Annotated in this window: 64 protein-coding genes and 1 riboswitch (2 of these 65 cut by a window edge); of the genes, 46 read left to right on the plus strand and 18 right to left on the minus strand. The window is 37.7% G+C overall.

Translation table 11 applies throughout. The features are described from left to right. From A2U94_RS02870 to A2U94_RS22080, 3 genes are all read right to left on the minus strand, one after another. A protein-coding gene (locus A2U94_RS02870) for an MFS transporter (protein ID WP_025911151.1) crosses the window boundary here: on the minus strand, positions 1–949 show its 5' portion. It extends 221 nt beyond the left edge of the window; only the first 949 of its 1,170 coding nucleotides appear in the window; its start codon is at positions 947–949; the stop codon falls past the left edge of the window. Between the two features lie 156 nt (positions 950–1,105). Further along, entirely contained in the window at positions 1,106–1,864 is a 759-nt protein-coding gene (locus A2U94_RS02875) for a TrmB family transcriptional regulator (protein WP_025911150.1), read from the minus strand. Positions 1,865–2,015: 151 nt separating this feature from the next. Then, the gene (locus A2U94_RS22080) at positions 2,016–2,144 is read right to left on the minus strand and encodes a hypothetical protein (RefSeq protein ID WP_257788883.1); all 129 of its coding nucleotides are present in this window, start codon (positions 2,142–2,144) and stop codon (positions 2,016–2,018) included. A 283-nt stretch (positions 2,145–2,427) separates the two neighbouring features. On the opposite strand from A2U94_RS22080, the gene A2U94_RS02880 reads away from it, so the two are divergent. The 3 genes from A2U94_RS02880 to A2U94_RS02890 all read left to right on the plus strand — a co-directional run bounded on the left by A2U94_RS02880 (position 2,428) and on the right by A2U94_RS02890 (position 6,244). Then, positions 2,428–4,059 carry an McrB family protein gene (locus A2U94_RS02880; RefSeq protein WP_025911149.1) on the plus strand — a complete coding sequence of 544 codons (1,632 nt, stop codon included), beginning with the start codon at positions 2,428–2,430 and terminating at the stop codon, positions 4,057–4,059. Continuing rightward, entirely contained in the window at positions 4,022–5,737 is a 1,716-nt protein-coding gene (locus A2U94_RS02885) for a DUF2357 domain-containing protein (protein ID WP_051567192.1), read from the plus strand. Before A2U94_RS02880 ends, A2U94_RS02885 begins: the two co-directional genes overlap by 38 nt. Before the next feature lie 108 nt (positions 5,738–5,845). Next, complete coding sequence (locus A2U94_RS02890; protein WP_025911147.1) at positions 5,846–6,244, plus strand: DUF2750 domain-containing protein; 399 nt, start codon at positions 5,846–5,848, stop codon at positions 6,242–6,244. Positions 6,245–6,479: 235 nt separating this feature from the next. On the opposite strand, the gene A2U94_RS02895 is transcribed toward A2U94_RS02890, so the two are convergent. Next, positions 6,480–6,932: a YndM family protein gene (locus tag A2U94_RS02895; RefSeq protein ID WP_025911146.1), complete on the minus strand. Its 453-nt coding sequence runs from the start codon at positions 6,930–6,932 to the stop codon at positions 6,480–6,482. Between the two features lie 196 nt (positions 6,933–7,128). Between A2U94_RS02895 and A2U94_RS02900 the strand changes: the two genes are divergently transcribed. Continuing rightward, a complete protein-coding gene (locus A2U94_RS02900; protein ID WP_025911145.1) occupies positions 7,129–7,533 on the plus strand; it encodes a hypothetical protein in 405 nt (134 codons plus the stop codon). 14 nt (positions 7,534–7,547) lie between these two features. On the opposite strand, the gene ku is transcribed toward A2U94_RS02900, so the two are convergent. Both ku and A2U94_RS02910 read right to left on the minus strand, forming a co-directional pair. Beyond that, positions 7,548–8,363 (minus strand): non-homologous end joining protein Ku, encoded by an 816-nt coding sequence (gene ku / locus A2U94_RS02905; RefSeq protein ID WP_025911144.1) that lies wholly within the window; start codon positions 8,361–8,363, stop codon positions 7,548–7,550. 139 nt (positions 8,364–8,502) lie between these two features. Then, a complete protein-coding gene (locus A2U94_RS02910) occupies positions 8,503–8,946 on the minus strand; it encodes an Hsp20/alpha crystallin family protein (RefSeq protein ID WP_025911143.1) in 444 nt (147 codons plus the stop codon). Positions 8,947–9,040: 94 nt separating this feature from the next. Here A2U94_RS02910 and A2U94_RS21030 point away from each other — a divergent pair, with 94 nt between their 5' ends. After that, positions 9,041–9,187: a hypothetical protein gene (locus A2U94_RS21030; RefSeq protein ID WP_156413425.1), complete on the plus strand. Its 147-nt coding sequence runs from the start codon at positions 9,041–9,043 to the stop codon at positions 9,185–9,187. Between the two features lie 11 nt (positions 9,188–9,198). On the opposite strand, the gene A2U94_RS02915 is transcribed toward A2U94_RS21030, so the two are convergent. Further along, positions 9,199–9,342: a small acid-soluble spore protein P gene (locus tag A2U94_RS02915; RefSeq protein ID WP_061784644.1), complete on the minus strand. Its 144-nt coding sequence runs from the start codon at positions 9,340–9,342 to the stop codon at positions 9,199–9,201. Positions 9,343–9,492: 150 nt separating this feature from the next. On the opposite strand from A2U94_RS02915, the gene A2U94_RS02920 reads away from it, so the two are divergent. Next, positions 9,493–9,753, plus strand: a complete 261-nt coding sequence (locus A2U94_RS02920) for a hypothetical protein (RefSeq protein ID WP_025911141.1) — start codon at positions 9,493–9,495, stop codon at positions 9,751–9,753. Between the two features lie 118 nt (positions 9,754–9,871). Here the strand turns inward: A2U94_RS02920 and sspO are convergent, their stop codons facing one another. Next, on the minus strand, positions 9,872–10,021 hold the full coding sequence (sspO, locus tag A2U94_RS02925; RefSeq protein ID WP_025911139.1) for a small acid-soluble spore protein SspO: 150 nt from the start codon (positions 10,019–10,021) through the stop codon (positions 9,872–9,874). 218 nt (positions 10,022–10,239) lie between these two features. Between sspO and acnA the strand changes: the two genes are divergently transcribed. From acnA to A2U94_RS02955, 7 genes are all read left to right on the plus strand, one after another. Next, positions 10,240–12,960 (plus strand): aconitate hydratase AcnA, encoded by a 2,721-nt coding sequence (acnA, locus tag A2U94_RS02930; RefSeq protein ID WP_025911138.1) that lies wholly within the window; start codon positions 10,240–10,242, stop codon positions 12,958–12,960. 177 nt (positions 12,961–13,137) lie between these two features. Further along, positions 13,138–13,731: a peroxiredoxin family protein gene (locus tag A2U94_RS02935; RefSeq protein WP_025911136.1), complete on the plus strand. Its 594-nt coding sequence runs from the start codon at positions 13,138–13,140 to the stop codon at positions 13,729–13,731. Between the two features lie 240 nt (positions 13,732–13,971). After that, positions 13,972–14,115, plus strand: a complete 144-nt coding sequence (locus A2U94_RS20530) for an FbpB family small basic protein (protein WP_076512981.1) — start codon at positions 13,972–13,974, stop codon at positions 14,113–14,115. Between the two features lie 43 nt (positions 14,116–14,158). Next, positions 14,159–14,302: an acid-soluble spore protein N gene (locus tag A2U94_RS02940; protein WP_025911133.1), complete on the plus strand. Its 144-nt coding sequence runs from the start codon at positions 14,159–14,161 to the stop codon at positions 14,300–14,302. Positions 14,303–14,423: 121 nt separating this feature from the next. Next, positions 14,424–14,669, plus strand: coding sequence for a small acid-soluble spore protein Tlp (gene tlp / locus A2U94_RS02945; RefSeq protein ID WP_025911132.1), 246 nt, complete (start codon positions 14,424–14,426; stop codon positions 14,667–14,669). A 100-nt stretch (positions 14,670–14,769) separates the two neighbouring features. Beyond that, complete coding sequence (locus A2U94_RS02950; RefSeq protein ID WP_025911130.1) at positions 14,770–16,197, plus strand: phospholipase D family protein; 1,428 nt, start codon at positions 14,770–14,772, stop codon at positions 16,195–16,197. Between the two features lie 84 nt (positions 16,198–16,281). Further along, positions 16,282–16,704 carry an acyl-CoA thioesterase gene (locus A2U94_RS02955; protein ID WP_374699981.1) on the plus strand — a complete coding sequence of 141 codons (423 nt, stop codon included), beginning with the start codon at positions 16,282–16,284 and terminating at the stop codon, positions 16,702–16,704. Positions 16,705–16,738: 34 nt separating this feature from the next. On the opposite strand, the gene A2U94_RS02960 is transcribed toward A2U94_RS02955, so the two are convergent. Continuing rightward, positions 16,739–17,029 carry a HesB/YadR/YfhF family protein gene (locus A2U94_RS02960; RefSeq protein WP_025911127.1) on the minus strand — a complete coding sequence of 97 codons (291 nt, stop codon included), beginning with the start codon at positions 17,027–17,029 and terminating at the stop codon, positions 16,739–16,741. A gap of 369 nt (positions 17,030–17,398) precedes the next feature. Further along, positions 17,399–17,989 (minus strand): glycerol-3-phosphate 1-O-acyltransferase PlsY, encoded by a 591-nt coding sequence (gene plsY / locus A2U94_RS02965; RefSeq protein ID WP_025911125.1) that lies wholly within the window; start codon positions 17,987–17,989, stop codon positions 17,399–17,401. 187 nt (positions 17,990–18,176) lie between these two features. Here plsY and A2U94_RS02970 point away from each other — a divergent pair, with 187 nt between their 5' ends. From A2U94_RS02970 to A2U94_RS03030, 13 genes are all read left to right on the plus strand, one after another. After that, positions 18,177–18,599, plus strand: a complete 423-nt coding sequence (locus A2U94_RS02970; RefSeq protein WP_242531504.1) for a CoA-binding protein — start codon at positions 18,177–18,179, stop codon at positions 18,597–18,599. A gap of 297 nt (positions 18,600–18,896) precedes the next feature. Continuing rightward, positions 18,897–20,873 (plus strand): DNA topoisomerase IV subunit B, encoded by a 1,977-nt coding sequence (gene parE / locus A2U94_RS02975; protein WP_025911122.1) that lies wholly within the window; start codon positions 18,897–18,899, stop codon positions 20,871–20,873. Beyond that, complete coding sequence (gene parC, locus A2U94_RS02980; RefSeq protein WP_025911120.1) at positions 20,870–23,302, plus strand: DNA topoisomerase IV subunit A; 2,433 nt, start codon at positions 20,870–20,872, stop codon at positions 23,300–23,302. The genes parE and parC overlap by 4 nt, the downstream gene beginning before the upstream one ends. A gap of 211 nt (positions 23,303–23,513) precedes the next feature. Continuing rightward, the gene (locus A2U94_RS02985) at positions 23,514–24,338 is read left to right on the plus strand and encodes an alpha/beta fold hydrolase (RefSeq protein ID WP_025911119.1); all 825 of its coding nucleotides are present in this window, start codon (positions 23,514–23,516) and stop codon (positions 24,336–24,338) included. A gap of 203 nt (positions 24,339–24,541) precedes the next feature. Further along, complete coding sequence (locus A2U94_RS02990) at positions 24,542–25,309, plus strand: YqcI/YcgG family protein (protein WP_025911117.1); 768 nt, start codon at positions 24,542–24,544, stop codon at positions 25,307–25,309. After that, positions 25,284–25,595 (plus strand): cupin domain-containing protein, encoded by a 312-nt coding sequence (locus A2U94_RS02995; protein WP_025911115.1) that lies wholly within the window; start codon positions 25,284–25,286, stop codon positions 25,593–25,595. Before A2U94_RS02990 ends, A2U94_RS02995 begins: the two co-directional genes overlap by 26 nt. A 21-nt stretch (positions 25,596–25,616) precedes the next feature. Beyond that, the gene (locus A2U94_RS03000; protein WP_025911113.1) at positions 25,617–26,195 is read left to right on the plus strand and encodes a cysteine hydrolase family protein; all 579 of its coding nucleotides are present in this window, start codon (positions 25,617–25,619) and stop codon (positions 26,193–26,195) included. 95 nt (positions 26,196–26,290) lie between these two features. After that, on the plus strand, positions 26,291–26,785 hold the full coding sequence (locus A2U94_RS03005; protein ID WP_025911112.1) for a GNAT family N-acetyltransferase: 495 nt from the start codon (positions 26,291–26,293) through the stop codon (positions 26,783–26,785). Between the two features lie 67 nt (positions 26,786–26,852). Next, positions 26,853–26,955: riboswitch (TPP riboswitch) on the plus strand. 60 nt (positions 26,956–27,015) lie between these two features. Next, positions 27,016–27,588, plus strand: a complete 573-nt coding sequence (gene thiT, locus A2U94_RS03010) for an energy-coupled thiamine transporter ThiT (protein ID WP_025911111.1) — start codon at positions 27,016–27,018, stop codon at positions 27,586–27,588. 185 nt (positions 27,589–27,773) lie between these two features. After that, the gene (locus A2U94_RS03015; RefSeq protein ID WP_139109140.1) at positions 27,774–28,718 is read left to right on the plus strand and encodes a TcaA NTF2-like domain-containing protein; all 945 of its coding nucleotides are present in this window, start codon (positions 27,774–27,776) and stop codon (positions 28,716–28,718) included. Positions 28,719–28,747: 29 nt separating this feature from the next. After that, positions 28,748–29,941: a TcaA NTF2-like domain-containing protein gene (locus A2U94_RS03020; protein ID WP_025911109.1), complete on the plus strand. Its 1,194-nt coding sequence runs from the start codon at positions 28,748–28,750 to the stop codon at positions 29,939–29,941. Between the two features lie 288 nt (positions 29,942–30,229). Next, complete coding sequence (locus A2U94_RS03025) at positions 30,230–31,318, plus strand: tyrosine-type recombinase/integrase (protein ID WP_226372915.1); 1,089 nt, start codon at positions 30,230–30,232, stop codon at positions 31,316–31,318. A gap of 118 nt (positions 31,319–31,436) precedes the next feature. Continuing rightward, entirely contained in the window at positions 31,437–31,871 is a 435-nt protein-coding gene (locus tag A2U94_RS03030) for a hypothetical protein (protein WP_025911107.1), read from the plus strand. A gap of 28 nt (positions 31,872–31,899) precedes the next feature. On the opposite strand, the gene A2U94_RS03035 is transcribed toward A2U94_RS03030, so the two are convergent. After that, positions 31,900–32,349, minus strand: coding sequence for a MarR family winged helix-turn-helix transcriptional regulator (locus A2U94_RS03035; protein ID WP_025911105.1), 450 nt, complete (start codon positions 32,347–32,349; stop codon positions 31,900–31,902). A 198-nt stretch (positions 32,350–32,547) separates the two neighbouring features. Between A2U94_RS03035 and A2U94_RS03040 the strand changes: the two genes are divergently transcribed. Next, entirely contained in the window at positions 32,548–33,348 is an 801-nt protein-coding gene (locus tag A2U94_RS03040) for an HAD family hydrolase (RefSeq protein WP_225002091.1), read from the plus strand. Positions 33,349–33,352: 4 nt separating this feature from the next. Here A2U94_RS03040 and A2U94_RS03045 read toward each other — a convergent pair whose 3' ends face one another. Beyond that, on the minus strand, positions 33,353–34,279 hold the full coding sequence (locus A2U94_RS03045) for a PD-(D/E)XK nuclease family protein (protein ID WP_062954411.1): 927 nt from the start codon (positions 34,277–34,279) through the stop codon (positions 33,353–33,355). A 326-nt stretch (positions 34,280–34,605) separates the two neighbouring features. On the opposite strand from A2U94_RS03045, the gene A2U94_RS03050 reads away from it, so the two are divergent. Beyond that, a complete protein-coding gene (locus A2U94_RS03050; protein ID WP_025911101.1) occupies positions 34,606–35,112 on the plus strand; it encodes a GNAT family N-acetyltransferase in 507 nt (168 codons plus the stop codon). Between the two features lie 40 nt (positions 35,113–35,152). Here the strand turns inward: A2U94_RS03050 and uraH are convergent, their stop codons facing one another. From uraH to A2U94_RS03065, 3 genes are read right to left on the minus strand one after another with little or no spacing between them, the layout of a single operon-like run. Beyond that, positions 35,153–35,509 carry a hydroxyisourate hydrolase gene (uraH, locus tag A2U94_RS03055; RefSeq protein ID WP_025911100.1) on the minus strand — a complete coding sequence of 119 codons (357 nt, stop codon included), beginning with the start codon at positions 35,507–35,509 and terminating at the stop codon, positions 35,153–35,155. A gap of 1 nt (position 35,510) precedes the next feature. Beyond that, positions 35,511–37,001: a factor-independent urate hydroxylase gene (pucL, locus tag A2U94_RS03060; RefSeq protein WP_035321189.1), complete on the minus strand. Its 1,491-nt coding sequence runs from the start codon at positions 36,999–37,001 to the stop codon at positions 35,511–35,513. Positions 37,002–37,013: 12 nt separating this feature from the next. Beyond that, positions 37,014–38,336, minus strand: a complete 1,323-nt coding sequence (locus A2U94_RS03065; RefSeq protein ID WP_062954412.1) for a nucleobase:cation symporter-2 family protein — start codon at positions 38,334–38,336, stop codon at positions 37,014–37,016. Positions 38,337–38,597: 261 nt separating this feature from the next. Between A2U94_RS03065 and A2U94_RS03070 the strand changes: the two genes are divergently transcribed. The 6 genes from A2U94_RS03070 to ilvD all read left to right on the plus strand — a co-directional run bounded on the left by A2U94_RS03070 (position 38,598) and on the right by ilvD (position 44,238). Further along, a complete protein-coding gene (locus A2U94_RS03070; RefSeq protein ID WP_025911095.1) occupies positions 38,598–39,083 on the plus strand; it encodes a hypothetical protein in 486 nt (161 codons plus the stop codon). A 136-nt stretch (positions 39,084–39,219) separates the two neighbouring features. Beyond that, positions 39,220–40,293 (plus strand): branched-chain amino acid aminotransferase, encoded by a 1,074-nt coding sequence (locus tag A2U94_RS03075; protein WP_025911093.1) that lies wholly within the window; start codon positions 39,220–39,222, stop codon positions 40,291–40,293. A gap of 113 nt (positions 40,294–40,406) precedes the next feature. Next, on the plus strand, positions 40,407–40,649 hold the full coding sequence (locus tag A2U94_RS03080) for a hypothetical protein (protein WP_025911092.1): 243 nt from the start codon (positions 40,407–40,409) through the stop codon (positions 40,647–40,649). 265 nt (positions 40,650–40,914) lie between these two features. Next, positions 40,915–41,163, plus strand: coding sequence for a hypothetical protein (locus A2U94_RS21760; protein ID WP_226372916.1), 249 nt, complete (start codon positions 40,915–40,917; stop codon positions 41,161–41,163). A gap of 278 nt (positions 41,164–41,441) precedes the next feature. Beyond that, on the plus strand, positions 41,442–42,368 hold the full coding sequence (locus tag A2U94_RS03090) for a manganese-dependent inorganic pyrophosphatase (protein ID WP_025911090.1): 927 nt from the start codon (positions 41,442–41,444) through the stop codon (positions 42,366–42,368). Positions 42,369–42,561: 193 nt separating this feature from the next. After that, entirely contained in the window at positions 42,562–44,238 is a 1,677-nt protein-coding gene (ilvD, locus tag A2U94_RS03095; RefSeq protein ID WP_025911088.1) for a dihydroxy-acid dehydratase, read from the plus strand. A gap of 79 nt (positions 44,239–44,317) precedes the next feature. Here the strand turns inward: ilvD and A2U94_RS03100 are convergent, their stop codons facing one another. Continuing rightward, positions 44,318–44,596 (minus strand): hypothetical protein, encoded by a 279-nt coding sequence (locus A2U94_RS03100; protein ID WP_062686307.1) that lies wholly within the window; start codon positions 44,594–44,596, stop codon positions 44,318–44,320. A 171-nt stretch (positions 44,597–44,767) separates the two neighbouring features. Then, positions 44,768–45,106 (minus strand): hypothetical protein, encoded by a 339-nt coding sequence (locus tag A2U94_RS03105; protein WP_025911084.1) that lies wholly within the window; start codon positions 45,104–45,106, stop codon positions 44,768–44,770. A gap of 285 nt (positions 45,107–45,391) precedes the next feature. Between A2U94_RS03105 and A2U94_RS03110 the strand changes: the two genes are divergently transcribed. From A2U94_RS03110 to A2U94_RS03125, 5 genes are all read left to right on the plus strand, one after another. Then, positions 45,392–46,132: a histidine kinase gene (locus A2U94_RS03110; RefSeq protein ID WP_231882730.1), complete on the plus strand. Its 741-nt coding sequence runs from the start codon at positions 45,392–45,394 to the stop codon at positions 46,130–46,132. A gap of 36 nt (positions 46,133–46,168) precedes the next feature. Next, positions 46,169–46,510, plus strand: coding sequence for a sensor histidine kinase (locus A2U94_RS21765; protein ID WP_231882731.1), 342 nt, complete (start codon positions 46,169–46,171; stop codon positions 46,508–46,510). A gap of 12 nt (positions 46,511–46,522) precedes the next feature. After that, positions 46,523–47,158, plus strand: a complete 636-nt coding sequence (locus A2U94_RS03115; RefSeq protein ID WP_025911083.1) for a response regulator — start codon at positions 46,523–46,525, stop codon at positions 47,156–47,158. A gap of 128 nt (positions 47,159–47,286) precedes the next feature. Next, a complete protein-coding gene (locus A2U94_RS03120; RefSeq protein ID WP_025911081.1) occupies positions 47,287–50,487 on the plus strand; it encodes a DEAD/DEAH box helicase in 3,201 nt (1,066 codons plus the stop codon). A gap of 21 nt (positions 50,488–50,508) precedes the next feature. Next, entirely contained in the window at positions 50,509–51,159 is a 651-nt protein-coding gene (locus tag A2U94_RS03125; RefSeq protein ID WP_025911079.1) for an MtnX-like HAD-IB family phosphatase, read from the plus strand. Here the strand turns inward: A2U94_RS03125 and A2U94_RS03130 are convergent. Beyond that, positions 51,134–51,979, minus strand: a complete 846-nt coding sequence (locus A2U94_RS03130) for a C40 family peptidase (RefSeq protein WP_051567191.1) — start codon at positions 51,977–51,979, stop codon at positions 51,134–51,136. The genes A2U94_RS03125 and A2U94_RS03130 overlap by 26 nt on opposite strands. A 256-nt stretch (positions 51,980–52,235) precedes the next feature. On the opposite strand from A2U94_RS03130, the gene A2U94_RS03135 reads away from it, so the two are divergent. The 7 genes in view from A2U94_RS03135 to accC are tightly spaced (at most 56 nt apart) and all read left to right on the plus strand, a layout consistent with a single transcriptional unit that may run on beyond the window. Beyond that, entirely contained in the window at positions 52,236–53,000 is a 765-nt protein-coding gene (locus A2U94_RS03135; protein ID WP_025911075.1) for a LamB/YcsF family protein, read from the plus strand. Positions 53,001–53,018: 18 nt separating this feature from the next. Then, positions 53,019–54,248, plus strand: coding sequence for an NRAMP family divalent metal transporter (locus A2U94_RS03140; protein ID WP_035321188.1), 1,230 nt, complete (start codon positions 53,019–53,021; stop codon positions 54,246–54,248). A 56-nt stretch (positions 54,249–54,304) separates the two neighbouring features. Next, positions 54,305–55,090: a putative hydro-lyase gene (locus A2U94_RS03145; RefSeq protein WP_025911072.1), complete on the plus strand. Its 786-nt coding sequence runs from the start codon at positions 54,305–54,307 to the stop codon at positions 55,088–55,090. Between the two features lie 14 nt (positions 55,091–55,104). Next, positions 55,105–55,854, plus strand: a complete 750-nt coding sequence (gene pxpB, locus A2U94_RS03150) for a 5-oxoprolinase subunit PxpB (protein ID WP_025911071.1) — start codon at positions 55,105–55,107, stop codon at positions 55,852–55,854. A gap of 2 nt (positions 55,855–55,856) precedes the next feature. Beyond that, on the plus strand, positions 55,857–56,840 hold the full coding sequence (locus A2U94_RS03155) for a 5-oxoprolinase subunit C family protein (RefSeq protein ID WP_025911070.1): 984 nt from the start codon (positions 55,857–55,859) through the stop codon (positions 56,838–56,840). 21 nt (positions 56,841–56,861) lie between these two features. Next, positions 56,862–57,299 (plus strand): acetyl-CoA carboxylase biotin carboxyl carrier protein, encoded by a 438-nt coding sequence (gene accB, locus A2U94_RS03160; protein ID WP_025911069.1) that lies wholly within the window; start codon positions 56,862–56,864, stop codon positions 57,297–57,299. A 21-nt stretch (positions 57,300–57,320) separates the two neighbouring features. Beyond that, on the plus strand, positions 57,321–57,671 hold the 5' end (the start) of the coding sequence (gene accC / locus A2U94_RS03165; RefSeq protein WP_025911068.1) for an acetyl-CoA carboxylase biotin carboxylase subunit. Its footprint extends 1,017 nt past the window's final position; only the first 351 of its 1,368 coding nucleotides appear in the window; its start codon is at positions 57,321–57,323; the stop codon falls past the right edge of the window.

Below are 57,671 nucleotides of genomic sequence, written 5' to 3' on the forward strand. Positions count from 1 at the left end.
GAATAATTAAGTTGTTCTGAGCTGGTGAAACGGCCCAGCTTAGAGCGCTCCAAACCGTCATCACAATTAAGAATAAAATAAAAGGCAGCTTAACGGCAAAAGGAAGAGCGACCATGCTTAGAAAAAAGGCACCGATAATTCCAATGACGGCAGTAGGTGCTCCAAGTTTATCAGAAAGAACGCCACCAAAACCTCCACCTGCTACGGCTGCTAATCCGAAAATGCCGTATACAAGCGTCACCATTCCGCTTGATAATCCAAATGTTTCTTGTAAAAACGGTGTGAAATAAGCATACAGCGTTAAGTGACCAGCTAATACAAAAAAGGTTGCGATATGAATAGACAGCATTTTTGTATTTCGAAGTGCATTAAGCTGTTGTTTAATCGGTACTACTGGAGCAGGTTCTAAGCGTTCCATGCTAATTGCAACGATAACCATAATAATCGCTGTTAAAAGTGCAATTAAAATAAAGACTTCACGCCAACCAAACGCGTTTCCAATAAAAATGCCAATCGGAATCCCAAGTACTAACGAAGCGCTAATACCCATAAATACAATTCCTAGTGCTCTGCCTTGATATTCAGGTTTCACAAGGCGCGATGCCATTGTTGTAGATAACACAATAATGAACGATCCGCTCATAGCAGCTAATATGCGAGAAACCATCAGCATGGAGTAACCCGTACTAGCTAAAGCTACGATATTACTTAGTAAAAAGATAAATAAAGCCCATAAATAAACTTTTTTACGTTCGAATTTTGCCGTAATGTTTAACAATACAGGTGCTGAAATTGCATAGACAAGAGAGAAAATGGAGATTAGATATCCAGCCTTTGCAATTGATACTTGAAATGAACTTGCGATGAGGTCGAGAATGCCTCCTAAAATAAGCTCAACAGTTCCTACAACGAAGGAAGCAATCGCAAGTATGTACACTTTATGATTCATAAATAAAACTCCTTTTAATAAAAGTTACAACTGTAATAGTAACCTTTATTGTAGCTCCTTTCAAGTGCAAAATTAAAAAAAGATTGCGTAAAAGCAATCTTTTTTTAATTAACGTCTATATGGAGTAAGAAAGTAGCGTGAGAGCTGGGGAGATTACTAATAGCGAAGACGAGTAAGAAGTCGCATAATCGTTTCATCTTCCAGCAGCTGCTCTTGGTATTTTTTTGTGATATATGTAAGAGCGACATCATGATAAAAAAAGTCGGTAAATACTTTAACAAGGGGCTGAGAGTTTGTCTTAATGGCTTTCCACGTCTCGTTTTCAATTCCTGCAAACAGCAAGGACTGTTCATCCACGATGACGAGCTGAGATGGTTCTAGCTTCTCATGGTGTTCCATGGGGTGAAGCGTGCTCGTATTTTCCAACGTCGTGCGCAAATCTCCAATTGTTAAGATTTCAACTGAAATTCCTTCTCTTTCTTTCTCTTCTAACAAGGGGCGGTAGTGCTCAAGCGTTGTATTCCAAGCCGATAGCAAAATGGAATGCGACGCATCTTGAATAAGTTCATCGATTGTAGCTATGATAGTTGCTTCATCTTTTAGTGTCCACACGTGATCATCTTGACTAACTTTCTTAATCTTATAAGACTGCAAATCGCGAATATCTTCTTCAAATTCTAAGCTTAACTTTTTAATAATGACATCAAGTGATACCGCAGAGTAAAACTTTTTTTTACCGGAAAGAGTGTTTAACACGACACCTTTTTCAATGAGTTTATCTAATACTTCATAGATTTTTGCTTTTGGTACCTGAGATGCACGCACGATAGCCGTTGCGTCCAACGACTCTTCGCTCGATACAAGCGCTTCATATACTTGACTTTCATATTGAGAATAACCGAACTTTTGTAACATAAAACCTCCAAGAGTCTCTTGTAATAAGTTATATGTATTTTATTATAACAAATCTAGTTTACAAAACCATGTTGTCAACGAGAATAGTGCGATTATTATCTATTCATAGTAATAAATAGAGGCATGATAAACTCCTTGTTATAGCATGGTTTTATCCGTGATTTCTGGCTGTGGATTCTCTTACTTTTCCGTATAGAAATTGAATGCCGGCATAAGTGAAAATAACAATACCACCTACTAGTAAAATGACGCATGCGCCTGCTTGGAAAAAATACTTCAATTTAAATCTCTCCTTTAATCCTTTATTTTCTATTTAAAATTTAATTAATGAGTGTGTTTACTTTGGATGGAAGATTACTTTTGTTTCTCAATTATAAAATAAGGTAATAATCACACCCTACTACACGAGCTTACAGTTTTCTTACAAGACTGTAAGGAAACAGGCTTTCATAACATTTCTCTAATTAAAGCGCATACTATATAATAAAGATAAGAAAATACTGGAGAAAACAAGCATGGTCTTTTGGCGATGCTTTTACGTATAGAAAAGGAGGAATGAGTCGATGAGTTTACGAGAACGATTGCTATACGTTGCTGAAAATTTTTCTGCAAAAGAAAGCGATGCTTTGCTTTCTCACGAAGTCGACAATATGCTAACGAGACGAATTCCACTTTCACTTTATAAGCTTTCTGAAGTTAACCGCGAAGAATTCAAAATAACCGGAATGCAAACAGCGCTTTTCCCCTATATCAACATTGTGGACAAAAAGAGCGTAACGGGCCTTGCGATATCGTATGCGCTGAGTGAAGACGGACAGAGACTATACCTTGTGTTAAAAAGAGAAGAAGAAGATGCACCTACTATTGCTGACATTCGCTTTTTTACTCCCGAGCATGAGCGAATAAAAAAAGATCATTTATTAATGATTGGCACAAGTAGTGATGCAAAGAGTTTTGAAGATAACGTAGCGTTATACGTGCCTTATCACATTGAAGACTTTGCAAGTGATCGTCAGCTTTATGAAGATCTCACATTATTTATTGAAATCCATCGTCAGTTTTTAAAAGCGCATGGAATGAGTAAAGAGCTTTTATCGGACAAAGATGTAATAACTCATATGAAAGAATATATCAAATCACAAGGCTTTACGTATGAAGATGAAGACTTAACAAACATTTATTTGTCGTTAAAAACAAAGCCCTTTATCATTTTATCAGGCATGAGCGGAACTGGGAAAACGAAACTGGCACAGCTGTTAGCAGAAAGTCTAGGCGCAACGTTTGAAAATGGAAGGTTGGCCTTAATTCCCGTCAGACCAGACTGGCATGACGGATCGGATTTGCTTGGCTACATCGACCTCAGAGGCGATTTTCGAAAAGGAGCCTTCTTAGGAATTGTGCAACAAGCCATTCAACATCCCACTTATACATACGTGGCAATATTGGACGAGATGAACTTAGCCCGTGTTGAACATTATTTAAGCGACGTGTTAAGCGTAATAGAAAGCCGGAAGTGGCAAGAGCGTAAAATTAAAACCGCGCCTCTGTTGCCAGGTCACAGGATGTTTTGTGACGTGTACATCCCTCCTAACTTATTAATTGTAGGAACGGTTAATATGGACGAAACGACGCACTCATTCAGCCAAAAAGTGTTAGATCGGACGAATACCGTCGAGCTTAATACAATTCACCTCGATTCTTTTGAAAGTCTTACACAGGATTCTTTAGTTACAGCAGGAATCGAAACAACACAGATTCAAAGCTTGTATATTCATTTAAAAGATGCATACGTTGAGCATGGGGAGCTAATTAATGAGGTTACAAATGAGTTAATGTCTCTAAATGAATTATTAAGGCCTATCGATTGTCAAGTTGGTTATCGAATGAGAGACGAAATCTGTTTTTATATGATTTATGCTATTAAAAGCGGCGTGTTTACGTTTGATCAGGCATTTGACTTTCAGCTGTTGCAAAAAATAGCTCCACGCATTAGTGGAGGTGACGTATACACGTTTGACGTATTAAAGGAACTATACTATTACTGTACGAATACATTTGTTGATCAAAATATTGAAACAGCTGTTATTGAAGCGGAACGAATGCGTTTTCCTCGCAGTGCGAAAAAAGTAATGGAGATGATTAGAAGGTATGAGGCATTTGGATATACATCATTCTGGACAAATACCGTTCGTTAAAATTGCCATGAGAAACTGTACCGTCACCATTAGCGGAAAAGCTGAAACACTTAATGAGGAAGTAAGCGAGTCGATGTTTTTTTCTTGTACAGGGCAAGATATTGAAAAGGTCGAAGTGTACCATCCTAAGGAGAGAGAGCATGTACAAAATTCACCTCTCCAGCCCTTATTTTTTGAAAATGAACAGTATGAAGTAATGGTGGTGTCAAAGGAACAAAAAGAGCTGTTTTTAGTAAATGAAATGACAGGCATCAAGCAAAAAAGTCGGAGTGTGTATGGAGACGGACAGTCAATTTTGTTCAGTACAATTCTTCTACAAAATGAAATTGGCTATACAACTTTTCATGTTATGAGCGGAACAGAGAAAATAATAGCTTTTACGCTTGAAATCTTTCCTACCAAAATGGACTATAAAAGCGATTACCTTTCCATAGTTGAATCCATTAACCAATCAACGTATGGGATGGCCTACAAACTGGTAGGTAATACGTATTTAAAAGGATCTTTGAATTTAACAGTAAAAGACGGGAATTGGCTCGAGTTTTACCACCTTATATCTCATCATTTTCAACCATTTATGAAATATATTAAGCAGATAGAAAAGCAGCCAACACGCACTGTTTTAAAAGAGAGAGATTTTATGAGAGGAGACCAGCTCAAAAAGTCAGATAGCTTATCAATAGGATACTTGCGTAAACACCCTAATTATTTCGTACCTGCTAAAAGGGGTGTTCGCTTAAAACGAAATAAGTATGTAATACCGAACAAAGTCATTGGCACAAGTAGAAGCGATACCGTAGATACGTTTGAAAATCAAACGGTAAAATGGATGTTAACGACTGTTGAGAATAAGCTAGAGCAGCTTTTTTTACACGTCATGAATCGAAAGGAAGAGTATCATCGTTCCATGGTGAAACGAAACATGATAGAAGAGATTAATCGCATGCAGCAGGCTGTAAAAACAGTTCGCTCCAACTTTTTTTGGAACCAGATAAGCACTAAATCAATCTATTCGATAGATCGTCGTATTCGCCAAGTTCCGTTATATAAAGAAGTGTGTAAGTACTATATGATGCTGATGCGAGGAATTACATTGAATGGAGAGTTTTATACGCTATCTCTGAAAAATACCGCTTGGTTATATGAGTATTGGGTTTATTTACGAATACGCGATCTACTTCAGGCGTATGCCACATTAAGAACACATAACAGCATAAAAATAACACAAAATGAGCTGTTCATGAATACAGGAGCATCACATCATGAATTCGTTTCAAAGAGCGGAAAACGTATCTATCTTTTTTATCAAAAGGAATTCAGATCAAAGCACACGACCACCCAAAGACCAGATTTAGTATTGACATTGGAAAAAAATAGTGGAGAATACGTGAACTATGTTTTTGATGCCAAATATCGGGTACACCGAAAAGGTCACGATCTTATTCCTAAAGAAGAAGACCTGAATACGATGCATCGATATCGTGATGCCATTTTAAATAGTAAAAATGAGCGCATCATTGAAAAGGCGATTGTATTGTTCCCAAGCAATGATAAAACATCTGTAGACTACTTTCTTAAAAGTATTGAAAAAATAGGAATTGGAGCTCTTCCTTTTTTACCAACCAATGAAAAAATAGTCCAAGACTTTATCTTAGGTCTTTTGACCAAATTTAACTAGTATATTCTTTAAAAGAAACGTAAGGTGGCACCGTTTTCTTAACGAATCTATATACTGAAAATAAGTTCAATTGAACTCCTTTAAAAAAATAGAAAATGGAGGGGAACAATGATGGTAGAACAATCAATATTTCAGCAATTAGTAAATGCTTCTGCTCATGATCGCTACACGTATTTTATCGAGCAAGTAATTAAATGCAAACGAGTTTGGATTGTTCTTGATGAACATAATCAGGTAAAGATGACCGGAAATGATGACAATAAGCGATTAGTACCCGTATGGCCTTGCAAAGAATATGCACAGTGTTGTTTACAGCATGCACCATCTGGCTGCAGAGTCATTGACATTTCTCTTGAGACATTTATGAATGAACTCTTGTTAGGTATGAAGAAAAAGGGCATGTTATCCTCTGTGTTTTGGAATGGATTAGATACTATTATTATCGGTGTTGATCAGCTATTATTCGACTTAGAGTGGGAAATTGGTAAGACAGAGATTATTCATTAACCCTTTTAGGTTTTAGCGGTTTTTATAATTAGATACAGGACCCTTAGACTGTTTTGGGTTTAAATTTTTAAGCTTGTTTTTGAGATAATCCTGTAGGATCTTGCGCTTTTTCTTTCGCTGTTTGTCGCGGTTTTTCATAGGTGATCACCACCTTTCTTTACTTTTATTATACGTAATAATCAGTATTGGTCACTAGTCAAAATAAAAAAATAACCGAAAAGCGCCTGCTTTCCGGTTATTTTTTTTGAGGATCATGAATATCTGAATCGTGCTCTTCCGCAAATTCAGTGCCATATGCAAAACCTTTTCGAAACTCTGTTCTTTTTACAGTACGCGTTCGATTTTGAAAGAAGTGCGCTAATGAGTAGCGATGTACAAGCACTTCAACACCGGTAATAATCGTTGCGGATAAAATGCTTCCCCATGCGATTTGCATATAGTTATTTAATAGAATTGTCCCGAATATCCATACGCTCATATAGGCCAAAATAAAATCAAAAGCAGTAGCTGCTTTATTACCTAAAGCGGGAAGAATAATGCGATCACCTAATATGTAAGATGCAACGGTTACAAAAGCGCTAAACGATAAAATGTCAACAAACGTTGCATCGAAAAATAAATCCAGTCCAATAGCGAACGCAATCATACACGAAATGAATTTTACGATGATAATGGAAATGTGCTTCATGTGTTTTATAAACCTGCCTTTTCTTCTTAGTATGGACGAAGAATTACTTTTTATACAAAAGCAAACTTTATGTAATATTTCTGTGACAAATTTAGATATTAGTTGTAATTTCTTGTTGAATTTTCTAAAATGTAAAAAGATAGAGTCGCATCATATGTATATACGACAACGATGAATCTGACAGGAGGAGCAGGTTGTGAAGAAGATTTTACTATTCACAGTAGCTGCATTATTAGCTACATTTTTTATTGATCGTGCCTATAGTGAACGCAATCAGGCACAGCTAGAGTCTCAATTAGTAGATGAGATAAATAAAACAAAAGAAGAAACGAAAAGCGACTACGCAGTGATTGATTTTAATGAACTCTTTGATTTTAACTGGGATGAAGTATATGTTTTTGGCCCAGAAGCGTCAGTAAAGGATGTTAATAAAGAACTTGGATTTAAATGGTCGGATGCTACATTAAACAGCGTATTAAATAGTCAGGAAAATGTAGTTGTATTTGTAGAAAACAAACAAATTACTCAGTATATAAAAGTTCCCGTAGATTATGGAACCATTATTCCTAAAGAATCTGTAGTGAAAAAAGCGAACAATTAACATTGTTCGCTTTTTTATGCCTTTTTCTGAATCGCCTTTTTACGAGGCTTTCTCGGCTTTAAGTTGGATTGATCGATACTTAGTTTTAACATTTGCATAAGCTTTGTAACGTCTTGTTCAGACTGCTGTTGACTGAAAGAAGCCATAGCGTCTTTGCTTTGAATTAGTTCATGTAGCATATCACGATAGTCGTTATGATGCATTTTTGGTTCAAACGGAGCGGACAACTTATTAATGATTTCCATAGCTGCTTCACGATCTTTGGTTGATAGAGAAGGTAAGGCGTCGACATGAGGCACGTCTTGTACATGGCGAAGCTCTTCATGAAAGTGCAGCGTTTGTAATAAAAGGCAGTCTCCATAAGAACGAATGATTGCAAGCTGCTGCTTGGAATATAGAAAGACCTTTGCAATACCAACCTTTCCACTTAGTGCAAGCCCCTCCAATAAGACGCTATATTCGTACCCACCAAATTCATTGGCTGAAATATAATAACTTTTATCAAAGTAGATTGAATCAATTTCTTCTAGCTCGACAAAATGTAAAATGTCAATGGTCTTACTTTGAGAAAATCGCTTTTTTAGCTCATCTAGCTCATGTTCTGATAATGTCACAAAATGACCTTCACTTGTTTCATACCCCTTAATTAGTTCATCTGATGCAACATCACGTTCACAATGTTCACAGCGCTTTACATGATGGATGGGTTTATAACAAACCGAGTGCAGCGTTCGTAATTTAATGTCCTTGTCTTCAACTGCCCCGTGAAGCTTAATTGGAAATTCAATCAGTCCAAAAGACAGCTGGCCTTTCCATGCTGTATGAAGCAAAAGATCACCTCGTTTTTTTCTATAGTGTGCAACGAGGAAGAGAAGATATGTACATCATTAATTAAGACTATTAAAACGTAAATAGCCTTAATTAATCTATGTTCTAAATAAACAATTTAAGAGAGCATTTGAATAGAGTTTATTCGCTGAAGAAGGGTTGGATAGGAACATAAGCAGTGGGAGAAGTCACGTTGGAGTTTTTGTAAATGGTAATTTCTAGTATGGAATTCTGAAGGGTTCCGACAATTTTTTTATTGGTTAACAAAAAAGGAAAATCAATTGTTTTTTCAATTTTTTCCTCACGTAAAGCTTTTTGAGACGTATGCCGTTTATCATCATATTGCTCATAGCTCACTTGCTTTGTTGCTACAAGAAGAAGAGTTTGTAATTCAACTGATACATGGATATGGTGAGGATGATAGCCAACAAGCTCTACTTCCACAATATAAGTATCTTCCGTTTCGAATAAATCTGCGCGAACAGAATCATAATCTAAATAGCTCATAAAAGGATTTTCCAAAATTAACTCTAGCAGTTCTTGAAAACTTTTTGAGCAATCGTTTTTAGAATGTTTGTTGTTCATACTTGTTTCCTCCGTTATGATACACGTTCTTCCATAACCATCATATGCAAGCTTTCAAAGATTGTGAAATGATGTATAGAAAGGAAAAGATACTGTGACTCGAAATGAACGCAGAAATGATGAAGTTACAACAGAAATTTTATCAGGAGTTATGCCGTTATCTCTTTCAGAAGAAAGAGATAACGAGCTGCCAGAGGAAATTCAAGCGATGCAAGCTAATAAACAAAAAAAGAGCCGCTAAGGGCTCTTTTTTTACATATCGTGACCGCTATTATGCTTTTGACGAGTATGTTGACGATTCTTTACTTTATGAGATCCACTAAGCGGTTCAGGTTGCCCAGTTTGATGTCCTTTAGGTGCGTTTTTATGCATGTCTTTACTATCGTTTTTGTTCATATGAAAGCTCCTCCTTTTCGTTGCTTCTTTCTTAATGTCGCTCATTATAGAAGCATCTATGCTCGGCATTTTTAACCTGTAAAAGAGGGGTATGAATAGCAGAGGGATATGAAACAATACAACAGAACAATGTAAAAAAGGAGAGATATTATGCCATATCATAAAAATAGTCAGCAGGCTTTTCAAGCAGCTCAACAAGGCCATAAACAAACGTTAGATGCGTATGCACAATCAAATATTGTAAAACACGATGCGGCGTATGGGCATGAGCTAAAGCTTCTTAAAGAAGAAATTAATGAAACATATGAACAAATTAACAATGGGCTGGAAACAGCTACTGAAACGCAGCGTCAGCAGCTTACACAGTTTCAGCAGGACTTGCAAGGAATTATGAACGAAGTGAATGAATAAATAGCCAAAAAGCCATGTGAAAACATGGCTTTTTATGCTAGAAATCATGAGGTTTAAGGTATGTGCTTATCTAACACTGATAATCATTATGAACGATAAAGCACGATGTTAAACTAGCTCATTGATTTTTTTTGCGTTTTTTATTATTTTGCTTTTGTTGTTCAGTTAGCGGCTCATTTGAAAATTCTTCATTGTAACCTGCTCCTTTTCCCTGAGCGCTAGCAGCGTTAGCTCCAGGAATGACGTGCTTTGATTTATGATTAGCCATTTTATTCACCTCCATTTTTAATATGCACAAAAGTCGATGAAATATGAATTATTAGAAAATGTTTGTGATTAATGATTATTTTATAAGAAAAACTTATGTAAATTAATAACATTCTTTTTATTTACTTATGTATAACATTATATTAAGATAGATGGTGAAGGGAATAGAGGATGGGGTAAGTAAAATCCTTTATACATAGCATTTAAGGGGGTAATGAAATGACTAAAAAAGACGTTTTTAACGCTCGTTCGTCATTCACAGTTAACGGTAGCACATATAATTATTACCGCTTACAAGCATTAGAAGAAGCCGGTTTAGGAGCAGTTTCAAAACTACCGTATTCAATTAAAGTATTATTAGAATCCGTTCTTCGTCAAGTAGACGGACGTGTAATCACAAAAGAGCACGTAGAAAATTTAGCAAAATGGGGAACTGATGAAATTCAAGAAGTAGATGTGCCGTTTAAGCCATCACGAGTTATTCTTCAAGACTTCACAGGTGTACCAGCAGTTGTTGACTTAGCATCTTTACGTAAAGCAATGGCTGATTTAGGTGGAGACCCAGATAAAATTAATCCAGAAATTCCAGTAGATCTCGTAGTTGACCACTCAGTTCAAGTAGATAAAGCGGGAACATTAGATTCTTTACGAGTAAATATGGATCTTGAGTTTCAACGCAACACAGAGCGCTATAAGTTCTTAAACTGGGCTCAAAAATCATTTGATAACTATCGTGCTGTACCTCCTGCAACAGGAATCGTACACCAAGTAAATTTAGAATATTTAGCAAACGTAGTCCATGCAGTAGAAGAAAACGGAGAGTACTTAGCGTTTCCAGATACATTGGTCGGAACTGACTCTCATACAACAATGATTAACGGTATTGGCGTTCTAGGTTGGGGCGTTGGTGGTATTGAAGCAGAAGCAGGAATGCTTGGTCAACCTTCGTATTTCCCAGTACCAGAAGTTATTGGAGTGAAGCTAACTGGTGAATTACCAAATGGTACAACAGCAACAGACCTTGCTTTAAAAGTAACGCAAGTACTTCGTCAAAAAGGTGTTGTTGGAAAATTTGTTGAATTCTTCGGACCAGGTGTAGCTCAACTTCCATTAGCAGATCGCGCAACAATTGCTAACATGGCACCGGAATATGGAGCAACCTGTGGATTCTTCCCAGTTGATAGCGAAGCGTTAGACTATATGCGTCTTACGGGTCGTGATGAAGCTGATATTCAGGTTGTCGAACAATATACAAAAGAAAACGGCTTATTCTATACTCCAGATGCAGTAGAGCCAACGTTTACAGATGTAGTAGAAATTAACTTAGCCGAAATTGAATCAAACCTTTCAGGTCCAAAGCGTCCTCAAGATTTAATTCCACTTTCAGACATGCAAAGTGAATTTAAAAAAGCGCTAATAGCTCCTGTAAGTAATCAAAGCTTTGGCTTAAGTACTTCTGATGTAGAAAAAGAAGTAACATTTAAGCTTGCTGACGGTACAGAAACAACAATGAAAACAGGTGCAATTGCTATTGCTGCAATTACAAGCTGTACAAATACATCAAATCCATACGTATTAGTAGCGGCTGGTTTAGTAGCTAAAAAAGCAGTTGAAAAAGGATTAGATGTTCCAGCTTACGTAAAAACATCATTAGCACCAGGTTCAAAAGTTGTAACGGGCTATTTACAAAGATCAGGCTTACTTCCTTACCTTGAAAAAATTGGTTACAACGTAGTTGGATACGGCTGTACAACATGTATCGGAAACTCTGGTCCATTAGAAGACGAAATCGAGCAAGCAATTGCAGATAACGATTTATTAGTTACGTCAGTGTTGTCAGGTAACCGTAACTTTGAAGGTCGTATTCACCAGCTTGTAAAAGGAAACTATTTAGCATCTCCACCGCTTGTTGTAGCGTATTCTCTTGCTGGTACAGTTGATATTGACCTGCAGAAAGATCCGATTGGTGTAGGAGCAGACGGTAAAGAAGTATTCTTTAGCGATATCTGGCCTTCTCAAGACGAGATTAAAGAAGTAGTAAAAGCAACTGTAACGCCAGAATTGTTCCGTAAAGAGTATGATCGCGTGTTTGATGATAATGAGCGTTGGAACGAAATTGAAACAAGTGAAGAAGCGCTTTACACGTGGGATAATGACTCAACATATATTCAAAACCCGCCGTTCTTTGAAGGGTTATCTGAAGAGCCAGGTGAGGTAGAAGCATTAAATGACCTGCGTGTTATAGCGAAGTTTGGAGATTCTGTAACGACAGACCATATTTCACCAGCAGGTTCAATTGCAAAATCATCACCAGCTGGCCTGTATCTACAAGATAAAGGCGTTGAGCCAAGAGACTTTAACTCATACGGATCTCGTCGTGGTAACCACGAGGTAATGATGCGCGGTACGTTCGCAAACATCCGTATTAAAAACCAAATTGCACCAGGTACTGAAGGTGGCTGGACAACGTACTGGCCTGAAAATAAAGTGATGAGCATTTACGATGCTTGTATGAAGTATAAAGAAGAAAACACAGGTCTTGTTGTATTAGCAGGTAAAGATTACGGAATGGGAAGCTCTCGTGACTGGGCTGCTAAAGGAACAAACTTACTTGGTATTAAAACGGTTATCGCTGAAAGCTTTGAGCGTATTCATCGTTCAAACCTTGTGTTAATGGGTGTTCTTCCACTTCAGTTTAAAGAAGGCGAAAGCGCTGAAACATTAGGCTTAACTGGAACTGAAACAATTAGTGTTCAAATTGATGAAACAGTAAAACCACGTGACTTTGTAAAAGTTACTGCAACGGATGAAGCTGGGAACAAAAAAGAGTTCGACGTATTAGTTCGTTTTGATAGCGAAGTTGAAATTGATTACTACCGTCATGGTGGTATCTTACAGATGGTACTACGCGATAAGCTTCAATCAAAAACGCACGCATAAGATAGCAGAAGCGCACCTTTTTAAGGTGCGTTTTTCTTTTCGTTTTTCATAAAACGCTTTCGGATATGGTATGATAATAAAAGATTCACATTTTAGGATGATTTTGCATGTTCTTGTACATATATAAAGAAAAAGGGTCTGTAATTTCATAGAAGCTGGCTGAAAGGAGTAAGCATAATGCTAAAAAAAGTTATAGCAACACTTTTACTGGTAGGCTTTGCAAGCTTTGCAGCGTGGCAAGCTTTAGCACCAAAAGATGATGAAGGAGAAAAGTTATCATCGTATGAAGACTTGAACATAAAAGAAGGACAAGCTGAAGTAGCAAATGGAGAGCCGTATGGTTTAGAACCTGGAGATCAAGCTCCTCCGTTTACGTTAAAGGATACACAAGGTAAATCAGTTCAGCTATCAGACTTTAAAGGAAAAAAGATTATCTTGAATTTTTGGGCTACGTGGTGCCCTCCTTGTAAAGAAGAAATGCCAGCTATGCAGCAGTTTCACGACACATCAGGAAAGGAAGTTCATATCCTAGCTGTAAATTTAACGTCGTCTGAAGGTAGTAAACAAAGTGTTTCAACCTTTTTAAAAGAAAACAAACTATCGTTTCAAGTGCTTCTAGATGAAAAAGATGAGGTAGCTACGAAAGCATATCGTGTGATGACAATCCCAACTTCATACTTTATTAATGAAAAAGGTAAAATTGTTAAGCGTATTAACGGACCAATGACGCTAGAACAAATGGAGACCTTTGCGTCTGAAAGCAGCTCATAATGGCTGCTTTTTTTTTGTGAATAAAATGAAACCTTTTCATAGGCATGTTCGTATAGAAAGTATGCTCAAAAATCGATCTTTACTTTAGAAAAAGCTACGTGTTTTAACAAAAAAATGATCAAATTTGGAGCATTTTGAATTTTTTAGGTTTAATGTGAAGGATTATGGCAAAAATAATAGTAATCTATTGTATAGTTATTTTTCAGACTTTTCAAAAATTAAAAAGGATAGGTGATAAAGATGAGAAGAGTAAATAAACGCACGTTTGAAGAGTTAGTAAGAGAGAATAAAAGCAAGTTGTTAGAAGACCAACAAGAGATCGAGCGAATTGAGCTTGCGATTGAAGAGCGTCTAGAAAAACGTATGCTTGAAAAGGCTGAATAGTTCCTTCTGAAACTGGTTACAGTAACAGCAAGGAGGGGTTAACATGGGAAATCCGAAGAAATTCGCCAAACGTTTTGTACCTGACCACATTGGCACTCAGCCGCGAGAAGCCGGTGGTAACAATGGCAAGAAAATGCAAGATAAATCAGGAAAACACCCTCAGGTTATTCAAACAAAGGGAGAATAGAAAGTCGCTGAACAGCGACTTTTTTTGTGTTTTAAAAGGGTGTTATTTTCCACTTATACAAAGAAAAAACCGCTGCATACTAGAGATGTACAAAAAAAGGATTTTAAAGGAGGATTTTACTATGACATGGAGTAAACCAAACCCAGATGATCGTAGCAACAATGTAGAACGCTTACAATCAATGGTTCAAAACACGATTGATAATATCGAAAAAGCTGAGGCTACAATGACGCGAGCGACTGGAGAAGAGCGTGCGAAAATTGAGCAAAAAAATCATAATCGAGAAGTAAGTATAGAGGCAATGCGCAATGAAATTCAAGACGAATCTAAAGCTCGTGAAGAAGGATATCCTAATTCGACTAACTAAGAAACATAAAGGCCAGAATTGGCCTTTATGTTTCTTTTATGTTTCTAATGAACAAGGAAAGGGAATAAACAGCTGATACTACTTATGAGGAGGAGAACTGGTGGGGCGCCTATTAACAAAAAAAGCAACATATCTCATGCTTGCACTTATATTATTACTGACAATTGTCGCATGCTATCATACATATAAGCCGCTACCTGAAGGCGTTTCATACGAAGGAAACGTACACTACGTAAAGGACGTATCGCTGTTATATGACTTAACTTATCAAAGCGGTGATGAAGTTAAAAGCGAGCAGCAAATTTTTCGGCGGATTTTTGAAGCGATTGACAATGCAGAAAACTTTATCGTTATGGATATGTTCTTATTTAACGGCTACTATGACCAAGGTGAAACCTATCCACCTATTAGCGATACGCTAGCGAGAAAGTTAATTGAAAAGAAAAAGGAGCAACCAAACGTAGACATCTATTTCATTACCGATGAGGTAAATACAACGTATGGTTCACATGAATCAGAGTGGCTAGAATCATTAAAACGAGCGGGGATTAAGGTTGTTGAGACAGATGTTACAAAGCTTAGAGACTCCAACCCTCTATACTCAAGCGTTTGGAGAAGTTTTTTACAGTGGTTTGGACAATCTGGAGAAGGATGGCTTGCCAATCCATTTGGTGAGAATGCACCGAAAATTACGGCGAGGTCCTATTTAAAGCTTTTTAATGTAAAAGCTAACCATCGGAAAGTTGTAGCTACTGATAAGACAGCCGTTATTTCATCAGCCAACCCTCACGATGCAAGTGGTCATCATTCCAATATGGCTTTTGAAGTGCAGGGAGATATCATTGGTGAGATTGTTAAAACAGAAAAAGCAGTTGTCGATTTTTCGAGCGATGTACAAATCCCGAAGCTGAGCTATGAAAAAGCTCCGAGCGGTGACATTGGTGTACAGCTATTAACGGAAGGAAAAGTGTATAAAGAAATCCTCAATACACTGGATCAAGTAGAATCAGGGGATGAAGTATGGCTAGGTATGTTTTATCTTGCTGATCGCAAAGTTGTAGAAAAGCTAGTACAATCGTCAAATAAAGGAGCTAAAGTCCGACTTGTTTTAGACCCGAACGTCAATGCTTTTGGACAAGAAAAAATTGGCCTTCCGAATCGCCCTGTAGCTGCTGAGCTATTAGATGATTCAAGCAATAAAATACAAGTACGATGGTATAACACAGACAAAGAACAGTATCATCCAAAAACTCTATTTGTTCGCGGAAAGGACCAGAGTACGATCATTGGGGGATCAGCCAATTTTACAAAGCGTAATTTAGATGACTTGAATTTAGAAACCAATATTAAAATTACCGCAGGATCTGACGAAGATATCTCGGAAGAAATGAATAAATATTTTACACGCTTATGGGGAAACGAAGATGCAACCTATACTCTTCCGTATGAAAAATATGAAAATAAAATGACCATTTTTCAAACATTGCTGTATCGTATCCAGAAGATGCTTAGTTTCACAACGTATTAAAACGCGAGCCGATAAGTAGTGAAACTACACCAATTTGTGGTAATATAGTACCCGTATGATTGCGATGTAGGAGGAAATAAAATCATGATTTCAATAAAAGAAATTGATGTACGCTATAGTGAAACGGACCAAATGGGCGTAGTGTATCATGCAAACTACTTAGTGTGGATGGAATTAGGGCGTACGCAGTTTATTCGAGATTTGGGCTTTAATTATGCTGAAATGGAGAAAGATGGTATCTTATCACCAGTCATTGACATTAACGTTTCCTATAAAAAGCCACTTCATTACGGAGAAACAGCTAAAATTCAAACGTGGCTTGATTATTATGATGGCTTGCGCGTTGTGTATGGATATGAAATTATAACGCCAGATGGAAGTATTGCTCTAACTGGAACTTCTTCGCATGTTTGCGTGAAAAAAGAAAACTTCAAGCCGATTTCCATTCGAAAGCAGTTACCGGAATGGCATGCAGCTTATGAAAACGCTAAAAAAAGCAAAGAGTAAAAAAAGCATCGATGTATAGTCGATGCTTTTTTTATTATGCTTCGTAAATAAATTCAGGTTCACTTGCCTCTTCATTAAAGACAACTTTTAAATCATGACCATCGAAATACCAAAGATCTTCTTCTTCTACAAAGAATGTTAAACCATTAACTTCAGCTTTGACACCGATATTGGACGGCTGGTCTTTATTAATACCAAGCGAGAATCCTTTTTGAACATTACTACAACCACCGTAGCGAACGAAAAAGCGCAAATGTTCATTGCCTTCTAACATCATTTCATCTTTGTACCATTGGGCAGCTTGTTCTGTTACGTTTAATTTCATTGTGTGTGCTCCTTCCATCACTAGGTTTCCTTTCTTATTATAGTAGAAAAAAGCTAAAATTACCATTAATACAATTGGATGAACGTGGAAGGGTAAAAAAGATAGTCAAAGGAGTTATAAAGTAAACAATGTTCTAAATAACCACTTTGACTACCTTCTTCATTTAAATTCATAGGGCTTCTCAATTGTTTCCCAGCAATGAATGCAATAACGACTGCTTTGCGTTTGTTTATGAATCTTTTTTTCACGCTTACACATTGGACAGCGGCTCGGCTTCATCTCAATCACCTCCTACTGTCAGTATAGCTAAAAAATATAAATGTATTCGCTTACAACGATGAAAATAAAAGAAATGAAGGCTTTTTACCTTCATTTCTTTTTTGAGAAAAACGTAACTTTTGGTTCCGTCCCTTGACGAATTCGACCAAGATTCGCGCGGTGGCGATAAATGACAAAAAAAGCCAAGAATCCAACAATGATGATTAAAATTAGTTCGCCTGTAAATAGTGTATAAATAAATGCAATGATACCTGCAATCATTGAGGATAGCGATACATACTTGGTGATGTATAAGCAAATGAAGAAGCAAGCAAGCAATGTTAAAAATAAAAGAGGCTCATAAAATAATAAAACACCTGCAGATGTGGCAACGGCTTTGCCACCTTTAAACTTCGCAAATAGCGGATATGTATGTCCAATAACGGCGAATAAACCGACGAAAAGAGGATGAAGTCCTGAATGAAACAAAACAGCTAATGAAGTAGCAAACGTTCCTTTTAAAATGTCTCCCAGCGTTACAAGGATACCTGCTTTTACTCCTAGCGTTCGAAAGCTGTTGGTCCCTCCTAGGTTTCCGCTCCCATGTTCACGTATATCGATGCCATATCCCCATTTTCCAACAACTAGTCCAAAGGGAATAGAGCCGATGATATAGGCCAGAATAGGTAATAGATAATCCATTTGACAAAAGCTCCTTTATCTATATATCGTATCTATTTTACCATGAGATAGCAAAAACACCATACATAGTTTTTCAGCAGAGTCTTTTTTTCTGTAAGTTTGAAGGAAATGTTTACAAAATACTAAAAAACGGGTAACATATGCAGGAAATTTATTTTATACATCGAACGTTTAAGCATAAAAGGAGATGAAAAGTGTGACAGTTCAAATTCCATCACGTGAAGAATTAGGAAAGATTCTAAAAGATAGTAAGCGAATTGCAGTAGTAGGGCTATCAGATAATCCAGAACGAACGTCGTATATGGTTTCAGAAGCTATGCAAAAAGCTGGTTATGAAATTATACCAGTTAACCCATTAGTCGATGAAGTATTAGGTGTGAAAGCCGTAAAATCATTAACAGATGTTGAGGGGCATGTTGATATTGTAAACGTGTTCAGAAGATCTGAGCATTTATTAGATGTTGCGAAAGAGTTCTTAGAAATTGATGCGGATATTTATTGGGCTCAGCTAGGACTAATAAATGAAGAGGCATATGAACTTTTAGCAAGTAAAGGCTATACGGTTGTTATGGATCGTTGTATTAAAGTGGAACATGCGTTAACGAAATAAATCTTTGATAGGATATGAAAAACCCATGCGTGAATGGAAGCATGGGTTTTTCATATCTTCGATCAAATGACTGTTAGACAACGCTTCAAAGGTCATCTATAATCAAGGGATAGAGCTATATAAGCTTTTATAATACGGAAATATGTGCTAAAATCGTTTAAGTGTGCTAAAATAGAAACGTATGTTCTTACTGAGCGGATGAAACACGAACAAGTAAAGATAAACATATAAAAGGCAGCGCACTGCTGTCTTCTACATAATGAGGAAAGTGTGTTTGTATGGAAGGGGTATGTATGAATGGCTCAAAAGCAAAAGTTTAATTATAACGAAGATGCAATTCAAGTATTAGAAGGATTAGATGCTGTTCGTAAACGACCAGGAATGTATATAGGAAGCACAGATACAAGAGGGCTTCACCATTTAGTTTATGAAATTGTCGATAACTCGGTTGATGAGGCGCTAGCAGGATATGGTGAAGAAATCATTGTAACCATTCACCAAGATAATTCCATTTCAGTGCAGGATAAAGGGCGCGGAATGCCGACCGGTATGCATAAATTAGGAAAACCTACACCTGAAGTTATCTTAACAGTACTTCATGCTGGAGGTAAGTTTGGGCAAGGTGGCTATAAAACAAGCGGTGGTTTACATGGTGTAGGTGCATCGGTTGTAAATGCGTTATCTGAATGGTTAACGGTTACAATTTACCGCGATGGTACCATCTATGAACAACGCTTTGAAAACGGCGGGAAACCCGTTACAACGTTAGAGAAAAAGGGAACAACGAGAAAAACAGGAACGACCATTCATTTTAAGCCGGATCCATCCATTTTCTCAGCAACTGTTTATAACTTTGATACATTAAGCGAACGCTTACGTGAATCGGCGTTCTTGTTAAAAGGTTTTAAAATTGAACTAATTGATAAGAGACATAATCAGCACGAAGTGTTTCACTATGAAACGGGAATTGAAGCTTTTGTTACATATTTAAATGAAGAAAAAGATACGCTGCATCCAGTTGTTTCTTTTGAAGGTTTTCAGAATAATATTGAAGTAGAATTTGCGTTTCAATTTAACGATGGTTATTCAGAGACGATTTTATCCTTTGTTAATAACGTTCGTACAAAAGACGGTGGAACGCACGAATCCGGAGCAAAAACGGCGATGACACGTGCGTTTAACGAATATGCAAGAAAAGTAAATCTTCTAAAAGAAAAAGATAAAAACCTTGAAGGGACGGACATACGTGAAGGATTAGGTGCGATTGTTTCTGTTCGTATCCCAGAAGAACTTCTTCAATTTGAAGGTCAAACAAAAGGGAAGCTCGGGACAAGTGAGGCACGTTCATCTGTAGATGCTGTTGTTTCCGAAAAGTTAGCGTATTTTTTAGAGGAAAATCCAGACGTAAGCTCGCTGCTTGTAAAAAAAGCCATTAAAGCTGCTCAAGCAAGAGAAGCTGCGAGAAAAGCAAGAGAAGACGCACGTAACGGTAAAAAAAGAAAGCGTCAAGAAACGGTTCTAAGCGGTAAGTTAACACCTGCACAATCACGTAATCCACAAAAAAATGAGCTATATTTAGTTGAGGGAGACTCTGCTGGTGGTTCTGCTAAACAAGGTCGTGACCGTCGTTTTCAGGCTGTACTGCCTTTGAGAGGTAAAGTTATTAATACTGAAAAAGCGAAGCTTCAAGACATTTTTAAAAACGAAGAGATTAGTACGATTATTCACGCAATTGGCGGCGGTGTTGGAGCTGAATTTGAAGTGGATGATATTAACTATGACAAAATTGTCATTATGACCGATGCCGATACAGATGGAGCTCACATCCAAGTACTACTTTTAACATTCTTCTATCGCTATATGAAACCATTAGTTGAAGCAGGAAAAGTATTTATTGCCCTTCCGCCTCTGTATAAAGTAAGCAAAGGAACTGGAAAGAAAGAAGTTCTAGAATATGCTTGGAGTGATGAAGAATTAGAAGGGGCGATAAAAAAAGTTGGCAAAGGCTATATGATTCAGCGTTATAAAGGTTTAGGAGAAATGAATGCAGATCAGCTATGGGAAACCACTATGAATCCTGATACAAGAACGCTTATTCGTGTGCGCATTGATGACGCAGCCCGAGCAGATCGTCGTGTTACTACGCTAATGGGGGATAAGGTAGAACCAAGACGAAAATGGATTGAAAGTAACGTAGCGTTTGGACTAGAAGAAGATCCAAATATTTTAGATAACGAAAATGTAGTAACGGTCTCAGAGGAGGATGTACAATGACACAAACAGAACGATTTTTAGATTTACCTCTTGAGGATGTAATTGGCGACCGCTTTGGACGATATAGTAAATATATTATTCAAGAGCGCGCGCTACCCGATGCAAGAGACGGATTAAAGCCGGTACAGCGCCGCATCTTGTATGCAATGCATGTGGAAGGAAACACGGCTGAAAAAGGGTTTCGTAAATCAGCAAAGACAGTTGGTAACGTAATCGGTAACTATCACCCGCATGGAGATTCCTCGGTTTATGATGCGATGGTGCGTATGAGTCAAGATTGGAAAGTACGAAACGTACTTGTTGAAATGCACGGGAACAACGGTAGTATTGACGGTGATCCACCGGCAGCAATGCGTTATACGGAAGCACGTTTATCAGCAATAGCATCTGAGTTATTACGTGATATTGACAAACAAACGGTAGAGTTTGTTCCTAACTTTGACGACACTAGCGAAGAGCCGACGGTGCTCCCAGCCATGTTCCCGAGTCTACTTGTAAATGGCTCAACTGGAATTTCTGCCGGGTATGCTACTGAAATTCCACCTCACCATCTTGGAGAAGTCATTGACGCAACGATTATGCGAATTGATAACCCATCAAGCTCAGTTGAGGAGCTAATGACCGTCATTAATGGTCCAGATTTTCCAACTGGGGGTATTATACAAGGCATTGATGGAATCAAAAAAGCTTACGAAACAGGTAAAGGGAAAATAATCATTCGCGGAAAAGCAGAAATTGAAGATGTGCGCGGCGGAAAGCAACAAATTGTGATTACAGAAATTCCGTTTGAGGTGAATAAAGCAAACCTTGTTAAAAAAATGGATGAGCTTCGCATTGATCGCAAAGTAGAAGGCATTGCAGAAGTTCGTGATGAAACCGATCGCACAGGTCTGCGAATTGTCATTGAATTAAAAAAAGATGCTAATGCACAAGGTGTCTTACACTATTTATATAAAAATACTGATTTACAAGTGCCTTACAGCTTTAATATGGTAGCTATTTCAAAGAAACGACCGAAGTTAATGAATCTACCAAGCATTTTGGATGCTTATATTGAGCACCAGCGTGAAGTCGTAACCAATCGGTCGAAATATGAATTAACAAAAGCGAAGGAACGCGAACACATTGTTGCAGGTTTAATTAAAGCTTTATCCATCTTAGATGAAGTAATTGCCACCATTCGAGCGTCAAAAGACAAGCGAAATGCGAAGGATAACTTAATCACGCAATTTGACTTTACAGAAAAGCAGGCAGAAGCAATCGTTTCCTTACAGCTATATCGCTTAACAAATACTGATATTACAGCGTTAGAACAGGAGTCAAAAGAGCTTACAGAAAAGATTACAGAGCTAGAGGCCATTCTAGCAAGTGAAAAAAAGCTTTTTAACGTTATTAAAAAAGATCTTCGCCGCGTGAAAAAGCAGTATGGTGACGAGCGCCGCGCAAAGATTGAAGCGGAGATTGAAGAAATTAAAATTAACCTAGAAGTTATGGTTCCTTCTGAAGATGTCATTGTGACGGTCACAAAGGATGGCTATGTCAAACGCACAAGCTTACGCTCATATTCAGCTTCGAATGGGCAGGATTTTGGTATGAAGGACACGGATCGGATTCTTTCAAAGTTAGAAATTAATACAACAGAAACGCTCTTAATTTTCACAAGAAAAGGAAACTATTTATATCTCCCTGTACATGAACTTCCTGATATTAGATGGAAGGATATGGGGCAGCATATCATGAACATTGTTCCAATTGATAAAGACGACCATATTGTGAAAGCCATTCCAATTAAAGAGTTTAAAGAAGATTACTATTTATTATTCTTTACGAAAAACGGCATGATTAAAAAATCTGAGTTGCTACAGTATAAGGCGCAACGTTATTCTAAAGCTCTAGTCGCTGTGAATGTAAAAGGTAATGACGAAGTAGTTGATGTGTACGTAACAAATGGCAAGCAGCAGGTCTTTATTGCCACTCGCCAAGGATACGGCTTATGGTTTGCTGAAGAGGAAGTCAATGTTGTTGGAACGCGCGCTGCAGGTGTAAAAGGAATCAATTTGAAAGAAAATGATTATGTCGTTAGCGGAGCTGTTTTTAGTGAAGAAAAAGTGAAGGAAACAGATTTATTTATTACAACGCACCGAGGTGCTATTAAGAAAACAAAAATGACAGAATTTGAGCAGTCATCTCGAGCGAAACGTGGATTAGTAATGGTTCGTGAATTAAAAGCAAATCCTCATCAAATTACAAAAGTGAAGATTGTCACGAAGGAAGATGAGGTTGTGATACAGTCTGAGAAAAATCAAACAGAGCGCATTGATCCAGCGTCAATGCGACCAAGCGATCGCTATAGCAACGGTTCATTTGCAATCGATCAAGCGGAATCCGGGGACGTTATTGATATGTGGATTGAAAAAAAAACAAAATAATAAACTAAAAAGAGCGCTGTTTTGCAGCGTTCTTTTTAGTTTATATAGATTCTATATAAACTATGTTCTAAATAATCAATATAAATAAAAAATAGCAGCTAAGAAAATATCAACATGAACAGAGAATATCAACATGAACAGAGAATATCAACATGAACAGAGAATATCAACATAAAAATAAAGTAGGCATAATGAAAGGAAGTGTATTTTTATGGGATATTACCTTACCGTTGATCAAAAGGGTACGAAAATATATGTTGAAGACATTGGGAGTGGAATGCCTATACTGTTTCTTCACGGCTGGCCAGTTAATCATACAATGTTTGAATATCAGTTTAATGAGCTTCCGAAACATGGGATTCGCTGCATTGCAATAGATTTACGCGGGTTTGGAAAATCAAGTCGACCGTTCAAAGGCTATACATATAACTCATTAGCCGACGATGTTCGAGCAGTTATTCACGCCTTACAACTTTCAGCTCTAACGTTAGTTGGTTTTTCAATGGGAGGAGCAATTGCCCTGCGGTATATGAGTAGACATTTAGGATTTGGTGTGAACAAACTGATTCTAGCTGGTGCAGCTGTCCCTAGCTTTATTAAAAGAGACGATTTTCCTTATGGACTTTCTAAGGGAGAAGTAGATAGCATCATTCAAGCGACGTATCAAGATCGACCAGCTATGCTCGCCGATTTTGGCCAGAAATTTTTTAATTCAAAAATTAGCTCTTCTTTTAGAGATTGGTTTCAATTACTAGGTCTAGAAGCTTCAGGTCACGGAACGATTAAAACAGCAAAGTCACTGCGTGATGAAGATCTCCGTGAAGACTTGAGTCAAATTTTTGTAAAAGCGTATATTTTACACGGAAAGAAAGATCAAATTTGTCCGTTTCCTTTAGCTGAAGCCATGCATAAAGGAATTGAGGGTTCAACGTTAATTCCTTTTGAAAAGAGCGGTCACGGCCTTTTTTACGATGAACAAAAAAAGTTTACTGAAACCTTAAAAGACATTGTTTATTCTGCTGCGAAAAGAGATTGACTGCAACGAGGATATAAAATTATGGTGATAAACGGTCTTCTATAGGCAAATCGGTGGAATTCCTACCAAAAGCCTTTCTTTCTAAAAGTTTACTTATTTCCTATTCCGGTCGTTTGTGAATTTGGAAAATACAAGGAAAACGAATATAAAGCGTCCCTGTTTCTAATAAAAATATCTGGTGGAAATCTGTAAGGAGGGTTTTAATGAGAAATAAAAAGCTATTCAATAGCAAGGAAATTATGGATTCGCCTATTGTTCCTGAATGGGGAAAAGCGGTTTTTAGTGATTTTAGTCAAGACATGCTTTCTGAAGAGAACCCTTTCCCCTGCATTTTAGGAGTAGAGGGATTAAAAAAAGATTTGCTGCGATTTGCGTTTGTGTCTTCACCATATAATTATAAAGATATCAGGCTCTGTGCAGATGCACTTAAAGAATATATGGCATGCTTTCGCACATTAGGTCGCTATACATCATTTGTTGTGTTCTTTGAGCCTGAATATAAAAAACGTACGATGATTCAGTATGAAACGATGTTTTGGGATACCCTCACATTTTTACATCGAATTGATGGAAAGCCTTGGCCCGAAGAAATCCCCAAAAACCCTAACGATCCTCTATGGGAGTTTTGTTTTGAAGGTGAGCCAATATTTGTTGTCTGTAATACGCCTGTACATGAATTACGAAAAAGCCGAAAGAGCAGCAGTTTCATAATTACATTTCAGCCTAGATGGGTGTTTGAGGGAATGACTCCTCATACAAAAATGGGACAGCAAGTTCAAAAAACGGTTCGGAATCGACTTGAAGATTACGACAAAGTTGAAGCGCATCCTCATCTAGGATGGTATGGAGATCAAGAAAATCATGAATGGAAGCAGTATTTCTTACGAGATGTTAACAACTCGTTCCCAACAGAATGTCCATTCAAGCTAAAAAGGAGTGAAAGAGATGGAGTTAAAAAAAGCCTTTATTAAAAAAGGAATTGGCGGTGGTCTTGAAGAAGTTATACATGAACTACTTCCAAAACATACCGGTTATGTAGAGGTTCAACATGATGTTGCAGGGCAGGAACACCCAAGTCATACTCACCCTACCGACGAGATTCTTCATATTATTAAAGGATCTATTTATTTTACAGTTGAGGGAGAAACAACTCAGTGCGAAGCGGGAGATCGTATTTATTTACCAAAACACACAAAGCATGCGTCAAAAGCTGATGTGAATGGTTGTACGTATGTAATCTCCATTTTAAAATTTTGATGAAAGAAGTTGATGACTGGAATGATTCAATCAAACCCTGTTTTAATCATAATAGATGTACAAAAAGGTTTTGAACAAGATGCTTGGGGAACTCGTAATAATATTCATGCAGAAGATAATATGCTCACTCTTTTACAAGCTTGGAGGAGACAGCAGTTTCCGGTTATTCATGTCCAGCATGCTTCAAAAAGCGAAACATCTCCTCTTTTTCCAGGGACGGAAGGATTCCGTTTCAAAGAAGGTTTCGGTCCTGTTGGTGATGAATACTTAATTCGAAAGCATAAAAATAGCTGTTTTATAGGAACAGAACTGGATAACTATCTGAAGGAAAACGGATACGATACGCTTATACTAGTAGGTTTAACAACGAACCATTGCGTCTCTACAACGGCACGCATGGCAGGAAACTTAGGTTATCGCACTTACGTCATCCACGATGCAACTGCGTGTTTCAATCTGTTATCATATGACGGTGAAACAACTTTTGCAGCAGAAGATGTTCATCGCTTAAGCTTATCATCTCTTCACAATGAATTTGCAACGGTTACTTCAACATCCGAAGCCCTACGCGTACTGCAATCCTATCAATATATAAAATGAGGCCTGATGCTTTTGCATCAGGTTTTTTGTGTAGATTATTCTGACAAAAACAAGTACAATAGAAACATCATTTTGAAAAAGGAGCACGATACATCATGACAGTAATTAGAAAAGCTTTAGCAGAAGACTTACCTACAATGGTGGCTATTTATAATCAGTCAGTACGCCAAAGCGCAGCAACATTTGACTTAACTCCTGTAACAATTGGGCAACGTAAAAGCTGGTTTGAATCTCACGACCAAAGTCAACTGTTTCCACTGCTTGTTGCTGAACGAAATGGTGAAGTAGCTGGATACGCATCTTTGTCTTCCTACCGTGATAAAGAAGCATATATTCGAACAGTTGAACTCTCCGTTTATGTAGATGAAGCTCACCAAGGATTTGGAATTGGTAAAAGGTTAATGGAAGCTATTCTAGTACAAGCAAAAGAGTTAAATCATCACGTTGTTATTTCTGGTATTACAAAAGGAAACGATAAAAGTATTAAAATGCATGAACAGTTTGGATTTACCTTTTGTGGGGAATTTAAAGAAGTAGGATGGAAGTTCAATCAATGGCAAGATGTTCTGTTTTATCAACTGATTCTTTAAGTGAAATTAAATAGTATCTTGTTTGAGAATTATGTTATAATAGAAAGCGTTCTAATAATACATATCAACGTACCACAGGGGGAGCCTGAATGGCTGAGAGTGAACCAATTGTTCTGACCCTTTGAACCTGTTAGTTAATGCTAGCGTAGGGAGTGTGGAGCGTGCAGCTTGTGCTGCCTCCTGTGTTTGTCGTTGAATACTAATGATTTTACAACAGGAGTGAAAAGACGATGAACAAAGGAATGTCTTTACAAGCGAAAATTGAAGTGGCAATCTTTGCAGCTCTAGCAATGATAATTGATATATTGCCATCAATTACAATTGCACCTGCCGTGTCCATATCATTTTCCATGGTACCAATCTTCATTATTTGCTTTCGATGGGGATTTAAATCAGGCGTGGTAGCTGGATTTTTGTGGGGATTGCTACAAGTTGTCACGGGTACTGCTTATGTATTAACACCTCTACAAGCATTTATCGAATATTTTATTGCATTTGCATTCATTGGTCTAGCAGGGCTATTGTCTGGTGCTATTAAGCAGAACTTAGCTACTAACAATCGAACAAAAGCATTTACATTTATTATTTTAGCAATTGTTATCGGCAGCGTTGCTCGCTATTTTTGGCACTTTGTTGCAGGGATTATTTTTTGGGGCTCTTATGCGCCAAAAGGAGTATCTGCATTATGGTATTCATTTACGATGAACGGACTAGCAATGGTGGGATCCATGATTGCTTGCCTAATCATTTTAGCCGTATTAATTCCGTCTGCTGCAAGAGTGGTATTAAATCGCGCATCATAAATAAAAGGAATGAAACCTATAGGAGTAACATCCTATAGGTTTTTTGCGTTTTTAAACCAATTTACATGTTTTCAGTGTTTTTGTTCTTTTTATGAAAGGGTTGAGGGTTTTTTTGTAGAATGGTATACTAGGTCTGTTTGTTGGAAGAATATACATACCATTTTTTGTAGGAAGGAATCATGTTAATGAACAAACGTAATCTCCTTTACATGACGATTGCAACATCCCTTTTACTCGCAGGATGTCAGCAAAAAGCTCAAAAAGCAACTGAAGTCGATACGGACTTGATGATTGCAGGAGAGATAGAAAGTCATGATCAAGAAGCAAAGAAAGATGTTGTTGAAAACCAGTACAGATATGATATTTCAGATACAATAGATGAAAAAATAATCTCGCAGTTTATGAATAGCTACTTCAAGGCTTTACATGATGGAATCCTTCATAAATCAGCTAAGTCAATTCAGACATATATAATAGAAGATAGTGAGTTTTATAAACAGCAAGTAATGAAAATTGATAATTTTTCGGAGCAAGGAATTCGTCAAGAACTAAAGACGTTTCAAGTTGTGAACTGGTATGAAGCTGAGAAAAATCAAATAAATTTACAAACGTTTGAAGAGGTCACCATCCATCAACCTAATAAAAAGGATTATACAAAGAGTATTAATCAATTGTATACGCTAATAAGCGATCAAGGTACATTGCGAATTAAAAGCGTAGAGCCGTATACAATGGATAAAGCAGAAGAAACGAAGTCAAATGCACCAGCTATTACAAGAGCAGCTAGCTTAAATGAATATAACGGTAAATGGTCCACTGCCAATTCTGACTTAAAAGGTGCTCCAATCGTAGAGTTTTATGCTTCTTCTAGCTCAGAGGCTACGGTGAAGATTCATGCCTATAAGCCACCAAATTCAGTAGAAGTAGCTACAGTAGAAGCAGAAAACATAATTTTTAAACATAATCAAGCTGTTATTCATTACGATACGGACAATAATGGAAATAAAGGAACAATTGTCGTGACCCTAAAAGCAAATTCTCTTTTTGTTATTCATCATTTAGAAAAGGCTTCTGAGTCTAAATGGACGATTCCTGCAGGCGCATTTGAGCTGTCCACGTTTGAAAGTTAAACAAGATAAAAGAAAAAAGGGGGATTCAAATGGGAAATCTATATATGGTGGCCATAATTTGTTCCCTGTGGCTTGTGCTGTCAGCATGTAGTGAGACAAAGTCTGCTCCGGCTCCGACACCAAAAGAGCCTGAATCAGAAGCTACCGTTCTGGTTGATGTCGATGAGTCTGCTAATGAGACACAAAAGAGTTCTTCTCTTCCCGTTGTGACAAATGAAGAAGCCAAACAGCTTGCTACAGATTCGTTGAAGAATGTTATCCAAACATTTGATATCTTAGGTAAACAAGAGGGATGGGACAGTGAAGAGAAACCAGCAGATTTTCAATTGCTAAGCCCTAGGCTCAAAGAATTTGCTACGAGTTCATTAGTTGCTACGAAACTAAAAACAATCGCCACTTCTTATTACTGTCAATGTGATGAGCAGTCTATTCCAAATCTAGCGACAACCGTACGTTTTAAAGTGATTAACAACCGCCCCGGTCAATTTTCAATCTCAGCTATTCAGCCACTGGACGAAAAAGGGAACGGAGGTACAACTATTTACTTGAATATGAAATACGGAAAAGATGGTTGGAAGTTAAATGAATGGGACGAAATGACGTATCGTCAAAAACCGTTAGATATTTCGTCAGATGAGTATTTAGAATATCTGAAAAAAATAACGCCTAACGAAGCAGTTTCGTTTAACAAAGAAACGACTATTGAAGATGAACATGGTAATCAAGAAAAAATCTTACTATTTAAAGATGATTCTGGAGAATTTGGTGTTTTGGCAAAGAGTTCAGAGCGGATTAACGAAGTTCAAGAGGATGTGCCAGTAACTTTGCCTTTGGAAGATAATGATGTAGATTTGAACAAGGTTACAGAAGTAGACGCTTCGGTTGTTCGTTCGTTTACGGAAACGTATTTACGTGATTTAACAGAAGCAATTAATCTTAATGAGTTTGATCGCATTCAACATTATTTTGAAAAAGATAGCACGTTGTTTAGCGAACAACAGCAGCTTGTCAAAACACTCTATGATCGAACAATACGAGAAGATCTTGCAACGGTTGAAGTTTTAGAATGGACGTCTAAAGAAGCAAATAGCTACGAAGTAAAAACGAAAGAAGTTATGAACATTACCATTAATGAACATACAGAAGAAAAAGAGTATTACCGAGTGTACACAATCGTACATGAAAATGAAAAGCTCGTCATTACTCAGTTAGAATCTTATTGAAAGCTCAGAGTCTACCTGAGCTTTTTTATAAGAAAATACTTTACTATACTAACGCAAGATAACTCTTTCTTATCTTGCGTTAGTATGATAAAGTAAAGAAAAAACGGAAAAATCGCTAATAAATTACATATTTTTACACAATTATTGAGTCGTTAAAAAAAACGACCTCTTTAAATAGGTTTATTTTTCGTTTTAAATTGATTTTAATACCAATACATTCAAGATGTAAAAAACGCCTTAGGGTAGATTTTGAAGCTTATAAAAGATATTAGTTAAAAGAAGGTGGAAATGATGAAAAGTGACAACGTATTGATACAAAGTCAATCCTCTCTGTCATTTCGGCAATTAAAAGAACAGTGGGGAAATCTACTAGATGAAAACCAAAATCTATCGTTGGGTCATACAGACGATGGAACGTTTGTTGAGCTTTTTATGAAAATTAAAATGATAAAACCTGAGCTATCTCCGCATACCATTCGAGCGTACAATCAAGATTTAAAAACAGTTTTGACTTTTTTTAAAGAGTTAGACGTTTCCTTAAAAGAGATTGGGTTTATGGAAGTGAAGGCATTTAATCATTGGATGAATCAAACCTATGCCAAAAGAAGCGCAGCAAGAAAACTAGAGTTTTTCAGAAGGATGCTCACGTTTGGTCATGAAACCCATTTTTATAGTGCGCTCTATACAACATGGATCGAAAAGCCTACTGTTTCAAAAGGACATTATAGCGAAAAGAAACAGGTTAATCGAACGGAATACAGAGAGTTAAGCACAAGAGAAGCTGAGCTCATTGTAAAAGCGCTTGAAGATACGGTAAAACATTCCATGCTAAAAGAAGAGTACCAAGCACGAAATCGCTTAATCGGTATGCTTTTATATTTAAGCGGAATGAGGTCTAGTGAAGTATTAAGCTTGAATTGGGGAAGCTTTCGTGAAGATCGTCGTGGCAATATGTTAGTAGATGTGTTCGGAAAAGGAAAAAAAGAGCGAACAATTCCAGTATTTAAAGACGTTCAAAATGCTCTATTTCACTACCGAGAAAGTTTAGGAGAATCGACGATGCTGAATCCGTCGGATGAAACGCCGCTTTTCTTTCAACTTAAACCATTTGTCAAAACAGGAGTCAAAAAAAGATTATCGTATACAACACTTTATCGGCTCATCAAAACAGCGGTTTATGCGATTCAAGGTAATTCGTCTATTTCACCACACTGGTTTCGTCATACGTTCATTACGAACAGCTTAGCGAATGACGTACCATTATCGGTGGTGAAACAAGTAGTTGGACACGCCTCCATTGCAACGACTAATATTTACCTAGAAAAATTACAAGAAGATACGGTTTATGATGCATTTCGAAATTCCGGTTATCGTTAGGTTCCTATAACTATATTATGTAAACTTATAAAATGAAACTCTCTCATTTCGCTTCTTTTTTTCGAATAAACCCTTCATTCATCAAATATAATGGTCTAAAAAAGGGAGGCGAAGTGCAATGGGTGTTAAGCATCCGCTTCAACATCATTTCGGAGAAGTGACCGAAATTTTTCATTACATTCATGATTTATGCGAAAGCGCAGGGTTGTACATTGATTGGCACGGCACGACACAAACTGTACAGCTATACCGGAATAAAGAATCAAGAGAAGCGGGAGATCGGTACATAGGAGCCATTCAATACGAAGGTAGTAATGAGTTGCAAAAACGAACGCCTTCAACGGTGAGTTTACGCTTTCGAAGAAGTAACTTAACATCACCATTTAAATATTTACTTGAAAACATTACAGCGTTTCGAAAGGATACTAACAAAGAACCCTTCGTTAACGCAGAGGCCGAGTCAATTGCGTTTAAGTTTACGGCACTAGATGAAGAAGCAATGGAAACGCTGAGACAAATTGAAGATGTGCTAAAAATGGCAAGATGTATTTAAAGCAGGCGCTTTAAGTGAAATGCCTGCTTTATGTATGTCCAATCTCTTCTTGAAGAGATTCTGCTTTTTTTTCTAATTGTTGAAGTACGTTAAAATAAGCAGCTAAATCGGCTTCATCAATTTCCGCTGTTAGCATTTTAAAAAGGTCTTCAATCGGACCTGTTATTTCCTCTTGCAAAGCCATTCCTTTTTCTGTTTGTTGAATATAGTAAGAGCGGCGATCTTCAGGATTTCTAATACGCTGTAAGTGACCGCTTTTTTCTAACAAATCTAAAATTTTTGTGAGTGTAGCTTGATCTTTATCTGCTTTTATCGCTAGCTGCTTTTGAGTAATTCGATCAGATTCTGATACCTTTTTTAATACCGTCCATTGTTCAGGCGTTATGTCGTAGGGTCTTAGAAAACTAGCTACCAGCCTACTCAGGCGCTTTCCAACCTTCGCAGTCGTAAAACCGTACATTTCTTCCATTGATTTCATTTATTTACCTCCAAGTACATACTCAGTCTTTTCATCATATCACATTCTACTCTCTCAGTTACATTCTAACTAAGGTTTTTTAAAATGATAACGCTATCATTTAGGTAGAGTTCGAATTTAGCTAGACTTCTTTAATTGAACAAGGTAATCTAGTGTTAGAATAGTTCAACTTTTTCAATAAATAAAAGAGGTGTCTGAATGAGTACTGGTAAAATGAACATCAAAGCAATTTTCTTCGACTTAGATGATACGTTGTTATGGGATAAAAAAAGCGTTGCGGAAGCGTTCCGTGCAACGTGTGAGTACGCGAGTGAAAAATATGATGTTGATCCTATTGAGTTAGAAGCAGCTGTACGCGAAGCGGCTTCTTCACTTTATGCTACATACGAAACGTACGAGTTTACAAAAATGATTGGTATTAATCCATTTGAAGGGCTATGGGGAGATTTCCATGATGAACATGAGAACTTCCAAAAAATGAAACAAATTGTACCAATCTATCGCAAGAATGCGTGGACGCAAGGATTAAAGTCACTTGGAATTGATGACGAAGCATTTGGTGCAGAGCTTGCAGAGCGATTCCCTAAAGAGCGTCGCCGTAATCCGTTCGTATATGAAGATACGTTTGATGTGTTAAATGAACTACAATCAAACTATAAGCTGTTGCTATTAACAAACGGGTCGCCTCAACTTCAGAATATAAAACTAGAGATTACGCCAGAAATTGTTCCTTATTTCGATGAGATTGTCATCTCTGGAGCATTTGGAAGAGGGAAGCCGGATCCGTCGATTTTTGATCATGCTTTATCTTTGTTAAACTTATCAAAAGATGAAGTGATTATGGTTGGTGATAATTTAATGACGGACATTCTTGGCGCTTCTCGAGCTGGGATACGCTCTGTCTGGGTGAATCGTGATGACAAAAAAGCGGATAAAGTTGTACCGTTTCATGAGATTAAGAGGCTGAGTGAATTACATGAGTTTTTAAATCAAGAATAATCGTTTAATCTGTTTTTTCACAGAGCTCTTGGTAGACACATTGTTTACAGCGAGTACTTTGTTTCATCGGAAAAGCGCTTAGTGGCTTTGGTTGATTGTATTCTGAGTGCTCGATATATAGATGCATGTTCATCAGGCTCTCTTTAATAGTATGATGGAATGCATCTATTTCTTTTGCTGTCACATAATAGGTGTGACTCCCTCCTAAATAAAGGTATTCGTTACGAATCTGAATGACATTCAGTGGTACATTATAAGTTTGCTGTATATAAAAAGCGCAAAGGGCAAGTTGTGTCAGATGATCATGTGCGTGCTTTCCTGTCTGCCAATTCACGATAATGTATTCGTTTGTAGTTGGTTTATGGTAGAGAAGGTCAAGTGAAACAAATATTTTGACTGAGTTGAGCTCTACTGAGCAAAACGCTTCTTGAGGGAGAATTTGAATTAAATCAATTGACTGAAGTTCTCTGAATGTTTTACTTCGAAAGAAAGAAGTTACACACCTCTCGATAGACGTTTTTGTTTGTTGAATTTCATAATCTGCTAAATAACCTTTTTGGTAGTATTCGAGCATCATGGTGTACACGTTCGGTTCATGATACCAATCGTCGCCATGATCTCGTGTTTGCAAATAAGCACGACGCAGTTCTTGATCAATGAAATTACGCATTGCAGTCATGTGCTCTTCGATTGATTCTGTGTTTGTGGTAAAGGAATAATTCCGAATAGCTTGCTTGACTGCTTGTCCCACTAATAGCGGCAAAGTAACTATTTTCTTTAAGCGATAGGCTTGTTTTGCAAGTTCAGTAGAAGAAGAAAGCCAACCATGATGGGAAAAATAGTACTGATAAGCATATTTTCTTGGGCACTCTATCATCTGATTATGGCGAGCGAGTGACCAAAAAAAACGAGGAGGGTTCGCTAGAAGCATAAGTATCACGTCCTTATCCTTTTGTAGCATACATATGAAGTTCTCTGAAGTTTAGAACGAAAAATGACGAAAGAATTAAAAAAAGCTTGCTGTTTCGCTTTGACCGTGCTATAGTAAAGAAGCGATGAGCTAATTTGTGTAAGTCGAAGGATATGCTTTTGCTAAACGTATGAATGTGGTCATACGGTCCTCGCCTCAAAACGCATCAAAGACGCCCAATTGGGCGTCTTTTTGTACATTCTTCACATGAGTCATTCGAAGCAAGACAATAGCGTTACTTTTCATATTCCTTTAAAATAAATGCTAGATAGAAAAAAGGGGAGTCAATTGTGATACGTGAAATAGAGATGACTGATGCGCCTCAATTTGTTGAGATGATTAAGCAAGTAGAAACTGAAAGTCAGTATATGCTTTTTGAAGAAAACGAACGAAAGCTAAGTTCAGAGCAACAGGAAAAGCAAATTGAAATGATGAAACAACAGCGAAACTCTACGCTTTTAGTAGCAGAAGTAGAGGGTGAACTGGTTGGTTACTTACAGGCTGTAGGTGGAGTGGTGAACCGAAGTGCCCATATCGCGTATGTGTCGATGGGAATCTTAAAAGACTATCGAGGAATGGGTATTGGTTTGCAGTTGTTTCAACAGCTTGAAGAATGGGCAAAAGAACAGCAAATTCACCGCCTTGAGCTAACAGTTGTAGTTGAAAATGTAATTGCAATTCATTTGTATAAAAAAATCGGGTTTCAAATTGAAGGCACAAAAAAGCATTCGCTGCGAATTAATGGGCAATATGTAGACGAATACATCATGAGTAAATTATTAGATGTTGAATAAGTTTAAACAAAAAGGAGCAGTCTACGCTGCTCCTTTTTGTTTAACTACCTCGGTAGATTTGATATCCCCATGGAGAAACAAGAAGAGGGACATGATAATGCTCAAATGCTTCTGAAAGCCCAATCCTAACCGCTACTTTTGTTAAAAAAGCAGGCGTGCTCGTTTGAACTGATTCTCTTATAAAGTAAGGTTCGATATCAAATAAAAGCTCATACTCGCCTGGGGTGAACGTTTCGTTACTAAAAAAAGGTTGGTCAATTCGTCCGCCTTCGTTTGTAATTGTATCTCCAATCCACAACCGTTCATTATCGTCTTGAAGTTTGTAGAGTGAAACAGCTATCCCTTTAGCTGGTTTTCCATTTGCTAAATCTAAAACATGAGTCGAAAGCGTGGTCATGTTAATTTGACTCCTCAAGTGCGGATGTAACAGCTATTTTGACATCCTCCTGTGTTACCGTGAAGACTTGGAAACCAAACGGTGGCTTTGGTTCAGTATACACTTTGCCATCAGAGTTTGGAATATCTTCAACGACTGCATCCCACGTGTGATTTTGTGACTCAAACGTGACATCTTTTAGTTGAGGGAAGCGTTCGAGCACGCGAATGCCGATTAGATAAATTAAATTTTGAATAGATGGTGTTTCAGTCTCGTTAAACACTGAGCATGCGATGTCTTTTACTTGTTCCGCTGCTACATAAGAAAGAGGGGTATCACCTATTGCGTCTTCTGGTTGAGTGTATGTCCATCCGATATTTAAATAAACAAAAAGTGGGCGATTAGAGTCTTCGGGTAACGTTGTATATTCATCTCGAACAAACCCGACAAATGAATTTCCCTCTACTTTAATTAGCTGTAAATCTTTTAGTTTACTATATTGCTCAGTAATTTGTTGACCTTGGACCGTTCGTTCTATTTTAATACCAGCTTGAGCATATTCATTTCGAGATCTTTTGTAAACAAGCTTGCTTTCAGTTAGCGTATTGCCTACCATACCGTTTGTGGCTTCAAATGGAACTTCGTCTCCAGTTAATTGAACTGTTTCCATTTGAGGATATTTATCTAAAAATGCTTCAGCAACATATTTTAAGAAACCTTCGATTGTTGAACCATCATAGCTGCCTAAATGACGCTGAATAAAATTTTTCATAGAGTCTGTTGCAACAACAAGACTATTATCACCTTCTATAAACGAAGATAAAAACTGACTTCCTCCTATTGCCACTTTTACATTGACGCCAAATACGATGTTATTTCGGCCACTGAATTCGGATTCTGGAATGACCTTCACACCTTTAAGTGGTTTTAAATACGTACGATAAGCAAATACATCTCCTTTTCCATAATACATTTGGCGATTTGATTGATTCGTCATTGTAACACGCTCCTCAGTTTTTATTTTGTCTACCAATCGAAAATAAGCAATCTTATATACTTCAGCTAACGCTGTTGTAAACTCTGTTTTTTTATCGTTTTGTAGTCGATCAATTAAGCTTTGATAGATTGTGCTTTTCGTTTTTCCTCTTACAGCAACGATAAAAGGGAAACCGAAGCGATTCATATAGGTCTTGTTTGCGTTTGTGAAATGTTCATACTCTTCCGCTGTAAGAGAGGTTAAACCGGCGCCCGTTTGCTCATTTATAGAGTGAGTCGTCATGGCGATTTTAGCTCCTAGATTTGGGTGAGCTTGTAGTAAGTCTAATTTTCTTTGATTAGAAGCTTCATCAATAACTCTGATTGTTCGGTGATGAAATTCTTGGAGAGAACTAAACGGCCGGAGTGGAGCAACTTTTTTTACAATCCAAGAAGAATGTTCATAGATATCTTGAAATAATCCAATAAATGTTTGCTCAGGTAATTCATTTACTTCGTGAATCGTTTGCTTCATCATGTTAGCACCTCATTATTTTGATTCTGAATAATCAGTTTTTTTGAACGTCACGATAGGCCTATTCGTAGTTTCGCTAGAACGAAAGAATATGTTTAGTAAAATAGCAGCAATGCTTCCTGTAATAATACCATCACTTACAATAATCTTGAGTCCAGCTGGGAGCTGGGCGAATAAATCAGGTACGACCGTTACCCCTAATCCAAGTGATAATGAACAGGCAATGATTAATAAATTACTTTGATTAGAAAAATCAACGTTGCTCAGCATTTTAATTCCTGATGAAATAACCATTCCGAATAATACAATCATAGCACCACCGAGTACCGGAGTAGGAACAACTGTTGTTAATTCAGCAATTTTAGGAATAAGACCTAACGTAATCAAAATGACTCCTGCTACCACTACGACATTTCTTGTCTTTACTCTTGAGAGTTGAACAAGTCCAACGTTTTGAGCAAACGTATTGTAAGGAAAAGCGTTAAAAATACCGCCTAGCATAATAGCTAACCCTTCAGCACGATAACCTTTAATAAAATCTTGATCGTTTAAGTCACGCTCGCAGACTTTGCTTAGTGCGAGAAAAACACCCGTAGATTCAATTATGATTACCACACCAACTAGTATCATAGTCAGGATAGGTCCAATTTCAAATATGGGTGCACCAAAATAAAATGGAGTAGGAATATGTAGCCAGGAGGCTTCTTTTACACTTGATAAATTAACCATGCCCATAAACGCTGCAACAATTGTTCCTACTACAATGCCCAGAAGTACGGACAATGCTCGTAGAAAACCTGTGAAAAAACGATTTAAAAATAAAATGAAAGCGAGAACGCCAAAAGCTAATGCTAAATTTTCTACGGATCCAAACTCTTCACTGCCAACACCACCACCCATGTTTCGAACGGCTGATGGCACAAGTGACAAGCCAATCATCGTCACGACTGTCCCTGTTACAACCGGTGGGAAAAGTTTAACGATTTTACCGAAAAAGTTAGCGAATAAAACGATAAACAGTCCCGCTGCAATAATAGCGCCGTATACTGCGTTAATTCCATACTGCGAGCCAATTGCTATCATTGGTGTAACCGCAACAAACGAGCTTCCGAGTACAACCGGTAATCCGATTCCAAACCAGCGGTTGTTCCAAGCTTGCAATAAGGTAGCAATGCCGCATGTTAGTAAATCAATTGCAACTAAATAGGCGAGTTCATGTGCGCTTAAATGCAAAGCGCGCCCCACGGTTAACGGAACAAGGATAGCTCCAGCATACATCGCAAGTACGTGTTGCAAGCCTAATGAAGTAAGTGCTAATGGATTTTGTGTTTTCTTCATACAAAATCTCCTTTCATTATATCACAATTGATGTTATAAAATGTAACATTAATAGGTGTTGATACCATCTTAATCCGTTTTGAATATTCTGTCATTAGTGAATATAACTAAAAAATATAAGTTTTTTTTCGCTATTTTTCCAAAAAAATAACCCGGTGGTATGTTTTGTGACACATAAAAGAGCATGATAATTTTATGAAAATGAATAAGCTCTCTACTCATACACTATTACAAGACGTTATTAAACTATGGAGGTGCATCATGAAAGAATGGATACAACGCAAATTTCAACAGGTAGCAAATGACGAGAGAACGCTTAAAGCAAAAGAAAAGCTAGCGGATGGGGGAATTACAGTACCTATCTCAGCTGCTATGCTTATGCGCTTGTTTCAGAGACAGTTAAAGAAACAAGATCAAATTCAGAATTTAAGTATCATTTTTCAAGAAAATATCATTGAAGTAAAAGGTAGTGTTCATAAATATTTTTTAAAGATTCCCTTTCAAATAAAGTTGGAACCTTCTTCAGCTAACGGACGTGTGCTTTTATTTCAAATTCATGAAATGAAACCTACCAACCGCGATTTTCTTAAAAAGAGACTATTTGATAAACCTCCAGTAACGACTTATAAAGATGGGCAAATCCACATTGATCTGAACGAAATTGATAAAGTGAAACTGATTCCAATTGGAACGATTAAGCAGTTTTCCATTCAGGATAATAAACTGCGTGTGAAAATCGGAATGTAAGTGTTAAAAAATCTTTTTATAAAAAATTTAGAATTTTTCATCTTTACCTATTGTGACAATCTTCCATCTAGATGTACAATGGAATTTATATAAAGGTAAATAACCCTTAAATTCAAGAAAGCAAGGAGAAGCAACCATGACAAAGTACAATATTGATGTAACATTAACTCAAACAAAAAAAGAAAAACCCAACGCTAGTGAATTGGCGTTCGGTAAAGTATTCACGGACCATATGTTCATTATGGACTACACAGAAGGTCAAGGTTGGCATGATCCGAGAATTATTCCTTATCAGCCTCTTACGTTAGATCCAGCATCGATGATTTTCCATTATGGTCAATCAGTATTTGAAGGCTTAAAAGCATATGTAACAAAAAAAGAGCAGGTATTATTATTTAGACCCGATGAGAATTTCAAACGATTAAACAAATCAAATGATCGTCTATGTATTCCTCACTTAGATGAAGAGTTAGCGTTAGAAGCGCTAAAAACACTAATTCAAGTGGACCGCGATTGGATTCCAAATGCTGAAGGTACGTCTTTATATATTCGTCCATTTATTATTTCAACAGAACCATATTTAGGCGTTTCACCATCTGATCGTTATCAATTTATTATTATTTTATCGCCTGTAGCTTCTTATTATAAAGAAGGCATTGCTCCGGTACGAATCGCGGTTGAAAATGAATTTGTCCGCTCTGTAGCTGGAGGGACAGGTAGTGCGAAAACAGGCGGAAATTATGCGGCAAGCTTAAAAGCGCAGCAGCTGTCTGGTACAAAAGGTTACTCTCAAGTACTTTGGTTAGATGGCGTAGAGCGCAAATATATTGAAGAAGTAGGAAGTATGAATATCTTTTTTAAAGTAGATGGTGAAGTTATTACTCCGTCTATTAACGGTAGTATTCTAGAAGGTATCACCCGCAAATCAGTTATTGAGCTATTGAAGCACTGGGGTATCCCTGTTTCAGAACGCAAGATTTCAATTGCTGAGATTAAGGAAGCCTATGCAGCTGGTAAATTAGAAGAAGCATTTGGAACAGGAACAGCAGCGGTTATTTCTCCAGTAGGTGAGCTATTCTGGCAAAATGAAGGTATGAGTATCAATGGTGGAAAAACTGGAGAAGTTACAAAGAAATTGTATGATACGCTAACAGGCATACAAAGTGGAATGGTTGAAGATCACTTTAATTGGTGTATAGAAGTAAAGTAGGTATAATTCAATAAAAATGTTAGTAAAAACCAAGGAAACAGTTCTTTTTTCCTGGTTTTTACTTTATACTTAAAGTGAACATGTTTCATTAGAAAAGATAAGGGGTTGGTGGGGTGCTATTTTTATCACATGATGAAAAAGTGCGTGTACTAGAAGAGGTTATTCAAAGAAAGTTATGCGAAATAGCTGGAGTGGAAATGAATGCTGGTGAACTTCATCGATTGGTTGGTTATTTATTTGCGTCTCATCTAGTTGAATTTACCCCCTGTGAGTACAAGTTGAGAATTCAGTATGAATCGCAGCTACACGATTTTTACCACCATCTAAAAGAATCTGCACCCACAGAGAGCGTTTAATAGAAGTGGTGTAATCTCCCCCAAAAAAAAAGAAAGTTAGCATGCGTGCTAGCTTTCTTTTTTTGATAGTTATTCATATAATTCCCTCTTTTACGCACATTAACAGTAAAATGTAATTAAAGGAGGCTATATGCGTGACACAAACCGTAATGTTGGGATTGTTTATTGGACCATGGCTGTTATTCTTTTTCTTTGATAGCAATCGCATAAAGCGGTATGTTTTCGCTGGGCTTTTTGGGATTGTTATGCTGACGATTTCTTTGAAATGGCTAAACGCTATGATTGGTGGGAAGTTAACCAAACGCTGTTTTTCTTAGAGGATATGACCCCGTTTGTATTTGGCGTATTTTTTGTGGGTACACTTCTTATTTTTTATTTTACTTATCCCGGCTTTTGGGCGTTTTTTATCTTAAATGCCATCTTTGATTTATTTCAAGCTTATATAATGAGCCCATTTTTCCAACGTTTAGGGATTTATGAAATGCACTCTGTAAATGCATTCCAGCTTTTTTAAATTATGACCGCTGTGGCCATTCTTTTTTATCTTTATCAGAGGTGGCAAGATAGTGCATTTAAAATTGAAATCAAATAATAAAGCGCTCACATAAAATAATTCCATCCATTCATACCGAATAAAAAGGAATTATTTTATCTAAAGAAAAGAATTTTTCAATAAATAGTAAAACGAACAGGAAAGTTTGTGTTAAAATGTCAATGTTGCTTCCTAACGCGTAGAGTTTACGTCAAAGGAACAAGACTTTTATTTACATAGTTAGAAGGAGAGAGAGTTCTATGGAAAAAGTATTTATTTTCGGACATAAAAATCCAGACACAGATACAATCTGCTCGGCAATTGCTTATGCGGATTTAAAAACAAAGCTAGGTGTGAATGCAGAACCTGTACGTTTAGGGGACATTAATGGTGAAACACAATTTGCGTTAGAGAAGTTCAACGCAGAAGTACCACGCTTTGTAGCTGAAGTATCAAAAGAAGTAAATGAAGTTATTTTAGTTGACCACAACGAGCGTCAACAAAGTGCAATAGACATTGACCAAGTACGCGTACTTGAAGTAATTGATCACCACCGCATTGCAAACTTTGAAACAGCAGATCCACTATACTATCGTGCAGAGCCTGTAGGTTGTACAGCAACAATTTTAAACAAAATGTACAAAGAAAATGGTGTTGAAATCGAGCCAAATATTGCTGGGTTAATGTTATCAGCTATTATTTCTGATTCACTATTGTTTAAATCACCAACTTGTACAGACCAAGACGTTGCAGCAGCAAAAGAGCTTGCAGCTATCGCTGGTGTAGATGCAGCAGAATATGGACTAGCAATGTTAAAAGCAGGTGCAGACCTTGGAGACAAAACAGCAGCTGAATTAATTTCACTTGATGCAAAAGAATTTACAATGGGCGCTAGCAAAGTAGAAATTGCTCAAGTAAACGCAGTGGATGTAAATGATGTGATTGAACGTAAAACAGAAATTGAAGAAGTAATTGCAGCAACAATCCAAGCGAAAGAATTAGACTTATTCTTACTTGTTGTAACAGATATCTTAAACAGTGATTCAACTGCTATTGCACTTGGCGCAGAAGTTTCAAAAGTAGAGCAAGCATATGGAGTACCGCTAGTGAACAACATGGCGCTATTAAAAGGCGTTGTATCACGTAAAAAACAAGTTGTTCCAGTATTAACTTCAGTATTTGCATAATCCATAAAAACCTCGAGGTTCTTTGAAACCATCGAGGTTTTTTTATTATTTCAACATAAAAATCTGCTTATTTTGTTATAAGCCTTTACAAAGCACATGCTAATTTGTTAAATTAGTATCTATATTAAAAATTGTTAAATAATTTAAAAGATTTATATTTCTTTAGATCGTTACGAATACGGAGGGAATTATTGTGACAGAATTAAGAAGTAACATGATCAAAAAAGGTTTTGACAGAGCACCTCATAGAAGCTTACTACGTGCTGCTGGAGTAAAAGAAGAAGATTTTAATAAACCGTTTATCGCTGTTGTAAATTCATATATTGATATTGTACCTGGGCATGTACATTTGCAAGAGTTCGGGAAAATTGTAAAAGATGCTATTCGCGAAGCGGGCGGCGTTCCGTTTGAAATGAATACAATCGGCGTAGATGATGGGATTGCAATGGGACATATCGGTATGCGCTACTCACTTCCAAGTCGTGAAATCATTGCCGATTCAGTAGAAACAGTTGTTTCAGCACACTGGTTTGACGGAATGGTTTGTATTCCAAACTGTGATAAAATTACGCCAGGAATGCTAATGGCTTCCTTACGCTTAAATATCCCATCTATTTTTGTAAGCGGCGGACCGATGAAAGCCGGACAAACAAGCGATGGTCGACGCATTTCATTATCTTCAGTATTTGAAGGCGTAGGTGCTTACCAAGCAGGGAAAATTGATGGCAAAGGACTTCAAGAATTAGAACAGTTTGGTTGTCCGACATGTGGTTCATGTTCTGGGATGTTCACGGCTAACTCAATGAACTGTTTAGCTGAAGCATTAGGCTTAGCGCTACCTGGAAATGGTACAATCTTGGCTGTTGCACCTGAACGTAAAGAGTTTGTGAAAAAATCAGCGAAGCAGTTAATGGAATTAATTAAGCTAGATTTAAAACCACGTGATATCGTAACAGAAAAAGCAATTGACAATGCGTTTGCGCTTGATATGGCTCTAGGTGGTTCAACAAACACTGTTTTACATACGCTAGCGCTTGCGAACGAAGCAGAAATCGACTATCCGCTTGAACGCATTAATGAAGTAGCAGCACGCGTACCACATTTATCTAAGCTTGCACCAGCATCTGATGTCTTTATTGAAGATTTACACGAAGCAGGCGGCGTATCTGCTGCACTTAATGAGCTTGCGAAAAAGCCAGGTGCACTTCATTTAGATACAATGACCGTTACAGGTAAAACATTAGGTGAAAACATTGCGGGGTGTGAAGTACAAGACTACAATGTTATTCATCCAATCGATAAGCCGTTTACAGAAAAAGGTGGACTAGCTGTCTTATTTGGTAACTTGGCTCCAGATGGTGCTATCATTAAAACTGGTGGTGTTCAAGACGGTATAACACGTCATGAAGGCCCAGCTGTAGTATTCGATTCTCAAGACGAAGCCCTTCACGGCATTGCAAACGGCAAAGTCAAAGCCGGAGACGTAGTTATCATTCGTTATGAAGGACCTAAAGGAGGACCAGGAATGCCTGAAATGTTAGCTCCTACTTCTCAAATTATGGGAATGGGATTAGGGGCAAAAGTAGCCTTACTAACAGACGGAAGATTCTCTGGAGCATCACGTGGCTTATCAATTGGCCATGCTTCACCAGAAGCTGCTGAAGGTGGACCACTTGCATTTGTTGAAAATGGAGATCATATCGTAATTGATATTGAAGAGCGCCGCATGGACGTAGAAGTGGCACCTGAAGTTTGGGAAGCTCGTAAAGCTAATTGGAAAGGCTTTGAACCAAAAGTGAAAAAAGGGTATCTTGCTCGTTACTCTAAACTTGTTACATCGGCAAGCACAGGCGGAATCATGAAAATCTAAAACAAACAAAAGCCCTCTAGCTCATTTACTAGATAAAATGAATAAGCTAGAGGGCTTTTTCATGTAACATTCCTTGTCATTAATCATTTAACACTTGTAGTTCTTTTTGATAGCTTAAATAAGTTTGGACTTTGTGAATAGCAGAAGAGTAATCTTTAATTAGATAATGAATCGAGGTAATAACACTATCAGGATACGCGTCAAGGTTTTGGAGTAATAATAAACGTTGATATCTTATTAATTGTTTTTCAAAATAATGCAGTACTTGTTCAGGGGTTTTGACAACTAGTAATTTCATGTATTCGTGAACCTGCTTTTCAAGAAAAAAATAGCGGTCTACCAAAAACATAACCTTCATCTTATCAGCCTCCTTTAAATTATAAGTCAGTATGTCATACGCTGAAGATTTTACATGATAGACGATTTTCAATCACAACCTTTTATCTTCCAGCTGAGGAAAAAGGAACGATTGTTAAATAGCAAAAAGAAATCCTCGGTTGAAGGATTTCTCTTCGCAAACAACCTATTACTACGCACTCATATTCGAAATAGAGGACTGCTGATATTTCGCAATCTTACATTTTATATATGTAGGTGTTTCACCAAATAAATTTGCCACAAACAAAACCGCACCGTAACGAGTTTTTGCATTTGAGATTTCACGATTCACAAGATATTCGTACACGGCCGCTTCCAGATTGTCTATAAATAAAAGAACATGACGCTTTTCGAAGAGAAGTTGATACATTTCAATAATAAGCTCTGATCGCTTTGAGAATTTTTCTTCTAATTGCGTTAAGCGATATGTTGTCAGAGGCACTTCGCATTGGATAATGTATTTTAATTCTTCTAAAAACAATTTATTCATGACGGTCACATCCCTATCCTTTTAATAAATTCATTTTAGCACTAACAATCTATTTTTGGAAGCGTTTTCAATAATATTTTTTTATGAAATAAATCATCAATTTCTGACATTTTTTTGCGATTTCTTGTATTAATTGTAGTATAGTTTGAATGAAAATCGAACGCTAGCGAATTGTTAAAGAATCTAACAAACTATTTTTATATTTTTCAAAAAACGAACGATAGTTGGAATGAACTACTATTACTTTATGATAAAATAGCTATATAACTAAGTTAGGTGATTAAGATGACAAAAAAACAATTGAATGAACTAAAGATATTAAAGGATATTGCAGAAATCCTAAATGAAAGTACAGACGTAAAGCAAATGCTTCAAGATACCCTGGTTCAATTGCTTAAAGCAACTCAATTACATACGGGGTGGATTTTTTTAATTGACGAGTGTGGAGATTATGAACTCATGGCTGCTCATAATCTACCGGACGCGTTAACGAATCATCAAATTCAACCTATGCGTAACGGCAGCTGTTGGTGTGTTAGCCGCTATTGTAATGGTAAATTAACAAAAGCGACAAATACAATGGAATGCAAAAGGCTGGATGAAGCTACAGTTCACGATTGGGGAGAAACAAATAACATCACTCATCACGCAACCGTTCCTCTTTATTCAGGAAAAGAACAGTTTGGCATATTGAACGTTGCGGCACCAGGAAAACAGTATTTTGATCAACAAGAGCTTGATATATTAGGTGCTGTTGCGCTCCAAATTGGAACGGCTATTAAACGGTTAGACTTAACAAAAAAAGAACAAGAAATGCGACTAAGAGATGAAAGAAATCGCTTAGCACAAGACCTTCACGATTCTGTTAATCAGCTTTTATTCTCAATTCAGCTCACGGCTAAAGCAGGAACAAAAACTGGTCATGAGACGTCCAGGGATATGTTTGAAATAATTCAACAAACGGCTAGTCAAGCGCAAGCTGAGATGAAAGCGCTGATTTTACAGCTTCGTCCAGATGGATTATAGCAAGGGCTTGTTTGTGCATTAACAAGCTATGGTGAAATGATTGGTTTAAACGTAAACGCAATTCGAGAAGGAACGGCTTTTCTACCAGCTTCTGTGGAAGAAATGCTGTTTAGAGCTGGGCAGGAGGCCTTGAATAACTGCCGAAAGCATGCCGATGTACACGATGTAAATCTTTTTCTATCAATCCAAAAAGAAAAGGTTACTATGACAGTTAGCGACAAAGGAATGGGTTTTTGCTATGAAGAGTATGAGTCGGCAATGCTTCCTACAATTGGTTTAAGAGCAATGAAGCAACGAGTCGAAAAGCAATCCGGTACATTCCATGTAACTAGTAAACTAGGAGAAGGAACAACGATCCAAATTGTTGTTCCGTTTTAAGGAGAGAGAAAGATGAGCATACGTATTTTAATTGCAGATGACCACCATGTTGTTCGCAAAGGGTTAGCGTTATTTTTACAAACCCACCCCGATATAGAAATTGTGGGCGAAGCGTCAAACGGCCAGGAAGCCGTTCGAAAAGTGAAAGAACTACAGCCTGACCTTGTCGTGATGGATTTATCAATGCCAGAGCTTGATGGCATTCAGGCTACTAAACAAATTAAGCAAGAGCAGCCAAATGTGAAAGTACTGATTCTAACGAGCTTTTCAGATCAAGATCACGTAATACCGGCATTAGAAGCAGGGGCGGAAAGTTACCAGTTAAAAGAAAGTGACCCTGATGAGCTGATAGTGGGAATTCGAAATGTAATAAACGGTCAATACCAGTTAAGTCCCAAGATAACAGCTCATTTATTAAATAAATTAACCCAACCTGTTAAAAAAGAGCCTTTATTGTTAGATTTATTAACAAAGCGAGAGCGTGAAGTGTTAAAAGAAATTTCTTCAGGGAAAAGTAATAAAGAAATTGCAGCTGCTTTACATATAACAGAAAAGACGGTTAAAACGCATGTCTCAAACATTCTATCAAAGCTTCAGGTTCAAGATCGCACCCAAGCTGCTCTATATGCTGTAGAGCATCATGTTTAAAAATGTGCTCGGTAGTACCGAATGGATGTACATGATATAATAGAGAGATTAAACAAATCATGCTCAAGATTACTTGAGCATGATTTGTTTAATGAGGAAAAAATTTAGCGATAGGAAGATTTAAAAAGATGCGAATGTTAAATGAAGCGTATTTAAAAGATGCATATTCAAGTCGAACCTACTATAGAGGTCATACATATTATCAACAACAGCGAGTAACAGACTTAGAATACAATGAACAAACGAAAACATGGATAGGGTTTGTTGAAGGAACGGAATCATATACGGTTATGATTCAAATGAAAGAACAAGGTTACGCTTCTTCTTGTGAATGCCTAGCTTATCATGAGTTTGGTGAATGTAAGCATGAGGTAGCGGTTCTTTTAGCCATTTGTGAACAACAAGCAACAAAAACTGACGTTGCATCAACATCTCGCCGGAAAAGCTATGAACACCAGCGCGTCAATTCTTTTATTCAATCCTTCGCAGATTTTCATCAATCAGTTATTGAAAGTGATAGCAGGGATGAGAAAGAACAATTATCGGTTGAATATATTTGTAAGTCGTATTCAGAACGCTTTTCTAGAGACGGAGAGCTCTACTTAACAATTGAGGTAAAGGTAGGGGTTGAGCGTACCTATGTTGTGAAGAATTTACGGTCTTTTTTAGATGATGTAGCTGAGGATGAACCGCATGAATTCACCAAGCGGTTTTCATATGATCCGGTTGTACATTATTTTGCGAAAGAAGATGAAGTCGTTCTTAACCTTTTACAGCAAATTGTCGAAAGCGAACGCTTTTATAAACAAACCTATGCTTCTCCGAGGCGAACCGTTACTAACAAAGATCTTGTTATCCCGACGTCTGTAGCAAAATCACTCTTACACGCACTTCAAGGAAGAGACTGGACTTTTGTTCATGAAGATGAGACGTATAGAGATGTGTTACTGAAAAAAGAAGGCCTTCCATTTTCTTTTTTTATTGATGAAAATCAAGCCAAAGAGTTTCAAATTAATTTTCGGGACCTAGATGAAGCTTCTTTTTTTAATCGTTATCATTGGATTTTTGCGAGTGGTCATTTTTATGAGCTCACGAAGAAGCAGCGGAAGCTTGTAGAAGGATTACTGGAAAACATGCCGGTTCAGCCGGTTCTATCAGTTGATGATGAACAGATGGGAACGTTTTTATCACAAGTAGTACCTGGCCTACGCAAAGTAGGAGAAGTGAAAATTTCACAAGCAGTAGAAAATCAAGTTATGTCTCCGCCATTACAGGCAAAGCTGTGGGTAGAGAAAGAAAGCGAACAGCTTCTTGTGACGCTTGAATATCACTACGGTGATTTTATGATTAATCCCTTTCACAATACCGATGAAAAACCTAAGTTTATTCTGGTACGAGATATGGAAAAAGAAGCAATTATTATGGATATTATTGAACATGCACCCATTAATATTTATAAAAACCAGCTTTACCTTCAGCAAGATGAAGAAGCGTTGTTTGAATTCTTATTTCGTATTCTTCCTCAACTTGAAGAACTTGTAGACATCCGTATAAGTGAAGAAGCAAAGCAAGAAACCCTCTATGATGCTTCAAATTTGATCACAAGCATTGATTTAGAACAGCAAAACAATCTATTAGAAATCAACTTTGACTTGGCTGGAATTGATGAAAAAACGGTGCAAGAAGTTCTTAGGTCTGTCCTTGAAAAGAAAAAATATTATCGTTTAAACAATGGAGCATTTCTTTCTCTTGAGCAAGATGGATTTCAGAGGATTCAGGACTTGTTTACAGAGCTAAATGTGAAAAAAGAAGAGTTAGAAGAGAATCGCCTTCACGTTCCGCTATATAAAGGAATGCAAGTTGAAGAAATTCTTGGTCAATCACAGGAGGCTAAAGGTCGATTAAGCGAAGCGTTTCAAACGCTTGTTAAACGTATCGGAGCACCTGATCAAAGTAATTGGCGTATACCTTCGGGGCTGCATGCAGAGCTTCGAGACTATCAGTATACGGGATTTCGGTGGTTTAAATCTTTATCAACCTATTCATTAGGCGGTATACTGGCTGATGATATGGGGCTTGGAAAGACGCTTCAAACCATTGCTTATTTACTTTCAGAAAAAGAACAAGACGCTGTATTGCATCCATCTTTAATTGTTGTACCAGCTTCTTTAGTTTACAACTGGAAGAATGAATTTGAGAAATTCGCGCCTTCTTTAAAGGTGCACACGATTGCTGGAACTCCAAAAGAGAGAAGCGATTTGCTTCAAGAGAACGCAGATGTTTTTATTACGTCTTACCCAACGCTTAGACAGGATATGTCGTTATATAAAGAAAGAGAGTTTCATGCTCTAATTTTAGATGAAGCTCAAACGATTAAAAACTATGCTACGAAAGCGGCAGCAGCGGTACGGGCAATATCTGCTCCAAAGCGATTTGCATTAAGCGGTACACCGATAGAGAACTCACTTGAAGAGCTATGGTCTATTTTTCAAACGATATTACCTGGATTGTTACCAAGTCAGCAAGGGTTTAAAAAGATGACCTCAGAGCGGATTAGCAAATTAGTGCGCCCGTTTATTCTCCGTCGCGTGAAAAAGGACGTTCTAAAAGAACTTCCTGATAAAATTGAAACAACGCAGCGCTCAGAGCTGTCAAAAGAACAAAAAGAGCTGTACGTTGGATATTTAGAGCAATTAAAAAGCTCGTTAACTACAGAAGATTTTCAGCGAAACCGTATGAAGATTTTAGCTGGCTTAACGCGTTTACGTCAAATTTGCTGTCATCCAGCTCTCTTTATTGAAAACTACGAAGCTGAGTCCAGCAAGTTGGAACAGCTACTTGAAACCGTTCATCAAGCATTAGCTAACGGAAAGCGGATGCTAATTTTTTCACAGTTCACGAGCATGCTTCATATCATTAGAGAAAAGCTTGCAGAACAGAACATTTCCTTTTTCTATTTGGATGGCCAAACAGATGGAAAAGACCGAGTAGAGATGGCCAACCGTTTTAATAAAGGCGAGCATGATATTTTTCTAATCTCGTTAAAAGCTGGTGGGACAGGGCTGAATTTAACGGGTGCAGATACCGTAATTCTATATGATTTATGGTGGAACCCAGCGGTTGAAGAACAGGCTGCCGGACGAGCCCATCGCCTTGGTCAAAAGAATGTTGTACAAGTAATTCGCTTAATTGCGCAAGGAACGATTGAAGAAAAAATCTATGAGATGCAGCAGAAGAAAAGAGAGTTGATTAGCCAGGTAATTCAACCGGGTGAAACGATGCTAACAAGTCTATCGGAAGAGGAACTGCGAGAACTTTTAGAGATGTAGCTCACATGAAAGGAAGATAAAATGAAACGCTTTGCTTTTGTATCAGATTTTGATGGTACCATTTCACAAAAGGATTTTTATTGGATTGTGATTGAAAAACATTTTCCTGAAGGTAGAAAGCTATATAAAGAATGGAAGTCAGGTAAGCTGAAGGACATTGACTTTTTGTCAACTGTCTTCAGCTCAATTAACCAAACAGAGGACATCATTTTACAAGACATTGATGGAATTGAAATTGATCCTGGAGTTCCTGCTTTTATTCAAGAAGTACAAAAAAGAGGAGGAGATTTTTATGTTTTAAGCGCAGGTTCAGATTACTATATTCGACCTCTTCTGAAGAAGCATGGTGTAGAGAATGTGGAAGTACTTTCAAATACCGGTGTGTTCCATGAAAAAAATGTTCACTTGCAAATTGATCCTAAGCACTGGAGCTATTCTGAGCGTTACGGAATTGATAAATCGTTAGTTATTCAGGATTTCAAGAAAAAATATGAGCAGGTCTATTTTGCCGGTGATAGTGAACCAGACTCACACCCAGCGGCTTGCGCAGACATCACGTTTGCAAAAGCTGCTCTTCAAGATTTGTTAGATGAAAAGAACGTTCCGCACGTAAAAGTAGCGTCCTTTCAAGAAATTACATCTTATTTTAATCAACAACATTTGTGGAACTAAGCATATATACGAAAGGAAAGTTAACAGCATGATTACATTTGAAACAGTCGTAGCAGATACACATTATACGGTTTTTACCAATGTAAACACCTGCGTGCGAAATTCCGCTGCGGTATGTATCTTCAAAAAAGACAACGTCTCCGACTTGTAGGTCTTCTTTTTTAACGTATGTACCAAAGTTCCACTGTTGATCCGTAGAACGTGGGAGCGCTACGTTATATGCTTCTTTGAATACATATTGAATAAAGCCCGAACAATCAAAACCAACTTCTGGACGTTCTTCTCCAAATTGATACGAAACGCCTAGCTGCTCTCGACTCTCCGAGACAATTTTATAGTCTGGAAATGAAAAGGTAGAGGCACTGAGTCTTTTCGCTTTGATAAAATGTTCATTCCAAAATGAACTATCTTTGAAACTTTCTTTAACCACTTCACCTTTTGAAGTAGAAGGGAAAATCATCTCTCCATCTCCAATATAGATTGCAGCGCTTGTAATGGTAGATGAGCTTGTAGAGAAGAATAACAGATCTCCGGTTGTTAAATCACTTTTATTCACTTCTGTTCCTAACTCACCTTGCCCTTCTAACGTGCGCGGCATATCTACATTTAAAGCCGTTTCTACTACATAGTAAATGAACCCTGAGCTATCGAATCCTTCTGATTTTGTTTCACCACCGCTTACATAGTCGATTCCTGATAATTCAGCAGCCGTCTTCACCACTTTAGTAGTATCCATTTCCGCTGCTTTGAACTCAGTAGGGGTGGTCCAAAGTAAGCTGATACCTACAATAGATGCAGCAATTAGTTGATGCTTTTTCATTTTCTTCCTCCTATCCATTTGTAAAAAAGACTACCTTTTGAATTATGACTTAGAAAACCTTGGATTTCGAGATTCTTTTTTCCTGCAGTGAAATACCTATCTAGAAACCTTTCAATTAATAGAATTGACCTAATATGTTAAATGTTCTGACAACTACCTTGTGTATCAGACATTTAAATGATAAAATCAATTTAACCGAAAAACGGAATTTAAGTTCCGTTTTTCGGTACAACAAGATAGATAAGGGGATGAAGAAATGAAACGAATTGACGTGAACTGTGATTTAGGTGAAAGTTATGGCGTTTATAAGATTGGAAATGATAGAGAGATTTTAAAGTTTGTTTCTTCGGCTAATATCGCGTGTGGCTTTCATGCTGGAGATCCAACCGTCATGCGAGAAACCGTAAAACTCGCCTTGCATCATGATGTAGCTATTGGCGCTCATCCTGGTTTGCAGGATTTACGCGGGTTTGGACGTCGGAATATTCAAATTAGTCCTAGTGAAGCGTATGATTTAGTCGTATATCAAATTGGTGCACTCTACGGATTTGTAAAGGCGGAAGGAGGTACTATGCAGCATGTAAAGCCACACGGTGCTCTCTATAATATGGCGGCGAAAGATGCTGCATTATCAAAAGCAATTGCTGAAGCCGTATATGCAGTAAATCCAGAACTTATTTTATTCGGCTTATCTGGAAGTGAACTCATAAAAGCAGGAAAAGAAATAGGGCTTCAAACAGCAAATGAAGTATTTGCTGATCGTACATATCAAGAAGATGGTTCTTTAACTCTTCGAACAATGAAAGGTGCTTTAATCGAAGAAGATGAAGTAGCAATTAATCAAGTTATTGGAATGATTGAGCGAAAAGAAGTACAGTCTCAACAAGGAACAACAGTGCCGATTCAAGCAGATACAGTTTGCATTCATGGAGACGGAACACATGCCTTGCAGTTTGCTCATGCACTTAACACAGCCTTTAAGCAAGCAGATATTACACGCGTCGCCGTATCATGCCGCTAATCGAGAGGAGAATTAATTATGGAGCCGATAAAACAATCAAAAAAACAGCAACTGTCGCCAGTACCTAAGCTTAACTGGACGCTCATGATGGGGGCGGCCTTCTTAATGGCCACGTCTGCTATTGGTCCTGGGTTTCTAACTCAAACTACTGTTTTTACTCAAACGTTAGCAGCTAGTTTTGGATTTGTTATTTTAGTATCAATTATTTTAGATATCTTTGCACAAACCAACGTTTGGCGAATTATCGCTGTATCCGAAAAAAGAGGACAAGATATTGCGAACATGGTGTTGCCAGGCCTCGGTTATGTCATCGCTGGGCTAATTGTTATGGGTGGCCTTGCTTTTAACGTAGGAAACATTGCAGGAGCTGGATTAGGATTAAATGCCTTGTTTGGTATCGCACCTGAATACGGTGCAATTGTAAGTGCAATCATTGCAGTGGCAATCTTTTTAATTAAAGAAGCTGGAAAGGCCATGGATCGTTTCACACAGTACGCAGGCTTTGTCATGATTGGTTTAATGTTTTTTGTAGCGTTTAAAACGGCACCTCCTGTTGGAGAAGCTGTAGTAAAAACAGTAATGCCGGATACGATTGATATTGTTGCTATTGTCACGTTAGTGGGTGGAACGGTAGGTGGCTATATTACGTTTGCTGGAGGTCACCGACTATTAGATGCAGGAATAAAAGGTGTTGATGCACTACCACAAGTGACAAAGAGTTCTGTTGTAGGAATTTTAATCACGTCTGTTATGCGTATTGCGCTCTTTTTAGCAGTTCTTGGCGTTGTATCACAAGGGCTTCAAATAGATGCAAGCAATCCACCCGCTTCAGTCTTTCAGCTAGCGGCAGGAAATATTGGCTATAAAATTTTCGGAGTTGTTATGTGGTCAGCTGCAATTACGTCTGTTATTGGAGCTGCTTACACATCCGTATCGTTCATTCGTACATTTAGCAAACGCTTAGAGCAGCATCATAAATGGGTAATTATCAGCTTCATTATTGTGTCAACACTATGTTTTGTAGTCATTGGAAAGCCAGTTAAAGTATTGCTGTTAGTTGGTGCAATAAATGGATTGATTTTACCAATTGCTCTTGGAACGCTCTTAGTTGCTGCTTACCGAAAAGATATTGTAGGAGATTATAAACATCCTCTTTGGTTAACGATCTCGGGTAGCCTTGTGGTTATCGTGATGGCGTTAATGGGGGGATATACATTAATTGATCAACTGCCTTTATTATTTAAATAACTGAGCTGGAGGTGGATTATTTTATTCACCTCCGTATCGTTGAAAGGAGACCAAATATGAGTTACGCAACTGAAACACCTGAAAAAATTCGTAAGCTTATTCGTGAAATGAAAATTACTGGACCAACAGCAGGGATGGCGAATGGATACGCCCAAGCAAATCTAGCAATCTTAAAACAAGAACATGCGTATGACTTTTTACTATTTTGTCAGCGTAACCCAAAGTCGTGTCCATTATTAGACGTAACAGAGGTTGGATCACCGTATTTAACCGTTGCAAAAGGAGCAGATATTCGTACAGATTTACCTAAGTACCGCGTATATCGAGAAGGTGTATTAACGGAAGAAATAGCGGATATTACATCGCTTTGGGAAGAAGATATGGTAGGTTTCTTGATTGGTTGCAGCTTTACGTTTGAAGACGCTTTGTTAAATAATGGTATACCTATCCGACACATTGAGGAGAAATGTAATGTCCCGATGTACAAAACCAATATTGAATGTAAATCAGCTGGCTTATTTAAAGGCGTAACGGTTGTAAGTATGCGTCCTATGCCTTCTCGAGACGTACCTCGCGCGGTGCAGGTTACCTCGCGCTTTCCTTCCGTTCATGGAAGTCCTCTTCATATTGGTAGTCCAAAAGAAATCGGTATCCAACAAATTGATCATCCTGATTTTGGTGATGCAGTGACCATTCACGAAGGTGAAGTGCCTGTTTTTTGGGCCTGTGGAGTTACTCCACAAGCTGTTGCGATGGAGGTTAAACCGTCTATTATGATTACGCATGCTCCAGGGCACATGCTCATTACCGATATACGTGATGATGAACTTGGAATTTTATAAACGAGGTGAAAGACATGATTAAAGCAGTAGATAACAAGAAAACAATTGCAGAGCTGACCCCACTTGGAGATTCGGCTGTGGTTGTAACATTTGGTTCAGAAATGAGCATTAGTACTCATAAACAAATCATGGCGCTTATGAATATGCTTGAAGATACACCGTTTGAAGGGTTTGTCGAGAGTGTCCCTGCATTTACAAACCTAACGATTTTTTACGACCCGCTTATTGTCTATCAAACATATCAAGGCAAAGATTCATCTTTAATATCTCCTTTTAAAATTGTTTCAGCTCTAGTAGAGAAAAAGCTTGCTAGTTTAACGCACCATAAAAATCAACCATCTCATACTGTAGAAATTCCGGTTTGCTACGGTGGCGAATATGGACCCGATTTACAAGATGTAGCGAAGATCAATGGCTTGACGCCTGATGAAGTTATATCCATCCACTCAAGTGGTGAATACCTCGTATATATGGTTGGATTTGCGCCTGGATTTCCATTCTTAGGCGGTATGTCAGAGAAAATCAAGGCACCGAGAAGGTCGTCTCCTCGCGCCAGCATTCCAAAAGGGTCTGTTGGGATTGCTGGAATGCAAACAGGCGTTTATCCAATCTCTACGCCTGGAGGATGGCAGCTGATTGGTCAAACGCCAAAGCCTTTATTTTTACCAGAGCAAAATCCCCCTAGCTTACTTGAAGCAGGTAATATCGTCAAATTCATCCCTATTACAGAGCATGAATTTTTAAAATTTACAAAGGAGAGATAAGCATGAGCATAAAGGTCTTAAAGCCAGGTTTACTAACGACTATACAAGACTTAGGACGAACTGGCTTCCAAAAACACGGTGTCTTAGTGAGCGGAGCTATGGATACGTATTCTTTGCGCGTAGCAAATCTATTAGTTGCGAACGATGAAAAAGAGGCTTGCTTAGAAATGACTTTAATGGGTCCAACAATTGAATTTGAAAAAGATTGTGTAATCGCTATCACTGGAGGTGATTTAGCACCGAGCATTAACAATGAACCCGTTCATATGTGGAAACCAATCTACGTGTCAAAAGGAAGTACCCTTCAATTTGGACCATGTAAAAAAGGGTGTCGAGCTTATTTGGCAGTAAAGGGTGGTTTTTTACTATCTCCTGTTATGAATAGTAAAAGTACCTATTTACGCGGCGAGTTAGGTGGTTTCAAAGGGCGCGCTTTACAAGCAAACGATGTAATTAAATTCACGGGTTCTCAACAGCAGCATGTAGAAGTGGCAAGTCATGTACATATGCCAAACTGGTATGTGAATTTTCACGAGCGCTTATCGTTTGAAAAAAAGCCGATTATCCGTGTAATAAAAGGCAGTCAATTTGAATTGTTTACTAAAGAAAGTCAACAAGCCTTTAGTGAACAAGCCTTTAAAGTTAGTACTCAATCAGATCGCATGGGTTATCGAATTGCTGGTCCTGAAATGGTACTTACTGAAAAAGTAGAGTTGCTATCAGAAGCCGTAACGAATGGATCTATTCAAGTACCGCCAGACGGAAATCCAATCATTCTATTAGCAGATCGACAAACCACGGGTGGCTATCCAAAAATGGCTCAGGTCATCACGGCTGACTTACCAGTTCTAGCTCAGGTGAAGCCTGGAGAAAGCATTTATTTTCAATATATTACCCTAGAAGAAGCTGAACAAATTTATTTAGAAAACGAAAAAACTATGAAGCAGTTAGCGTGTTCAATTGCACTTTATCAAAAAGAAGCTTAAAAAACGAAAGGGGAGAAAAGGATGATTAATACTGCAGAATTAAAAGAGGTTATAGCTTTAATGAATGAAGGTGGCATTCAAAAGCTACATGTGGAACACGATGGAACAGTGATTGTTCTTGATAAAACACTAACGGAAGAAGCAACAAAAGTGTTAACGCCTAGTAAAAACAATGAGGTAGAACTCACACCTCCATTAAAAAATGAGGAGCCATCAAAAGCGGTCTGCGAAGTACGTTCTCCTATGGTCGGAACCTTCTACTCCTCTCCTGAACAAGGAGCTTCACCTTTTGTATCGGAAGGTGATAGAGTTCGTGCTAATGATATCGTCTGTATTGTAGAAGCAATGAAGCTTTTTAATGAGGTAGAAGCGGGAATTGAAGGAGAAATTATAGAGGTTCTTGTGGAAGACGGCGATATTGTTGAATACGACCAGCCTCTATTTTTAATCAAACAATAAGCGCTAATAAGGAGTGAGACGATGTTTAAAAAAGTGTTGATTGCTAACAGAGGAGAAATTGCTGTTCGTGTGATTCGTGCATGTAAGGAACTTGGCATCAAAACCGTAGCTGTGTATTCTACTGGAGACCGCGATGCACTTCATGTACAGATGGCTGATGAAGCATACTGCATCGGTGGGAAAAGTCCTAAAGATAGCTACTTAAATAGTAAAAGCATCATCAGCGCAGCGGACGTGTCACATGCAGATGCGATTCATCCTGGGTATGGTTTTTTATCTGAAAGTGCACAGTTTGCAGATGCTTGTCTAGAGTATGGGATAACGTTTATTGGTCCTTCATCTCAGGCTATCTTAGATATGGGAGCTAAAGCA

It is taken from the genome of Bacillus sp. VT 712 (assembly GCF_001614195.1).
GTDB classification, from domain to species: Bacteria; Bacillota; Bacilli; order Bacillales; family Bacillaceae_H; genus Priestia; species Priestia flexa.

Bases quoted from the DNA above. Each gene is read 5' to 3' on its own strand.
- plsY (WP_025911125.1), bottom strand. From the start codon at position 17,989: ATGGATTATCTATTACCTATTCTGGCCTATATCATCGGCTCTATTCCC.
- parE (WP_025911122.1), top strand. From the start codon at position 18,897: ATGGCTCAAAAGCAAAAGTTTAATTATAACGAAGATGCAATTCAAGTA.
- A2U94_RS03005 (WP_025911112.1), top strand. From the start codon at position 26,291: ATGACAGTAATTAGAAAAGCTTTAGCAGAAGACTTACCTACAATGGTG.
- A2U94_RS21760 (WP_226372916.1), top strand. From the start codon at position 40,915: ATGGCTAAACGCTATGATTGGTGGGAAGTTAACCAAACGCTGTTTTTC.
- A2U94_RS02920 (WP_025911141.1), top strand. From the start codon at position 9,493: ATGCCATATCATAAAAATAGTCAGCAGGCTTTTCAAGCAGCTCAACAA.
- A2U94_RS03130 (WP_051567191.1), bottom strand. From the start codon at position 51,979: ATGAAAAAGCATCAACTAATTGCTGCATCTATTGTAGGTATCAGCTTA.
- A2U94_RS02960 (WP_025911127.1), bottom strand. From the start codon at position 17,029: ATGAAATTAAACGTAACAGAACAAGCTGCCCAATGGTACAAAGATGAA.
- A2U94_RS03030 (WP_025911107.1), top strand. From the start codon at position 31,437: ATGGGTGTTAAGCATCCGCTTCAACATCATTTCGGAGAAGTGACCGAA.
- A2U94_RS02910 (WP_025911143.1), bottom strand. From the start codon at position 8,946: ATGAACAACAAACATTCTAAAAACGATTGCTCAAAAAGTTTTCAAGAA.
- A2U94_RS03090 (WP_025911090.1), top strand. From the start codon at position 41,442: ATGGAAAAAGTATTTATTTTCGGACATAAAAATCCAGACACAGATACA.
- A2U94_RS03040 (WP_225002091.1), top strand. From the start codon at position 32,548: ATGAGTACTGGTAAAATGAACATCAAAGCAATTTTCTTCGACTTAGAT.
- A2U94_RS03115 (WP_025911083.1), top strand. From the start codon at position 46,523: ATGAGCATACGTATTTTAATTGCAGATGACCACCATGTTGTTCGCAAA.
- A2U94_RS03015 (WP_139109140.1), top strand. From the start codon at position 27,774: ATGAACAAACGTAATCTCCTTTACATGACGATTGCAACATCCCTTTTA.
- A2U94_RS02880 (WP_025911149.1), top strand. From the start codon at position 2,428: ATGAGTTTACGAGAACGATTGCTATACGTTGCTGAAAATTTTTCTGCA.
- A2U94_RS02915 (WP_061784644.1), bottom strand. From the start codon at position 9,342: ATGAACAAAAACGATAGTAAAGACATGCATAAAAACGCACCTAAAGGA.
- A2U94_RS03120 (WP_025911081.1), top strand. From the start codon at position 47,287: ATGCGAATGTTAAATGAAGCGTATTTAAAAGATGCATATTCAAGTCGA.
- A2U94_RS03125 (WP_025911079.1), top strand. From the start codon at position 50,509: ATGAAACGCTTTGCTTTTGTATCAGATTTTGATGGTACCATTTCACAA.
- A2U94_RS02995 (WP_025911115.1), top strand. From the start codon at position 25,284: ATGGAGTTAAAAAAAGCCTTTATTAAAAAAGGAATTGGCGGTGGTCTT.
- accB (WP_025911069.1), top strand. From the start codon at position 56,862: ATGATTAATACTGCAGAATTAAAAGAGGTTATAGCTTTAATGAATGAA.
- A2U94_RS21765 (WP_231882731.1), top strand. From the start codon at position 46,169: ATGATTGGTTTAAACGTAAACGCAATTCGAGAAGGAACGGCTTTTCTA.
- thiT (WP_025911111.1), top strand. From the start codon at position 27,016: ATGAACAAAGGAATGTCTTTACAAGCGAAAATTGAAGTGGCAATCTTT.
- A2U94_RS03105 (WP_025911084.1), bottom strand. From the start codon at position 45,106: ATGAATAAATTGTTTTTAGAAGAATTAAAATACATTATCCAATGCGAA.
- A2U94_RS02875 (WP_025911150.1), bottom strand. From the start codon at position 1,864: ATGTTACAAAAGTTCGGTTATTCTCAATATGAAAGTCAAGTATATGAA.
- A2U94_RS03070 (WP_025911095.1), top strand. From the start codon at position 38,598: ATGAAAGAATGGATACAACGCAAATTTCAACAGGTAGCAAATGACGAG.
- A2U94_RS02895 (WP_025911146.1), bottom strand. From the start codon at position 6,932: ATGAAGCACATTTCCATTATCATCGTAAAATTCATTTCGTGTATGATT.
- A2U94_RS03075 (WP_025911093.1), top strand. From the start codon at position 39,220: ATGACAAAGTACAATATTGATGTAACATTAACTCAAACAAAAAAAGAA.
- sspO (WP_025911139.1), bottom strand. From the start codon at position 10,021: ATGGCTAATCATAAATCAAAGCACGTCATTCCTGGAGCTAACGCTGCT.
- A2U94_RS02940 (WP_025911133.1), top strand. From the start codon at position 14,159: ATGGGAAATCCGAAGAAATTCGCCAAACGTTTTGTACCTGACCACATT.
- A2U94_RS20530 (WP_076512981.1), top strand. From the start codon at position 13,972: ATGAGAAGAGTAAATAAACGCACGTTTGAAGAGTTAGTAAGAGAGAAT.
- pucL (WP_035321189.1), bottom strand. From the start codon at position 37,001: ATGATGAAGCAAACGATTCACGAAGTAAATGAATTACCTGAGCAAACA.
- A2U94_RS02890 (WP_025911147.1), top strand. From the start codon at position 5,846: ATGATGGTAGAACAATCAATATTTCAGCAATTAGTAAATGCTTCTGCT.
- A2U94_RS02935 (WP_025911136.1), top strand. From the start codon at position 13,138: ATGCTAAAAAAAGTTATAGCAACACTTTTACTGGTAGGCTTTGCAAGC.
- A2U94_RS03035 (WP_025911105.1), bottom strand. From the start codon at position 32,349: ATGAAATCAATGGAAGAAATGTACGGTTTTACGACTGCGAAGGTTGGA.
- A2U94_RS02985 (WP_025911119.1), top strand. From the start codon at position 23,514: ATGGGATATTACCTTACCGTTGATCAAAAGGGTACGAAAATATATGTT.
- acnA (WP_025911138.1), top strand. From the start codon at position 10,240: ATGACTAAAAAAGACGTTTTTAACGCTCGTTCGTCATTCACAGTTAAC.
- A2U94_RS02955 (WP_374699981.1), top strand. From the start codon at position 16,282: ATGATTTCAATAAAAGAAATTGATGTACGCTATAGTGAAACGGACCAA.
- pxpB (WP_025911071.1), top strand. From the start codon at position 55,105: ATGATTAAAGCAGTAGATAACAAGAAAACAATTGCAGAGCTGACCCCA.
- A2U94_RS03135 (WP_025911075.1), top strand. From the start codon at position 52,236: ATGAAACGAATTGACGTGAACTGTGATTTAGGTGAAAGTTATGGCGTT.
- tlp (WP_025911132.1), top strand. From the start codon at position 14,424: ATGACATGGAGTAAACCAAACCCAGATGATCGTAGCAACAATGTAGAA.
- A2U94_RS03145 (WP_025911072.1), top strand. From the start codon at position 54,305: ATGAGTTACGCAACTGAAACACCTGAAAAAATTCGTAAGCTTATTCGT.
- A2U94_RS03100 (WP_062686307.1), bottom strand. From the start codon at position 44,596: ATGAAGGTTATGTTTTTGGTAGACCGCTATTTTTTTCTTGAAAAGCAG.
- A2U94_RS03140 (WP_035321188.1), top strand. From the start codon at position 53,019: ATGGAGCCGATAAAACAATCAAAAAAACAGCAACTGTCGCCAGTACCT.
- A2U94_RS03025 (WP_226372915.1), top strand. From the start codon at position 30,230: ATGATGAAAAGTGACAACGTATTGATACAAAGTCAATCCTCTCTGTCA.
- uraH (WP_025911100.1), bottom strand. From the start codon at position 35,509: ATGACCACGCTTTCGACTCATGTTTTAGATTTAGCAAATGGAAAACCA.
- A2U94_RS03000 (WP_025911113.1), top strand. From the start codon at position 25,617: ATGATTCAATCAAACCCTGTTTTAATCATAATAGATGTACAAAAAGGT.
- A2U94_RS03020 (WP_025911109.1), top strand. From the start codon at position 28,748: ATGGGAAATCTATATATGGTGGCCATAATTTGTTCCCTGTGGCTTGTG.
- A2U94_RS03045 (WP_062954411.1), bottom strand. From the start codon at position 34,279: ATGCTTCTAGCGAACCCTCCTCGTTTTTTTTGGTCACTCGCTCGCCAT.
- A2U94_RS02990 (WP_025911117.1), top strand. From the start codon at position 24,542: ATGAGAAATAAAAAGCTATTCAATAGCAAGGAAATTATGGATTCGCCT.
- A2U94_RS03155 (WP_025911070.1), top strand. From the start codon at position 55,857: ATGAGCATAAAGGTCTTAAAGCCAGGTTTACTAACGACTATACAAGAC.
- parC (WP_025911120.1), top strand. From the start codon at position 20,870: ATGACACAAACAGAACGATTTTTAGATTTACCTCTTGAGGATGTAATT.
- A2U94_RS03110 (WP_231882730.1), top strand. From the start codon at position 45,392: ATGACAAAAAAACAATTGAATGAACTAAAGATATTAAAGGATATTGCA.
- A2U94_RS03065 (WP_062954412.1), bottom strand. From the start codon at position 38,336: ATGAAGAAAACACAAAATCCATTAGCACTTACTTCATTAGGCTTGCAA.
- A2U94_RS02970 (WP_242531504.1), top strand. From the start codon at position 18,177: ATGAAAAGTGTGACAGTTCAAATTCCATCACGTGAAGAATTAGGAAAG.